56 protein-coding genes (1 of these 56 running past the window's edge) are annotated in these 57671 nt (G+C 70.2%); 11 read left to right on the forward strand and 45 right to left on the reverse strand.

Annotated features, from left to right (window positions below; genetic code table 11):
* The coding region (locus tag VF647_17430; protein ID HEX8453870.1) for a hypothetical protein at positions 1-535 on the reverse strand (535 nt) is incomplete at its 3' end.
* A 115-nt stretch (positions 536-650) separates the two neighbouring features.
* The gene (locus VF647_17435; GenBank protein ID HEX8453871.1) at positions 651-2018 is read right to left on the reverse strand and encodes a hypothetical protein; all 1368 of its coding nucleotides are present in this window, start codon (positions 2016-2018) and stop codon (positions 651-653) included.
* Between the two features lie 306 nt (positions 2019-2324).
* Between VF647_17435 and dnaX the strand changes: the two genes are divergently transcribed.
* The 8 genes from dnaX (at position 2325) to VF647_17475 (ending at position 8631) form a co-directional block, all read left to right on the forward strand.
* Positions 2325-4289 (forward strand): DNA polymerase III subunit gamma/tau, encoded by a 1965-nt coding sequence (dnaX, locus tag VF647_17440; protein HEX8453872.1) that lies wholly within the window; start codon positions 2325-2327, stop codon positions 4287-4289.
* 73 nt (positions 4290-4362) lie between these two features.
* The gene (locus tag VF647_17445) at positions 4363-4683 is read left to right on the forward strand and encodes a YbaB/EbfC family nucleoid-associated protein (GenBank protein ID HEX8453873.1); all 321 of its coding nucleotides are present in this window, start codon (positions 4363-4365) and stop codon (positions 4681-4683) included.
* Positions 4684-4690: 7 nt separating this feature from the next.
* Positions 4691-5278: a recombination mediator RecR gene (recR, locus tag VF647_17450; GenBank protein ID HEX8453874.1), complete on the forward strand. Its 588-nt coding sequence runs from the start codon at positions 4691-4693 to the stop codon at positions 5276-5278.
* 408 nt (positions 5279-5686) lie between these two features.
* Positions 5687-5992 carry a hypothetical protein gene (locus VF647_17455; protein ID HEX8453875.1) on the forward strand — a complete coding sequence of 102 codons (306 nt, stop codon included), beginning with the start codon at positions 5687-5689 and terminating at the stop codon, positions 5990-5992.
* The gene (locus tag VF647_17460) at positions 5992-6495 is read left to right on the forward strand and encodes a roadblock/LC7 domain-containing protein (protein HEX8453876.1); all 504 of its coding nucleotides are present in this window, start codon (positions 5992-5994) and stop codon (positions 6493-6495) included. The genes VF647_17455 and VF647_17460 overlap by 1 nt, the downstream gene beginning before the upstream one ends.
* A gap of 12 nt (positions 6496-6507) precedes the next feature.
* Positions 6508-7086 (forward strand): ADP-ribosylation factor-like protein, encoded by a 579-nt coding sequence (locus VF647_17465; GenBank protein ID HEX8453877.1) that lies wholly within the window; start codon positions 6508-6510, stop codon positions 7084-7086.
* Positions 7087-7093: 7 nt separating this feature from the next.
* Complete coding sequence (locus VF647_17470) at positions 7094-7753, forward strand: CDP-alcohol phosphatidyltransferase family protein (GenBank protein ID HEX8453878.1); 660 nt, start codon at positions 7094-7096, stop codon at positions 7751-7753.
* Positions 7750-8631: an alpha/beta hydrolase gene (locus VF647_17475; protein ID HEX8453879.1), complete on the forward strand. Its 882-nt coding sequence runs from the start codon at positions 7750-7752 to the stop codon at positions 8629-8631. Before VF647_17470 ends, VF647_17475 begins: the two co-directional genes overlap by 4 nt.
* Before the next feature lie 187 nt (positions 8632-8818).
* Here VF647_17475 and VF647_17480 read toward each other — a convergent pair whose 3' ends face one another.
* The 15 genes from VF647_17480 to VF647_17550 all read right to left on the reverse strand — a co-directional run bounded on the left by VF647_17480 (position 8819) and on the right by VF647_17550 (position 22240).
* On the reverse strand, positions 8819-9922 hold the full coding sequence (locus VF647_17480; protein HEX8453880.1) for a glycosyltransferase family 4 protein: 1104 nt from the start codon (positions 9920-9922) through the stop codon (positions 8819-8821).
* Entirely contained in the window at positions 9919-10356 is a 438-nt protein-coding gene (gene nusB / locus VF647_17485; GenBank protein HEX8453881.1) for a transcription antitermination factor NusB, read from the reverse strand. Before nusB ends, VF647_17480 begins: the two co-directional genes overlap by 4 nt.
* Positions 10349-10831 (reverse strand): 6,7-dimethyl-8-ribityllumazine synthase, encoded by a 483-nt coding sequence (gene ribE / locus VF647_17490; protein ID HEX8453882.1) that lies wholly within the window; start codon positions 10829-10831, stop codon positions 10349-10351. Before ribE ends, nusB begins: the two co-directional genes overlap by 8 nt.
* On the reverse strand, positions 10828-12129 hold the full coding sequence (locus VF647_17495) for a bifunctional 3,4-dihydroxy-2-butanone-4-phosphate synthase/GTP cyclohydrolase II (protein HEX8453883.1): 1302 nt from the start codon (positions 12127-12129) through the stop codon (positions 10828-10830). The genes ribE and VF647_17495 overlap by 4 nt, the downstream gene beginning before the upstream one ends.
* A 93-nt stretch (positions 12130-12222) precedes the next feature.
* On the reverse strand, positions 12223-12870 hold the full coding sequence (locus tag VF647_17500; protein ID HEX8453884.1) for a riboflavin synthase: 648 nt from the start codon (positions 12868-12870) through the stop codon (positions 12223-12225).
* An 8-nt stretch (positions 12871-12878) separates the two neighbouring features.
* Complete coding sequence (gene ribD / locus VF647_17505) at positions 12879-13958, reverse strand: bifunctional diaminohydroxyphosphoribosylaminopyrimidine deaminase/5-amino-6-(5-phosphoribosylamino)uracil reductase RibD (GenBank protein HEX8453885.1); 1080 nt, start codon at positions 13956-13958, stop codon at positions 12879-12881.
* Between the two features lie 4 nt (positions 13959-13962).
* Complete coding sequence (locus VF647_17510) at positions 13963-15021, reverse strand: hypothetical protein (protein HEX8453886.1); 1059 nt, start codon at positions 15019-15021, stop codon at positions 13963-13965.
* 10 nt (positions 15022-15031) lie between these two features.
* Positions 15032-16072 carry a phosphoribosylformylglycinamidine cyclo-ligase gene (gene purM / locus VF647_17515; protein ID HEX8453887.1) on the reverse strand — a complete coding sequence of 347 codons (1041 nt, stop codon included), beginning with the start codon at positions 16070-16072 and terminating at the stop codon, positions 15032-15034.
* The gene (locus tag VF647_17520) at positions 16065-16991 is read right to left on the reverse strand and encodes a PfkB family carbohydrate kinase (GenBank protein ID HEX8453888.1); all 927 of its coding nucleotides are present in this window, start codon (positions 16989-16991) and stop codon (positions 16065-16067) included. The genes purM and VF647_17520 overlap by 8 nt, the downstream gene beginning before the upstream one ends.
* A 145-nt stretch (positions 16992-17136) precedes the next feature.
* Positions 17137-17448: a zinc ribbon domain-containing protein gene (locus tag VF647_17525; protein ID HEX8453889.1), complete on the reverse strand. Its 312-nt coding sequence runs from the start codon at positions 17446-17448 to the stop codon at positions 17137-17139.
* 202 nt (positions 17449-17650) lie between these two features.
* The gene (locus tag VF647_17530; GenBank protein HEX8453890.1) at positions 17651-18205 is read right to left on the reverse strand and encodes a DUF3226 domain-containing protein; all 555 of its coding nucleotides are present in this window, start codon (positions 18203-18205) and stop codon (positions 17651-17653) included.
* Positions 18206-18222: 17 nt separating this feature from the next.
* Entirely contained in the window at positions 18223-19320 is a 1098-nt protein-coding gene (locus tag VF647_17535; protein ID HEX8453891.1) for an ATP-binding protein, read from the reverse strand.
* Between the two features lie 12 nt (positions 19321-19332).
* On the reverse strand, positions 19333-21018 hold the full coding sequence (locus tag VF647_17540) for a methylmalonyl-CoA mutase family protein (protein ID HEX8453892.1): 1686 nt from the start codon (positions 21016-21018) through the stop codon (positions 19333-19335).
* 111 nt (positions 21019-21129) lie between these two features.
* Positions 21130-21795, reverse strand: coding sequence for a zf-TFIIB domain-containing protein (locus VF647_17545; GenBank protein HEX8453893.1), 666 nt, complete (start codon positions 21793-21795; stop codon positions 21130-21132).
* Positions 21788-22240 (reverse strand): hypothetical protein, encoded by a 453-nt coding sequence (locus tag VF647_17550; GenBank protein HEX8453894.1) that lies wholly within the window; start codon positions 22238-22240, stop codon positions 21788-21790. The genes VF647_17545 and VF647_17550 overlap by 8 nt, the downstream gene beginning before the upstream one ends.
* Before the next feature lie 152 nt (positions 22241-22392).
* Here VF647_17550 and VF647_17555 point away from each other — a divergent pair, with 152 nt between their 5' ends.
* Complete coding sequence (locus VF647_17555) at positions 22393-23169, forward strand: nucleotidyltransferase domain-containing protein (protein ID HEX8453895.1); 777 nt, start codon at positions 22393-22395, stop codon at positions 23167-23169.
* A gap of 442 nt (positions 23170-23611) precedes the next feature.
* On the opposite strand, the gene VF647_17560 is transcribed toward VF647_17555, so the two are convergent.
* The 7 genes from VF647_17560 to VF647_17590 form a co-directional block, all read right to left on the reverse strand.
* Positions 23612-26083, reverse strand: coding sequence for a zinc-dependent metalloprotease (locus VF647_17560; GenBank protein HEX8453896.1), 2472 nt, complete (start codon positions 26081-26083; stop codon positions 23612-23614).
* Positions 26084-26138: 55 nt separating this feature from the next.
* A complete protein-coding gene (locus VF647_17565; GenBank protein ID HEX8453897.1) occupies positions 26139-26858 on the reverse strand; it encodes a DUF4184 family protein in 720 nt (239 codons plus the stop codon).
* A 117-nt stretch (positions 26859-26975) separates the two neighbouring features.
* Positions 26976-27473: an acetyl-CoA carboxylase biotin carboxyl carrier protein subunit gene (locus tag VF647_17570; GenBank protein HEX8453898.1), complete on the reverse strand. Its 498-nt coding sequence runs from the start codon at positions 27471-27473 to the stop codon at positions 26976-26978.
* Between the two features lies 1 nt (position 27474).
* Complete coding sequence (locus tag VF647_17575; protein ID HEX8453899.1) at positions 27475-28830, reverse strand: class I SAM-dependent RNA methyltransferase; 1356 nt, start codon at positions 28828-28830, stop codon at positions 27475-27477.
* Positions 28797-30302, reverse strand: coding sequence for an acetyl-CoA carboxylase biotin carboxylase subunit (gene accC / locus VF647_17580; protein ID HEX8453900.1), 1506 nt, complete (start codon positions 30300-30302; stop codon positions 28797-28799). The genes VF647_17575 and accC overlap by 34 nt, the downstream gene beginning before the upstream one ends.
* Positions 30303-30529: 227 nt before the next feature.
* On the reverse strand, positions 30530-31183 hold the full coding sequence (locus tag VF647_17585; protein ID HEX8453901.1) for an RDD family protein: 654 nt from the start codon (positions 31181-31183) through the stop codon (positions 30530-30532).
* 6 nt (positions 31184-31189) lie between these two features.
* A complete protein-coding gene (locus tag VF647_17590; GenBank protein HEX8453902.1) occupies positions 31190-31723 on the reverse strand; it encodes a DinB family protein in 534 nt (177 codons plus the stop codon).
* Between the two features lie 146 nt (positions 31724-31869).
* On the opposite strand from VF647_17590, the gene VF647_17595 reads away from it, so the two are divergent.
* Together VF647_17595 and VF647_17600 are read left to right on the forward strand one after the other, a co-directional pair.
* Positions 31870-32052: a hypothetical protein gene (locus VF647_17595; GenBank protein ID HEX8453903.1), complete on the forward strand. Its 183-nt coding sequence runs from the start codon at positions 31870-31872 to the stop codon at positions 32050-32052.
* Positions 32052-33320, forward strand: a complete 1269-nt coding sequence (locus VF647_17600) for a serine hydrolase (protein HEX8453904.1) — start codon at positions 32052-32054, stop codon at positions 33318-33320. The genes VF647_17595 and VF647_17600 overlap by 1 nt, the downstream gene beginning before the upstream one ends.
* Positions 33321-33391: 71 nt before the next feature.
* On the opposite strand, the gene VF647_17605 is transcribed toward VF647_17600, so the two are convergent.
* The 21 genes from VF647_17605 to VF647_17705 form a co-directional block, all read right to left on the reverse strand.
* Positions 33392-33538, reverse strand: coding sequence for a hypothetical protein (locus VF647_17605; protein HEX8453905.1), 147 nt, complete (start codon positions 33536-33538; stop codon positions 33392-33394).
* A gap of 42 nt (positions 33539-33580) precedes the next feature.
* Entirely contained in the window at positions 33581-33883 is a 303-nt protein-coding gene (locus VF647_17610; protein HEX8453906.1) for a hypothetical protein, read from the reverse strand.
* A complete protein-coding gene (locus VF647_17615) occupies positions 33867-34394 on the reverse strand; it encodes a DUF3990 domain-containing protein (GenBank protein ID HEX8453907.1) in 528 nt (175 codons plus the stop codon). The genes VF647_17610 and VF647_17615 overlap by 17 nt, the downstream gene beginning before the upstream one ends.
* A 309-nt stretch (positions 34395-34703) precedes the next feature.
* On the reverse strand, positions 34704-35408 hold the full coding sequence (locus tag VF647_17620) for a hypothetical protein (GenBank protein HEX8453908.1): 705 nt from the start codon (positions 35406-35408) through the stop codon (positions 34704-34706).
* The gene (locus tag VF647_17625; protein ID HEX8453909.1) at positions 35408-36952 is read right to left on the reverse strand and encodes an acyl-CoA carboxylase subunit beta; all 1545 of its coding nucleotides are present in this window, start codon (positions 36950-36952) and stop codon (positions 35408-35410) included. Before VF647_17625 ends, VF647_17620 begins: the two co-directional genes overlap by 1 nt.
* A gap of 217 nt (positions 36953-37169) precedes the next feature.
* On the reverse strand, positions 37170-38651 hold the full coding sequence (locus VF647_17630) for a S8 family peptidase (GenBank protein HEX8453910.1): 1482 nt from the start codon (positions 38649-38651) through the stop codon (positions 37170-37172).
* Between the two features lie 330 nt (positions 38652-38981).
* Positions 38982-40376 carry a S8 family peptidase gene (locus VF647_17635; protein ID HEX8453911.1) on the reverse strand — a complete coding sequence of 465 codons (1395 nt, stop codon included), beginning with the start codon at positions 40374-40376 and terminating at the stop codon, positions 38982-38984.
* Positions 40377-40631: 255 nt separating this feature from the next.
* Positions 40632-41075, reverse strand: a complete 444-nt coding sequence (locus VF647_17640; protein ID HEX8453912.1) for an energy transducer TonB — start codon at positions 41073-41075, stop codon at positions 40632-40634.
* 294 nt (positions 41076-41369) lie between these two features.
* Positions 41370-43250 carry a 30S ribosomal protein S1 gene (locus tag VF647_17645; protein HEX8453913.1) on the reverse strand — a complete coding sequence of 627 codons (1881 nt, stop codon included), beginning with the start codon at positions 43248-43250 and terminating at the stop codon, positions 41370-41372.
* A 127-nt stretch (positions 43251-43377) separates the two neighbouring features.
* Positions 43378-44082: a (d)CMP kinase gene (gene cmk, locus VF647_17650; GenBank protein HEX8453914.1), complete on the reverse strand. Its 705-nt coding sequence runs from the start codon at positions 44080-44082 to the stop codon at positions 43378-43380.
* Positions 44079-45377 (reverse strand): 3-phosphoshikimate 1-carboxyvinyltransferase, encoded by a 1299-nt coding sequence (aroA, locus tag VF647_17655; GenBank protein HEX8453915.1) that lies wholly within the window; start codon positions 45375-45377, stop codon positions 44079-44081. Before aroA ends, cmk begins: the two co-directional genes overlap by 4 nt.
* A gap of 66 nt (positions 45378-45443) precedes the next feature.
* Entirely contained in the window at positions 45444-46238 is a 795-nt protein-coding gene (locus tag VF647_17660) for a biotin--[acetyl-CoA-carboxylase] ligase (GenBank protein HEX8453916.1), read from the reverse strand.
* On the reverse strand, positions 46235-47089 hold the full coding sequence (gene nadC / locus VF647_17665) for a carboxylating nicotinate-nucleotide diphosphorylase (GenBank protein HEX8453917.1): 855 nt from the start codon (positions 47087-47089) through the stop codon (positions 46235-46237). The genes VF647_17660 and nadC overlap by 4 nt, the downstream gene beginning before the upstream one ends.
* A gap of 20 nt (positions 47090-47109) precedes the next feature.
* Entirely contained in the window at positions 47110-48276 is a 1167-nt protein-coding gene (bshA, locus tag VF647_17670; protein HEX8453918.1) for an N-acetyl-alpha-D-glucosaminyl L-malate synthase BshA, read from the reverse strand.
* 364 nt (positions 48277-48640) lie between these two features.
* Positions 48641-49579, reverse strand: a complete 939-nt coding sequence (gene miaA / locus VF647_17675; GenBank protein ID HEX8453919.1) for a tRNA (adenosine(37)-N6)-dimethylallyltransferase MiaA — start codon at positions 49577-49579, stop codon at positions 48641-48643.
* Positions 49576-51336 (reverse strand): DNA mismatch repair endonuclease MutL, encoded by a 1761-nt coding sequence (gene mutL / locus VF647_17680; GenBank protein HEX8453920.1) that lies wholly within the window; start codon positions 51334-51336, stop codon positions 49576-49578. Before mutL ends, miaA begins: the two co-directional genes overlap by 4 nt.
* Before the next feature lie 391 nt (positions 51337-51727).
* Positions 51728-52522: a TatD family hydrolase gene (locus VF647_17685; protein ID HEX8453921.1), complete on the reverse strand. Its 795-nt coding sequence runs from the start codon at positions 52520-52522 to the stop codon at positions 51728-51730.
* A gap of 76 nt (positions 52523-52598) precedes the next feature.
* Complete coding sequence (gene secF / locus VF647_17690; GenBank protein HEX8453922.1) at positions 52599-53591, reverse strand: protein translocase subunit SecF; 993 nt, start codon at positions 53589-53591, stop codon at positions 52599-52601.
* 14 nt (positions 53592-53605) lie between these two features.
* Positions 53606-55249: a protein translocase subunit SecD gene (secD, locus tag VF647_17695; GenBank protein HEX8453923.1), complete on the reverse strand. Its 1644-nt coding sequence runs from the start codon at positions 55247-55249 to the stop codon at positions 53606-53608.
* Between the two features lie 249 nt (positions 55250-55498).
* Positions 55499-57094 (reverse strand): TldD/PmbA family protein, encoded by a 1596-nt coding sequence (locus VF647_17700; GenBank protein HEX8453924.1) that lies wholly within the window; start codon positions 57092-57094, stop codon positions 55499-55501.
* Positions 57095-57176: 82 nt separating this feature from the next.
* A protein-coding gene (locus VF647_17705) for a hypothetical protein (protein HEX8453925.1) crosses the window boundary here: on the reverse strand, positions 57177-57671 show its 3' portion. It continues 432 nt past the right edge of the window; 495 of the gene's 927 nt are visible here — the last part of the coding sequence; the start codon falls outside the window, past its right edge; its stop codon occupies positions 57177-57179.

The raw sequence follows: 57671 nt of genomic DNA on the forward strand, positions 1-57671 counted from the left end.
CATACCCGCGCGGGCCCCGTGCGAACCCGCGCCTGAACTGCTGGTCGTAGCCCTGCGGCGTGAATCTCTGCGCGTACCCCTGGCGGCTGAACTCGGACCCGAAGCCGCCGGAGTAGCCGCCCTGGAAGCGCTCGTCCTGCCCCGCGAGGTCGTCGTCGGCGTGCCCGTACCCCGCGCTCGCGCCACCCTCCGCACCGATGAAGGTGCCGCCGCCGAAGCCCTGCCCGTACCCGCCGCCGTACCCCTGGCCGCCCGAGTACCCTCCGTACCCCCCGCCGTACTCCGGACCCGAGTACGCGCCGCCGTACCCTCCCCGCCCTCCGGAGTAGTACCCGCCCCCCTGTCCGAACTCGCCGGCATTCGACCCGACCTCGTCCCCGGCGAAGCTCTGCCCGCCGAACGGCTGTCCGCCCATCCCGCCGCGCCCGGTAGGCCGATACGCCTCGGGGTTGGCGCCGTACTGGTAGTCGTAGCTGTTGCGGTCGATGCCGCGCCCGAACCCGCGTCCACGGAACCCCCGATCGTATCCGCCCATCCGTCTACCTCCGTTCGCGGTGCAGGTAGGGCCCGGTCCTCCCGCGCCCCCGATTCGGACCGGCGGGATGGCGCGCAAGAGCCGTTCCGAGTCGGAGTGAAGCTTGGCGGCGGACCTATGCCAGCTTCGCGATGTCGAGCCCAAGAACCGTCTCCCAGCGCGCAGGATCCTCGGAGGGCACGAACTCCTCGACATAGCGGATGAGAGCCTCCACGAGCATGTCGATCTGGAACCCTACACTCTGCAGCTGATCGATCGCGTTCGCCGGATTCCGCGTCCAGAGGAGCGCGCCAAGCACGTGGCGGGCAGAAACCTCTCCCGGCTCGGAATCACGGCTCACGCTGTCGCGTAGAGTGGCTGCCGAAGATAGAGCGGCGTTCACGCTTGAACTCGGCCCAGCACAGGCCGCCGTATTCGGACTGAAATGAGACTGGTCAGGCGACGAGTGCGTGACCAGCCCCGCGAAGACCAGCGGCAACTCGGATGTCCACCGATGCAGATCCACGACGCTGCGTAGACAAGCTGCACTCCCACGCTCGTCGCGGTGCTTGGCTATGTCCAGAAAGCTCCAGAACAGAAGTGCGGGATGAAAACGCCCGAGCGACAGATGCGCAGCGTACGTGATGGCATGTCGAACGGGTTCGGAAAGTTCAGGCCACCCGTCGGGTAGTGGAACGAGGCGCGGCGGCACATGAGGCACTCGAGTCGACCAGCGTGCCCGTAATTCCGGCGAGTAGAAATCGACCAGACGGTCCGGCGAACCTTCTGCAAGCCTACTGCGGATGATCCGCAGCCGGGCGTCGATCTCGTTGAGTGGAGTATACCACTCATCGGTCGGCTCCCCAGTCCCGATCAACTCGGCGAATGTTTCAGCGATAGCCCATTTTTCCTGCAGCGATGGAATCGGTTCGTAGGACTCTGGAAAGAGGAGATGAAGGAGCACGTGCCGCATACAGTGCTGCTCGGTGCCAGCGGCGTGATCCAAGATGATCGCATACGATCCCCCGACTGCCGCCCTGTTGTGGATATCCCTCTTGAGTTCACGAGCGAGATCGAGCAGGTGGATCATCTCGCCCAGCAAGTCCGCTTCGTTCGTCCAGAGATCCGCGGCGCCGTAGCCAAGGTCCGAAGCCCAGCGACCATCAACGAGCTGCTCTCCCGACCACGCCGAGATCGTCGCCACCATCGAGCGCTTCGCCTCCGCCGTGAGAGCGCGGTCGAACAGAAGCATCAACCAGAGTACTTCAGCCGCGAGTTGGGTCAAGTGCGCAGGCGCACCGTCCAATCGGCGGCGCAGATCGTTCAGGAATTCAGGTGTGCGCCGTTCGCCCTCTCGAGCGAGGTGGTCACGAAGTGCTCGTATGTTATCGGTGGTCCATAATATCTGCGCCGGGTGGAGGACGGACCGATCTCCCAACATGGACTGAATTTCCCAGTTCCACGCAGCGCTATGGATGGGTTCCGCGTTGAGTGCGTGCGGCATGAGCTCCAATCCCGGGTCCAGGGAAAATGTCGGAATACAACCTTAATCGATTACCTGCGCTCCCCGCCAGAGCCCGCTCTCGTGGCGGATGTATACATGCGCGCATCATCCTGTTCCGCGTCGCTCTGACACAGCCCCTGGGCCTCCGTGAAGGTTCAGCCGTTCGTGAACGATGCTCCGGAATTACCGTAACGCAGAGGGAGCACAGCATTTAATACTTCTCCGTTGAACCACCGCCCCCCGTCGCGGTATATTCCCCCGCGGCCGCGTCCGGCCGCCTCTCCGCACTCGAAGTCCAGGCCGCTCGTGTCACGCACCGCACTCGCCCGTACCTACCGGCCCCGCCACTTCCGCGAAGTGGCGACGCAGGAGCACGTCTCCGAAACGCTGCGCTCCGCCGTGCAGAAGGATCGCGTGGCGCACGCGTACCTCTTCTGCGGACCGCGCGGGGTGGGGAAGACGACGCTCGCCCGCGTCCTCGCCATGGCGCTCAACTGCCCGAATCGAGGGGAAGACGGCGAGCCGTGCGGCGTGTGCGACTCGTGCGTGCGGATCTGGGCCGGGCGCACCTCGCTGGACGTGGTGGAGATCGACGCGGCCTCCAACCGCGGCGTGGACGACGCGCGCGACCTCCGCGACCGCGCGATGTACGCCCCGGCCGAGGATCGCCACAAGATCTACATCATAGACGAAGCGCACATGCTCACGCGCGAGGCGTGGAACGCGCTCCTCAAGATCCTGGAGGAGCCGCCCCCGCGCGTCATCTTCGTCTTCGCCACCACCGAGCCGCAAAAGATCCAGCAGGCCGCGCCGCCCATCCTCTCGCGCTGCCAGCGCTTCGACTTTCACCGCATCGCCACGTCCGACCTCGTGGGGCGCCTGCGCGAGGTGCTGGACGCGGAGGGGCTCACGGCGGGCGACGACGTGCTCCTTCCCATCGCGCAGAAGGCCGACGGCGGGATGCGCGACGGGCTCTCGCTACTGGACCAGGTGCTCTCCTTCACCGAGGGGACGCCGACCGCCGAGGACGTGCGGCGCGTGCTGGGGCTGGTGGGGACCGAGGTGTACCTGGAGCTGTTCGGCATCATCGCCGAGCGCAGGTCCGCCGACGTCTTCCGCTTCGTGGGGCGGATGCTGGACGAGGGGTACGACCTGGCCGAGTTCTACCGCGGCCTGGCCGACTTCCTCCGCGCCCTGCTGATCACCCGGCTGGGCGGCGGCGAGGCGGAGTCGGTGCCGCAGTACCAGCGCGAGGCGGTGCGCGAGATGGCGGGCCGCTTCTCCCCCGGCGACCTGCTGCGCATGCTGTCGCAGGTGGCGGAGCTGGACGCGGACGGGCGCTTCCGGAAGAGCGGGGAGCAGCGGATCCTGATCGAGCTCCTCCTGCTGAGGTTCTCGTACCTGGAGAGCACGGTGGTGCTGGAGGACGTGCTGGCCGCGCTTGGCGGCGCCCCGGCGGGAGGCACGTCCCGGGGAAACGTCCAGGGCGGGCGGCCGGCCACTGAGCCCGCCGCCCGCCCCTCCGCCCCCGTAGCGCCACCGCCCGCCCCCGCTCCGCCGCCGCCCGCGCCCGAGCCCGTCGCGTACGTCCCGCCGGCACCCGCGCCGCGTGCACCCGAGCCAGCGCCCGCGCCTGCGCCCGTGATGCAGACGCCGGCCTACACGCCACCCGCGCCCGCCCCGGCGGAGCGCCCGGCCGTGCGCGAGCGGGCCGTGCCGCCCTGGGAGCGCGGCGCCGCGGCGGCGGCGACCGCGTCGGCGAACGGGCACCACGATGAGATGGACCTCCCGCCGATCCCGCTGCCGGACGAGGGGCGCGGGCCGTCGCCGTCCGCGTACAACCTGGAGCCGGTCGCCATCCCGGAGCCGGGGACCGCGGAGCTGGACCCGGCGCGGGTGAGGCGGGCCTGGGCATCGATGCTGCAGGAGGGAGACGGCGTTCCGGGCGGGATGAGCCTCTTCCTGCGCGCCGCCCGCTTCACGGTGCACGGGAACCAGGTGCGAGTGGAGTTCCCCCCGGACTCGCCGGTGCTGGAGCGGATGGGGAGCGCCGCGTCGCGCAAGCCACTGGAGGAGGCCGTTTCGCGCAGGATGGGCGGCGCCGAGGTGAAGCTCGTGTTCAGCGTGGGTCAGACGGCCGCGGTGGAGGAATCGGGGGGCAGCCGCATCACCGCCGAGAGCGCCAAAAAGGACCGGCTGCGGCGGCTCGCGGAGGGGGAACCGACCCTTGCGGCGGCGGTACAAGCGTGGGACCTCGAGCTCGTCGAATGAACGCGCGTTCCGAGCCCGCCCGGCGGGAATTCGGAATGCGCTCGCATCTTTTTCTCCACCCGATGATGGTGAGATGACCAACTTCCAGCAGATCCTCGAGATGGGCCAGCAGGTGCAGGCCCGCATCACGCAGCTCCAGACGGAGCTGGCGCAGAAGACCGTGTCCACCTCCAGCGGCGGCGGAATGGTGACCGCCACGGCGGACGGACGCGGCCGCATCCGCGCCATCAAGATCGACCCCACCGTGGTGCAGGCGGGCGACGTGGAGATGCTGGAGGACCTGGTGCTCGCCGCCGTGAGCGAGGCGCAGACGCGCGCGCAGGAACTGTACGACGACGAGATGCGCCGCGTCTCGGGCGGCCTGTCGCTGCCGTTCCCCTTCCCGGGCACCTGAGGGGCGATTGTCCGCCATCGACGAGCTGGTGGGCGAGCTTGCGCGCCTTCCCGGAATCGGCAGGAAGACGGCGCTGCGGCTCGCCTTCCACCTGCTGAAGGCGCCCGAGGACGAGGCGCGCAAGCTGTCGCGCGCCATCCAGACGGTCCGCGAGCGTGTGCGCTCCTGCACGGAGTGCGGCAACCTCACCGAGCAGAGCCCCTGCGAGATCTGCCGCAGCACCCGCCGCGACGGCTCCACCCTGTGCGTGGTGGAGGAGGCCAGCGACATCATGGCCATCGAGCGGACCGGCGAGTACCGCGGCGTCTACCACGTCCTCGGCGGCCGCCTCTCCCCGCTCGACGGCGTGGGCCCGGCGGAGCTGAACGTCTCCCCGCTCCTCACCCGCGTGGGCGCCGGCGTCGTGCGCGAAGTCGTCCTCGCCACCAACCCGAGCGTCGAGGGCGAGGCCACGGCCCTCTACCTCAACAAGCTGATCGCCCCCCTCGGCGTCCGCGTCACCCGCATCGCCCGCGGCCTCCCCGTCGGCGGCGACCTGGAATACGCGGACGGCGTGACGATCGCGGAGGCGCTGAACGGAAGGCGGGAGTTGTAGCGCCCCCTCCTCCCGGCGCCCTCCCCCGCCTGCGGGGGCGCAGGGCGGGAGAGGGGGAGAATTCATGCCTCTGTCGCGGGTATCGCGGGCGGCGCCGGGTCATGGTGCCGCCTCATTTCTTTCCACTATCCAGAAAAGCCACAGAGAACACCTCCCGCGGTTCTTTCTGTGCCCTCTGTGGTCTCTGTGTGAGGCCGCAGTTGCGGTTCTCTCAGCGTCTCCGCGCCTCCGCGTGAGGCCAAAACGAACGCCCTCCGCCCACTACACGCCGTCTTCCCGCACCCCACTCCCCGCGGCGCGCCTTTCGCATGGAACCGCGCCCAGGGACGGAGTTTCGCTTTTCAACGCCGCCCCTTACTTTGTCGCCGGGCCGGGACGCCGGCTCGCCGCACAGACCTCACCGGGCCCATGGCAAGCAAGCGCATCCTCCAGACCACGGCCGTCACCCTGCTGGCCGTAGCCGCGGCCGCGGCCGTGGGCGTAATCCTGGTCCGCGACCAGATCAGCCGCCACCGCCGCGACCTCTTCTCCCCGCACCCGCTCCGCCGCCTGGCCGCGCTCGAGTACATCGGCACCGAGACGGCGTCGGTGAACACGATCCTGCTCCTGCGCGACTACCTGGCGTGGGAGCCGCGCCCGCTGCTGCGGCGGCGGGCCACGGCGGTGCTGGCGCAGCTCGAGGAATCCCTTTCCGCCCGGTCGGAGGTCGCGTGATGGCGGTTGGGTCGTCGAGCTGGTCCCTTGCGGAAGCCGATTTCCACCGCATCGACCGGATGCTGCAGTCGTTCCTGTACGATTCCAACGCGCGCTGCGCGCTCCTGGTGGACCGCGCGGGGCAGCTGGTGACCACGTCGGGCGAGAAGCCGGAGTTCGACTCGGTGGCGTTCGCATCGCTGGCGGCGGCGGACTTCGCGGCCAACGACCAGCTCGCCACCATGATCGGCGAGACGGAGTTCTCGTCGCTCTTCCACCAGGGCGAGCGCGAGTCCATGTACCTGGCGGACGTCGCCCGGCGCGTGATCCTGGTGGTCCTCTTCGACAACCGCACCACGCTGGGGATGATCCGTATCAAGGTGAAGGGAGTGGTGCGCGAGCTGAGCGAGGTGTTCCACGAGATCTTCGCGCGGAGCGGCACGGCGGCGGCAGCCGTGCACATGGAGGCAGGCTTCACCGACGAGGCGGAAGACGAGATCGACCGTCTCTTCGGCGACCTGTAAGGAGGCGGCCCCATGTCGATGATCAATTACGCCTCGCGCGAGATCAACTGCAAGATCGTCTATTACGGCCCCGGGCTGTGCGGCAAGACCACCAATCTGGAGTACATCTTCGAAAAGGTGGCGCCCAACACCCGCGGCAAGCTGATCTCGCTGGCCACGGAGACGGAGCGCACCCTCTTCTTCGACTTCCTGCCGGTGGATCTGGGGAGCATCCGCGGCTTCAAGACGCGCTTCCATCTCTATACGGTGCCGGGGCAGGTGTACTACAACGCCTCGCGCAAGCTGATCCTGAAGGGGGTGGACGGGGTGGTGTTCGTGGGCGACAGCCAGGTGGAGCGGCTGGACGCGAACGTGGAGTCGATGCACAACCTCTACGACAACCTCTCGGAGTACGGGCTGGACCTGCGGGAGATCCCGTTCGTCATCCAGTACAACAAGCGCGACCTCCCCAACATCTCGTCGATCCAGGAGCTACAGGAGCAGCTGAACCCCCAGATGGTGCCGTACTACGAGGCGGTGGGGGTGCGCGGGATCGGTGTGTTCGACACGCTGAAGGCGGTCAGCAAGCTGGTCATCAAGTCCCTCAGCTGAGGGTCCGATGAGCGGCACGCTGAACCTCCCCAACTCGATCACGATCGGCCGCATCGCCCTGGCGCTGGTGGTGGGGCCGATGATCATGTACGACGGGTTCGCGATGCGGCTCGCGGCCTTCATCGTCTTCCTGGCCGCCGCCTTCTCGGACCTGTGGGATGGGCACCTGGCCCGCTCCCGCAACCTGATCACGGACTTCGGCAAGCTGATGGACCCGCTGGCGGACAAGCTCCTGCTGGCCGCCACCTTTCTGCCGTTCTACCTGCTCTCGCACGGCTGGGAGCCCGCGACGCCCTTCCCCTGGTTCGGCCGCGTGCTGCCGGTGTGGGTGCTGGTGGTGATCTTTGGGCGCGAGCTCTTCATCACCGTCTTCCGGGGCTTCGCGGCCAGGCGCGGCGTAGTGCTGGCGGCGGGGAACGCGGGGAAGCTGAAGGCCGTCTTCCAGAACATCTTCGTGGGCGCGGCGATCTTCTGGTACGCCCTGCACTCCGCCGCGCGCGAGAAGGGGTGGATCGGGATGCCGAGCTGGGACGGGATGTGGGTGCCCTTCCACCGCTGGTTCGCCATCGTGACGCTGGCCATCGCGGTGATCCTGACGGTGTACTCGCTGGGCGTGTACCTGAACACATTCCGCACGCTGAACCTGTCGCGGAGGGAGGCTCCGTGACCCCGGCGGGGCTCCCCCCCGCCGCCGTATCCGCCTCGGTCCGCGCGGCGGATGGCATCCGCATCCACTACCTGACCTGGGCCGCCGCCCGCCCGCGCGCCGTCCTCCTCCTGTCGCACGGGCTGGGAGAGCACTCCGGCCGCTACGCCCCCTTCGCCGCCGCCCTGGTGGAGCGCGGCATCACCATGGCCGCCCTCGATCACCGCGGGCATGGGCGATCCTCCGGACAGCGCGGCCACGTCGATCGCTTCTCCCGCTTCGCCGAAGACTTCGAAGCCTTCCGCTCCGCCGTCGCCAAGAAGCTCCCCGCCGGTCTCCCCGTCTTCGTGCTGGGGCACTCGCTGGGCGGGCTGATCGTGATCCGCTGGCTCCAGGCGCACCGCGAAACGGGGGTGCGAGGCGTGATCCTCTCCGCGCCGCTGCTGGGCGTCGCGATCAAGGCGCCCGCGTGGAAGCTCGCCATCTCCGGCTTCCTTTCGCGCTGGCTGCCGAAGCTCCCCTTCACCAGCGGCGTGCACCCGGAGAAGCTCTCCACCGACGAGGCGTACGTCCGCTCGTACCACGACGACCCGCTCGTCCACAGCCGCGTCACACCGCGCCTCTACACCGAGCTCCAGGCGGCCACCGTAGCCGCCTTCGCCGAGTGCTCCGTCCTGCGCGACCCCCCGACGCTCGTCCTGATCCCCGGCGACGACCAGATCGTGGACTCCGCCGCCGTCACGCGCTTCGCCGAATCGCTCCCCGGCGACGTCACCATCCGCCACTACCCCGAGATGCGCCACGAGGTGCTCAACGAAGCCGACCGCGCGCGGCCCATCGGCGACGTGGTGGGGTGGGTGGAGGGGGCCCTCACCCCCCCAACCCCCCTCTCCCGATAACAGGAGAGGCTGGCGCCTCTGTTATCGAGAGAGGGGGGAGTTTGTCGGCCAGCGGGGCGGAGGGTGGTGCCGGGGCGGGCACGGGCGGCCACGCGGGGCTGCCCCTACCAGGGATTTTCCGCGTCCCACATAGATCCCCGCGAGCGCCTCCCCCCTCTCTCGATAACAGAGGCGCCAGCCTCTCCTGTTATCGGGAGAGGGGGGCCGGGGGGGTGAGGGCCTCCTCCGTCCGCTCCGCCGCGCGGTCCCACGTAAACCCCTGCGCGAACTCCAGCGCGCCCGCGCCCAGACGCGCGACCTCCGCGGGGTCGCGTACCAGGCGCGCGAGGGCGGCGGCGAGGGCGCCGATGTCGCCGTGCGGGTACAGGAGGCCGGTCTGCTCGTGCACCACCGACTCGCGCAGCCCGGGCGAGTCGCTGGCGACGGAGGGGGTGCCGCAGGCGGCGGCCTCCATGTTGGTGATTCCCCACCCCTCCTTGGGCGAGGCGAGCACGTTCGCCCAGCAGCTCCGCAGCAGCTCGCGCTTGCGCTCCTCCGTCACGAAGCCGGCGAACTCCACGCGGTCTCCCAATCCCAGCCGCTCCACCTCGGCGCGCAGGCGGGGCTCGTCGTCGCCGCGGCCGGCGATCACCAGGCGCGCGAGAGGGACGCGGGCAACGGCCTGGATCGCGTGGTCGATCCGCTTGTAGCGCTTGAGGCGGCCCACGTACAGGAACGTCGGCCGCAGCGTGCGCCCCACGGCCGGGTCGGGCGAGAAGAACTGCACGTCCACGCCGTTGTGGATGATGCGCATGTTTTCGCGCGGGAGGCCGCGGGCGGCGAGGTCGTCGGCGGTGCTCTCGGAGACGGCCTGCACGGGGACGCCGCGGTAGACGCGCGCAATGGGGCGCTCCATCAGCCAGGTGGCCGCCGCGAAGGGGACCGACGCCTCGCGGAACGCGGTGGAGCCGAACAGGTGGTGGACGAGGAGGACGAGCGGGCGGCGCACCCAGAGGGGCGTGTAGAGGGGCACCTTGTTGAGGTCCTCCACCACCACGTCCCACCCCTCGTTCGCCAGGTGGCGCAGGTAGTAGGGGCGCGCCGCCAGCGTGTACGAGTGGCGCCCGCCCACGCGGTGCACGTCGATCCCGTCGATCACCTCGCGGGCGGGCGCGCCGTCGTAGCCGGACGCCAGAAGCGACACGCGGTGACCGCGTGCCGCCAGGCGTCCAAAGATCTCGTGGAGGTGCACCTCGGCCCCGCCGGCCTGCGGGTTGGTGCGGTCCTGCCAGTTGAGCACCAGCAGCTTCACCGGGGGGCGCTCCCCTCCTCCGGGGCCACGCGGCGCATCACCGCGTCCAGCACGCCGTTCACGAAGCGCGGGCTCTCGTGCGTCCCGTACTTCTCCGCCAGCATCACCATCTCGCGGATGGTGATGCGCGGCGCCACGTCGTCCACGAAGAGCATCTCCGCCACGCCCAGGCGCAGGATGTTGCGGTCGATCACCGAGAGGCGGCCCATCCGCCAGTTGGTGAGCGAGTCCTCCACCAGCCCGTCCACGCGGCGCAGGTTGCTGGACACGAGCCGCACCAGCACCTCCGCGTACGGCCGGTTCTGCGCCGACACGTTGAGGGTGGAGAAGAGCTCCACCAGCACCCGCATCATCTCTTCGGGGATGGCGCCGCGGGCTTCCCAGGCGTACAGCGCCTGCAGCGCCCAGCCGCGTGCGCGGCTGCGGTTACGCACCGGCGTCCTCCGCGTCCAGCCGTGCGAAGAGGTCCGCCATCTCGATGGCCGCCGCCGCCGCGTCCCAACCCTTGTTCCCCGCCTTGGTGCCCGCCCGCTCGATCGCCTGCTCGATGGTGTCGGTGGTCAGCACGCCGTTGATCACCGGCATCCCGTGCTGCTGCGCGACGGCCCCGGTGCCGCTGGCCGCGTGCCCCGCCACGTAGTCGAAGTGGGGCGTGGCGCCGCGGATCACGCAGCCAAGGGCGATCAGGGCGTCGAACCTCCCCGTGCGCGCCAGCCGGTCGAGCGCGGTGGGGATCTCCCACGCGCCGGGGACCCACGCCACCTCGATGTCGTCGTCCGACGCGCCGTGCCTCACCAGGCAGTCGCGGGCGCCGGCCAGCAGCGGCCGCGTGATCAGCTCGTTGAAGCGGGCCACGACGATCCCGAAGCGCCGCCCGTCTGCCCTGAGGTGCCCCTGATGCTCTTTCATGCCGGCTGTTCGTCCTGGCCGAGGATTGGTGGCTCCTCGCCCTCGTCGGGCGGGAGCTTCTCGCCGTCTTCGGGCGGGTGCTCCCCGTCCTCGTCGGGCGCGAAGAGGTGGCCCATCTTGTCGCGCTTGGTGTTCAGGTAGTCCGCGTTGTGCGGGTTCGGCTTCACCTCCAGCGGCACCTGCTCCGCAACGGAGAGGCCGTAGCCGTCCAGCCCCACGATCTTCTTGGGGTTGTTGGTCAGGAAGCGCACCGACGTCAGCCCCACGTCCAGCAGGATCTGCGCGCCGATCCCGTAGTCGCGCAGGTCCGGGCGGAAGCCGAGCGCCTCGTTGGCTTCCACCGTGTCCAGCCCCTGGTCCTGCAGGTTGTAGGCGCGCAGCTTGTTCACCAGCCCGATCCCCCGCCCTTCCTGGCGCAGGTACACGATCACGCCGTGCCCCTCGCCGCTGATCTGCTGCATGGCGGCGTCCAGCTGCTCGCCGCAGTCGCAGCGCAGCGAGTGGAAGACGTCGCCCGTGAGGCACTCCGAGTGCATCCGCACCAGCGTCCCCGCCCTTCCCTCCACGTCGCCCTTGATCATGGCGACGTGCTCGTGCTGGTCCACGTCGTTGCGGTACGCGATCATCCGCCACTCGCCGTAGGGCGTGGGGATGGTGGCCTCGGCCGCGCGGTGCACCAGCCGCTCGCGCTTGAGCCGGTACGCCACGATCTGCGCGACGGTGATGAACTTCATCCCGTGCAGCGCCGCGAACTCCTCCAGCTCCGGACGGCGCGCCATGCTGCCGTCCTCGTTCATGATCTCGCAGATCACCCCGCCCGGCGGGAGGCCGGCCAGGCGCGCCAGGTCCACCGACGCCTCGGTCTGCCCCACGCGCCGCAGCACGCCGCCGGCGCGTGCACGAAGCGGAAAGACGTGCCCCGGCCGCCGCAGGTCGCTGGGCACGGTCGCCGGGTCCATGCACACCTGGATCGTCTTGGCTCGGTCGCTGGCGCTGATCCCCGTCGTCACCCCGAACTTGTGCGCCGCATCGACGGACACGGTGAAGGCGGTGGTGAGCGCCTCCGTGTTGTTCTCGGTCATCTGGCGGAGGTCCAGCTCGTCCGCCCTTTCCGCCGTCAGCGCCAGGCAGATGAGGCCGCGCGCGTGCGTGGCCATGAAGTTGATGATCTCGGGCGTCACGAGCGAGGCCGCGCACACGAGGTCGCCCTCGTTCTCGCGGTCCTCGTCGTCCGCCACGATGACCATCTTGCCGTCGCGTATGTCCTGAATCGCGTCTTCGACGCGGGAGAAGCTCATCTCAGAAAAGCCTTGAACAGAAGTGCGTTAGTGCGTTAGTGCGGAAGTGCGTTAGCGATCGCGCTGTACAAACGCACTCACGCACTAACGCACTCACGCACCTTCTCCATAACCCCATGCGCGCCGCACGTTCGCCGCCGCGCCGCCCGCGGGCGCGCCCAGCAGATGCCGAACGTACTTCCCGATCGTGTCGCCCTCCAGGTTCACCTCGTCGCCCACGCGCACGTCGGCCAGGTTGGTGTGGTCCCAGGTGTGGGGGATGATGGAGACCTGGCACACCCCCGGCGCGGGGACCTCGTTCACGGTCAGCGAGATGCCGTTGAGAGTGATGGAGCCGTGCAGCACCGTCACCGCCGCGACGTCCTCGGGCAGGGAGAAGTCGATCAGCACCAGCTCGCCGCGATGCTCGATGGAGGCGACGCGGCCGACGCCGTCCACGTGACCCTGCACGATGTGGCCGCCCAGCCGCGCGCCCAGCGCCATCGCCCGCTCCAGGTTCACGCGGCGCCCGCGCGTGAACCCGCCCAGCGTGGTGCGGCCGAGCGTCGTGCCCACGGCCTCCACGGTGAAGCCGTCGGGGCGGATCTCGGTGGCGGTCAGGCAGACGCCGTCCACCGCGATGCTGTCGCCCAGCCGCATCCCCTCCAGCACCGTCCCGCAGGCGATGTGGAAGATGCGCCCGCCGCGGTCCTCGCGCACGTCCGTCAGGGTGCCGATCTCTTCGATGATGCCGGTGAACATCTTCCCGATTACCGCGCCAGTGTGATCAGCGTGTCCGCGCCGAAGCTCCGCGTGTCCAGCCGGCGCCAGCGGTGCGCCCGCGCGATGTCCGCGTTCTCCAGCCCCGCGAACGCGCCGAGGCCGCCCGGGCCCAGGAAGAGCGGCGCGTAGAACAGGTACAGACGGTCCACCACCCCCGCGCGCAGCATCTCGCTGGCCAGCGTCGCGCCGCCCTCCACGAAAAGCGAGCCGATGCCTGCATCGCGCAACGCCCGCAGCCCATCGTGCACGTTGCCGGCGCGCAGCACCCGCACGCCCCGGGTCTCCAGTCCCGCGGCGTGCTCGGCGGGCGGAACGGTGCCGGCGACCACCATCACCGGCACCTCGCGGGCCGTCGTGACGAGCGAGCTCTCCAGCGGCAGGCGCAGTCGGCGGTCGAACACCACCCGCACCGGCGGCACCCGCGGCTCCACCTCGCCGCGCACGGTGAGCTTGGGGTCGTCCGCGAGCGCCGTGCCCGATCCCACCGCCACCGCGTCGAAGCCGGCGCGCAGGCGGTGCACCTCGTTGCGGGCTTCCTCTCCCGTGATCCACACCGAGCTTCCCGCGTGGTCGGCGATGCGCCCGTCCAGCGTCAGCGCCAGCTTCAGCGCCACGAACGGCCGCTCCGCGCCCGCCGGCGAGTGCGTGTGGAAGAAGACGGCGTTCTGGTCGCGCGCCTCCTCCGCCATCACCCCGTCGAGCACCTCCACCCCCGCCGCGCGCAGCACCTCGCCCCCGCCCGCGGCCTTCGGATTGGGATCGGCGGCGGCAAACACCACGCGGCGGATGCCGGCGGCGAGGAGGGCACCGGTGCAGGGCGGCGTCTTGCCGTGGTGGCTGCACGGCTCCAGCGTCACGAAAGCGGTGGCGCCCCAGGCCGCCTCGCCGGCGGCCCGGAGCGCCTCGACCTCCGCGTGGGGACGTCCGTACTCCGTGTGCCATCCCTCGCCCACCCGCTCGCCGTCGCGGACGATGACGGCGCCCACCAGCGGGTTCGGCGCCACGCGCCCCCATCCGCGCCCCGCCAGCTCCAGGGCCCGCGCCATCCAGCGGGCGTCGTCGCTCATCCGCTCAGAGCGACAGGCGCGCGCCGAGGCTGCCGAAGAACGTCCCCCGCTTCGGATCGAAGTCGCTCTGCGCCGGGAACCCGGCGATCGGATCCTGTCCCTGCATCCACCCCGCCTCGGCCACGATGGAGCCGACCAGCAGCGTGAACGACCCGTTCAGGAAGGCGGACCAGCGGTCGTTGTCCACCGCGACGTCGTTCAGCCGGTAGATGGTGGTCGGCGTGAACGCGAGTGGCGGCGGCCCCTGGAAGGCGATGTTGCCGTCCGTTTCGAAACGGTCGTACCCCACACCCCCCGTAAGGCCGAGCCCCAGGACACGCTTGCTGATCGCGGCGCGCGCGCTGACGTTCGTCAGTCCGAACTCGATCTCGCCGAAGTCGTCGTTGGGGCCGCCTGTGCACACGCGCCCGTTCGGCTCGCCCGGAAACGGCGCTTCCTCCCCCTCGCAGACGTCGCCGAACTGCAGGTCGCCCATCTTGCGGTACATCACGGACACCGAGACGCCCGGCGTGATGAACGACTCGCGCAGGAGCCCCACCCGCGCCCCCGCGCCCCAGGAGAACGGGTTCTTTTCGAGCCCTTCCACCCCCGCCAGCGACACGGGGAGGATGGTGGCGCTCCCGAGCAGGTCGATGGAACCGAAGCCGCCCACCATCGGCGCCAGGCTGACGCCGGGGAAGACGCCGATCGACACGTTGCCGCCCACGGCCGGCGCCGGAAAGGTGAACTCGTCCAGCCCCACCTCGTCGCTCGTCGAGTTCTCCTCGCGGATGTCGGGGAGGTGCGCCAGCACCACGTTCAGCCGCAGCCCCGCGCTCACGCGGGGAAGAAGCCCCAGCCGCACGCCGCCGGTGCTGGCCGTGCCCAGCGTCGGGTTGCCGCCCGCCATCAGGATGCCGAGCTGCGGCTGAGCCGCATCCACCGCCTGCGCCACCGCGGCGCAGCGGCTCCGCAGAGTCGCGTTGCCGCTGAACTGCTCGCCGCAGACCGTGTCGATGTCGTTCTGAGCCGCCAACGGCGCGGCGAAAGCAACCGCCAGGGCGGCCGCGAGGGTGCGCTTCATCGTACCTCCATCACTCCAGTATCACGTTGCGTTCGCCGGGGACGATCTCCCCCGCGATCCAGGCCGCCTCGCCCGCCTCGTTCAATGCGCCGGCCACCTCGTCGGCATCCTCCGCCGCGACGACGGCCACCATCCCCACGCCCATGTTGAAAGCGCGGAACATCTCCATGCGCTCCACCCCGCCCTCGCGCTGCAGCACGCGGAACGCCGCCGGCACCTCCCACGACGCCGTGCGGATGCGCGCGGCCGTTGCCTCGGGCAGGATGCGCGGCACGTTGTCCGTCAGCCCGCCGCCCGTGATGTGCGCCAGCCCGCGCAGGACTCCGCGCTCCAGCAGAGGCGTCAGCGGCCGCAGGTAGGAGCGGTGCACGCGCAGCAGCACGTCGGCCACGCTGCCTTCTTCATCCGGAAACGCATCGTCCGGCGCCAACCCCATGCGGTCGAACAGGATACGCCTCGCCAGCGAATAGCCGTTGGTGTGCAGCCCGTTGGACGCGAGCGCCACGATCACGTCGCCAGCACGGATCGCGCGGCCGTCGAGCACGCGGTCCTCCTCCACCACGCCCACGATGGTGCCCGCCAGGTCGTACTCGCCGGGCGAGTACATGTCCGGCATCTCCGCCGTCTCGCCGCCGAGCAGCGCGCACCCGTTCTCGCGGCACCCGCGCGCCACGCCGGACACGAGCTCCTCCACCACGCCCGGCTCCAACCGTCCGACGCCGACGTAGTCGAGGAAGAAGAGCGGCCGCGCCCCCTGCACCAGGATGTCGTTGACGCAGTGGTTGACGAGGTCCTCGCCCACCGTGCCGTGGCGGCCCGTGGTGAAGGCGACCTTGAGCTTCGTGCCCACGCCATCGGTGCTGGCCACCAGCACCGGCCGCCGCACGTCCGCCGGCACGCGAAAGAGGCCGCCGAAGGAGCCGAGCTCCGAGAGCGTGTCCGGCGTGGCGGTGGAGCGCACGAGCGCCGCCACCCCCTTCATGGCGTGCGCCGCCGCGTCGATGTCGCCGCCGGCGGCGCGGTACGACAGCCCCGGGGCGGTGTCAGACACCCGCGGGCACCGGAAGGTCGAACACCGTCATGTCGCGGAAGGCCCGCGCGCGCTCCTCGATCTCCTCCATCGTGAGGTCCTTGAAGCGCTCCACGGAGAACTTCTCCACCGCGAACGAGCCCAGCACCGAGCCATAGATCACCGCGCGGCGCAGGTCCGAGTCGTCGAGCGTGGTGCCGCAGCGCGCCAGGTGACCCATGAAGCCGCCCGCGAAGGCGTCGCCGGCCCCGGTGGGGTCGAACACCTCCTCCAGCGGGTAGCCCGGCGCGAAGAATACGCCGTTCGGGGTGAAGAGGATCGCCCCGTGCTCACCCTTTTTGATGATCAGGTAGCGCGGCCCGCGGTCCATGATCCAGCGGGCGGCGCGCGCCAGGTTGAAGTCGCCGGAGAGCTGCCGCGCCTCCCCGTCGTTCACCAGGAGCAGGTCGACGCGCTTGAGGAGGTCCAGCAGGCGGTCGCGCTTGATGTCGATCCACAGGTTCATGGTGTCGCACGCCACGAAGCGCGGACGCCGCACCTGGTCCAGCACGTTGATCTGCAGCTCGGGGTCGATGTTCCCCAGGAAGACCAGCTCCGTGTCGCGGAACCCTTCGGGGATCTTGGGCGCGAAGTCGGCGAACACCCCCAGCCGCGTCTCCAGCGTCTCGCGCGAGCTCAGGTCGAAGCTGTACACGCCGCTCCAGCGGAAGCTCTCGCCCTGCGCGCGCTCCACACCGGCGAGGTCCACCCCGCGCTCCTCCAGGAAGCGGAGCGCGTCCACCGGGTAGTCGTCGCCGACGACCCCCACCAGCTGCACGGGGGAAAAGAGCGACGACGCGGCCGAGAAGAAAGTGGCCGAGCCGCCCAGCGCGTCTTCCGCGCGGCCGAAGGGCGTCTCCACGGTGTCCAGTGCGACGCTTCCTACGACGAGAAGGGACATGGGCTCAGGGGTCCGGTTAGGTTTCGTTGGAGCGGCGCGCCTGCGCGGCCGCTTCGGTTCTCTTGTCTACGGGCGTGGCGCGATGGGCGCGCACGGGCGCCGGGCGCGGCGCTCCGCACCCGGCCCGGCGCCGCGCGGGCTTCGCCTACTCGCTCTTGGGCGCGGGCTTGGACTCGGCCGCCGGCTTCGACTCGCCGCCGCCCTTGGATTCGCCCTTGGACTCCCCGCCCGACGACGAGCCGCCCTTGTCCGCGTCCGCCGCCTTCTTGTAGCTCTCGCCGCGGTAGTCGGTGATGTAGAAGCCGCTCCCCTTGAAGAGGAGCCCCGCCCCGCCGGAAAGCCGCCGCTGGGAGGCCGTTCCGCACTCGGGGCAGTCGGCCACCGGCTCTTCGGACATCTTCTGGAACTTCTCGAAGTCGTTGCCGCACTGCGGGCAGCGATACTCGTACGTTGGCATATGCCGCTATCGACCTGCTCGGATGGACGGACCCCGTTGCGGAGCCCCGGCAAAACGCGCGTAAGGTAAACCGTCGCCCCCCGCCCGGCAACCGAAGCCGGCTCCAATGAAGCGTTTCACCCCACGCGATCGCCCTCCGCCTCATCCACCATCAGCCGCCGCAGCCACGCTACGAACCGCTGAGCCGCCGGCGCGTGGGCGTTCAGCGCACGCTGGCCGATCGCCTGCCCCATCGGCGAGCCGGGCGACTTCTGCCATGCGAGCCACGTGTGCATGTGCGCCTTGGAGCGGCGGCCAGCAGGAAATAGCCGATCTTGCTCTGGGAATCCACCGCTTCGCCGGCCCGCACCCACAACGGATCGCCTGCAGGAACCAGCATTGCGGCGAAGTCTTCCAGCGCCCCCGGAGACGCATTATCGGGCATGATCCAGGCGCCGAACAGCGGGCGGTGGCGAACCCTGGGGACGATCACCCCGTTTGGGTTCAGCCGCTCCGGGATCTCACGATACCCTTCTTCGTCAAGAGTGCGCCGGATCGAGTCCCATCGAGCCTGCGCGTTTCCGTTCGCGTCTACTATGACGCCGAAGCGGTCCGCTCCAGGCGCCCTCAATCGCGTAAAGAACGTGTCGAGGATCTCGTCGATCCCATTCTTCGCCTGAACGTTGAACTTAGGAAGCTCATGCGCCGCGCAGAGACTCTGAGTTACGGCGCTATCGTCTTTGCCTTCGACCCACAGCAGTCCAGCCGTGCGGGTCACGCCGGAACCGGGCGACATCAGCGGACTTCAACCTGCTGATCGGCGGCGACAGCCACCTCCTCCTCGGTATAGCGCTCGGCGTAGATCTCCCCGTCAGCCTCTCGCTCCAGGCGGTAGAGCAGACCCCGGGCGCTGCTCTGATTCGCCGCAGCCTGGAATCCAACCACCGCGTCCCAACTGTGTGTGGTGGCAAACACCTGCACCCTAAGACGTTCCGCGAGGGTGAAGATCGCGCTCCAGACATCAGCCTGTACCGCGTGGTGGAGACCGTTCTCCACTTCGTCAATCAACAGCACCCCGCCTTGAGCAGCGACAAGCGCGAGTGCGATTCCGAACACCCGGTTTGTACCGTCTCCCATGTTCGTGATTGGAACGGGGCGAGCCACGCCACGCATCTGCATCAGGATTCGTCTCGCCTTTCCTCTCCCGAGCAGGTAGCAGCGCTCAAGGTCGGGCACAATGACACGAACCGCATCTTCCACGAGGCTGGCGTGACCTGACTCAGCAGTGCGCTCCCAAAGCGCAGCGAGTGTCTCAATCCGAAGTCCCTGCGCGGGTATGAACTCGGCGCGAGAGCGTGCTTGAGGATGCCGCAGGATAGCCCCTCGAAGGAACATGCCCAGCGAGTAATCCTTCTTCTGCACGCCCTGTCTCAGCTGTACAAGCGGCGTGGAAGGCTCCGCAACAATTTCGTCTGACGGCACAAAATCCCCGTCCCCGCTCCTGTTGAGAGTCCACGGCAGGGTGAGCTCTAGTTGGTGGCTTGCCGCGTCTGTAGGCCCCAGGCGAATCGACCCAGTCGAACCTGAGTACGTTCCATGAAAGAGTGAAGTGACCGCGTCGAACGCCATCGTGGCCTCGGCTACAACCGGAGCTATATCGTCAACGATGGCGGGAGTGGACAACCTGAGCCCGGATCGCTCACGAATGATTTCCGACAACGACGTGAGCGAGATCGAGTTCGCGTATAGACGCAAGCCTTCGAGCAATGACGTCTTGCCTGCGTTGTTGAAACCAACGAAGAGGTTCACCCGCTCCAACTGAGGCAGCCGCAGGTGGCGGATAGCGCGATACCCTTCGATCTCAAAGCTGCGAAGCGGGAGGTTGTTCTCCATTGACGGCGCGCCTCACGCCGGCCGGTGCACGCCCCACTCGGCGCGCAGCGCGTCGCTGATCTCGCCGAGGGTGACCATGGCTTTGACGGCGTCGATGATGTGGGGCATCAGGTTGTCGGTGCCGCGGGCGGCGGCGCGGATCGCTTCCAGGCGCGCGCGGACCTCGCCGGCGTCGCGCCCAGACTTGAGCTCGGCGAGCTGCTTCTGCTGGCCGCGCTCCAGGGCGGTGAAGTCGGGCTGGGCCAGGTCCACCGGATCACCCTCGGCGGCCTGGAAGCGGTTGACGCCCACGATCACGCGGTCGCCGCGCTCGACGGCGATCTGGTGGTCGTAGGCGGCGCGGTGAATCTCCTCCTGCATGTAGTCGATCGCCGCCGCGGCGCCGCCCATCTCCTCGATCTTGTCCAGGTACTCGCGCGCCTTGGCCTCCACGGCGTCGGTCATCGACTCCACGAAGTACGAGCCGGCCAGCGGGTCCACCGTGTCCGCGGCGCCGCTCTCGAAGGCGAGCACCTGCTGCGTTCGGAGCGCCAGCGTGGCAGCTTGGGCGGTCGGGAGGGAGAGCGCCTCGTCGTAGCCGTTGGTGTGCAGCGACTGCGTGCCGCCGAGGAGGGCCGCGAGCGCCTGCACCGTCACGCGCACCACGTTGTTGAGCGGCTGCTGCGCCTGCAGCGTGACGCCGCCCGTCTGGGTGTGGAAGCGGAGCTTGGCGGCCTCATCCGACGCGCCGAAGCGCTCGCGCATCAGCCGCGCCCAGAGGCGGCGGGCCGCGCGGAACTTGGCGACTTCCTCGAACAGGTCATTGTGCGAGGCGAAGAAGAAGGAGAGGCGCGGCGCGAACTTGTTGACGTCCAGCCCGGCCGCCTGCGCGCGGCGCACGTATTCCAGCCCGTCCGCGAAGGTGAAGGCGATCTCCTGCGCGGCGGTCGAGCCGGCTTCGCGGATGTGGTAGCCGCTGATGGAGATGGTGTTCCACCTGGGCACCTCCGCGTTGCAGAACGCAAAGATGTCGGTGATCAGGCGCAGCGACGGCTCCACCGGAAAGACGTAGGTGCCGCGCGCGATGTACTCCTTGAGGATGTCGTTCTGGATCGTCCCCGAGATCTTGTTTCGCGGGATGCCGCGCTCGTCCGCCACCGCGATGTAGAAGGCCAGGAGGATGGACGCCGTCGCGTTGATGGTCATCGAGGCCGACACGCGGTCCAGCGGGATGTCCGCCAGCAGCTTGCGCATGTCGGCGAGCGAGTCGATCGCCACGCCCACGCGGCCGACTTCGCCGGCAGCCATCGAGTGGTCGGAGTCGTACCCCATCTGCGTGGGGAGGTCGAAGGCGGTGGAGAGCCCCGTCTGCCCCGCGGCCAACAGGAGCTTGAAGCGCTCGTTGGTCTCCTCGGCCGTGCCGAAGCCGGCGTACTGGCGCATCGTCCAGAAGCGCCCGCGGTACATGGTCGGCTGGATGCCGCGGGTGAACGGGAACTCGCCCGGATAGCCGAGGTCGCGGTCGTAGTCGAGCCCGGCGGTGTCCTCGGGAGTGTAGAGGCGGTCCACCTCCACGCCGCTGGTCGACTCGAAGCGCTCGCGGCGCTCGGCGTGCTTCGCGAGCACGGGCGTGACGGCGCGCTCCGTCCACGACGCCTTGCCGCCGTCCGGAGTGCCCGAATCCTCGCCCAGGTTGGTGACCGCCAGTGTATCGCTCATCTCGGGAGCCGCGTAGGTCTCGATCGCCGCGGGCACCGCGCCCGCCTCTGGATCTGCACGGGCAAAGATAACGCCCACAGGCGGATTTGCTACCCGTGCACGTCGTCGCCGCTACAGGCCTTCCAGGAGGCCGAAGAGGAACTCCAGGATGCTGCCGATCACCTCGAACACCGCACCCGCCGCATCCGCACCCGCCTCGATCAGCGAGACGGCGCCCTCAAAGACTCCTCCCGCCGCATCGGGGATCGCGTCGAACGCGTTGCCCAGCTCCAACCCGCTCCCGATGTCCGCGCCGTCGAGGTCGATGTAAGGGATGTCCCACACGCCCACGCCGTGCGACTGCTGACTCACCGCCGGGAGCTGCGAGCTCCAGATGGCGCGGAGCTGGTCGTTGTCGAACCAGGCGCCTCGGCAGCTGCGGCAGACGTCGAGGCGCAGGCCGGTGCTGGTCTCGCGCTCCATCGGACGGTCGCACACGGGGCAGTCGATCACGTTCTTGTGACCGCACCCGTCGCACACGGCGGCGGCGCGCTGGATGCGGGCCTCGCAACCACGGCACGCCATGCGCTGGTGGCCGCGCAGGAGCGGAACATGGGTCCGCAGCTTCCGCGGGGTGCCCAGGCGCTGCAGCTCGTCCGCCTCGCCGTGATCGAACCACACGCCGCCGCAGCGCGGGCAGTGGTCGATCTCGAGCGGGGAGTCGTCGGCGATGCGCTTCGTGGCCAGGCGCACGCCCAGGCAGACGGGGCACTCCAGCCGAAGGGGGCGCTCAGGCATCGAGGACGTCCCTGGCGGACTCCTTTCCGCCCAGGTAGCGCACGTCGTAGAAGCTGTAGACGAGCACGCCGTCGCCGGTGATCTGCACCTCAGCCTGGTTGCGCAGCGCCATCGCGTCCAGCCACTCCTTGGCCTCCTCCGGCGAGGTGCCGAGCTCGATGGCGACTTCGACGGCCGCCAGCCTGCCGCCGTGCTCCCGCGCCAGCCGCAGGATCTCCGCCTCGGTGCCCTGCCGCCGAAGCTGCTCCTTCCGCGTGGTGAGGCGCGCACGCTCCGCGTAGTGCCCGCGCGCCAGCAGCAGTGCGCCCGCCGCGGGAAGCCCCACCGTCAGCAGCAGCGCGCCGAGGGTCGCGGGCGCCGCGAGTGCGGCGTTGGAGTTGAGGAACCCGAAGAACATGATGATCGCCAGCACTCCGAGAGCGATCGCCGCGCCGATTCTGGACATCGTGGGATGAGGGTCCCGGTGAGTGGAACGTTGCACCGAAGAGACTACGGGTGAGGCGGGCCCTGGTTCCAGCGCCCTAAGTTAACGCCGGTTGATGGGAATGGATTCTGCCGCCGCGATCCCGGACCACACATCTTACCCCAAGGAGGAGAATGGCGGAGTATCCCACGCCGCAGGACGTGCTCGACCGGGTCGTGGAGCGGCTCCGCAGGGAGGAGCCGGCGCTGCAGGCCCTGCTGCTCGGCGGAAGCTTCGCGCGTGGCGAGGGCGACGAGTACAGCGACATCGACCTGACGGGACGGACCGCGGGCGAGCCTCGGGTTGAATATCGCACGTGGTTCTATCCCACGTCAGCGGGCCGAATGGTCCACGTGTCGATCGAGGTGGAATTGCTCGCGCCGCCGGTACCGCAAGCGCCGGCTTCCTGGTCGCTCGGGTTCCCCGTTCTCGAGCCGCAGAGGTACGTCTGGAGCACGCCGGCCGCGGTCAAGGTGCTGGGGGCTGATCCCAGCCTCCACTTTCCGGGAGGCCCACCGGAGTTCGGGGATTTCGTCGAGCTCCACATGAAGATCAGGCGCGCGGCCGAGCGGCGGGACCATCCCCAGCTTCGATGGGCCGCCCGGCTGCTGGCGGAGTACGCGCCGCCGCTCCTGCGGCCCTTCAACGACGAGGTCGTGGTGCGGACGCCGCTCGAAGCGTTCGCGGCCGCGTTGAGCCTCGCGAACGCGCCGGAACACTACCGGGAGGACTTCGAGACGTGCGCCGGGTTCGCCCCCGCGACGGACGCAGAGATCGCCGCCGCGGCCGCCCGGCTGGCGCGGGAGATGGTGACGTACTTACGCGAACGCGCTCCTGAAACCGCCCCCGAGCCGCACAGCCTCGAAGAAGCCCTCCGCAACGGCGCACTTGAGCGCTACATGGGCTTCTGACACTACGCCTCGAAGAAGCTCTTCAGCCGCTCGGCGTCCCTCAGGGCTGCAAGCCGGGGTTGGCCCTCACCCCCGCTCGTTCCTCGCTGCCCCCTCTCCCGATAACAGGAGAGGGCTGCGCCCTCGCCGTTATCGAGAGAGGGGGCGTGAACCGCGCAAATGCTCGTAGGGGCGCGATTTATCGCGCCCGTGCCCGCCGCCGCACCGCCTCCTGCCCACGATACCGATGCCGGTAGGGGCAGACCTGCGTGTCTGCCCTCCCCCGCCCCGCGCCGCCCCCGCAACGTACACCCAACCCCGTAGGGGCTGCCCCACGTGGCTGCCCGTGCCCGCCCCCGCTCCGCCCCAGGCCATGCGCACCTACGCCCGCCAAAAGCCCCTCCCCCGCGGTTTGGGGGAGGGGCCGCGAGGAACGAGCGGGGGAGGGGGCCTTCGCCCCCCCTCACGGACTCCCGATCGGCGTCCCAGGCGGCAGCGGCAGGGGCTGCGTGGGCTCGGTGGGCGGCGCGGCGCGCTCCAGGAAGCGGCGGATCTCGCGGGCGGCGTGCTCGTCGTGGGCACGCTGCGCCACGTCGCCGGCGCGGCGGGCGCGGAGACGGTCGGCCAGGCGCGAAAGGTGAAGCTCCGCCGTTGCGCGCGCCTGCGGCACCGCCATCCGGTCGGCGGCGAGGGCGATCAGGCGGTCGAGCACCGCGCGCTGGGCCACGCGGCGCAGGGCGGCATCGCGCGGGTTCGATGACGCGGGCGCACCCCAGGTGCCATCCACCAGACGCCCGATCACCTCGTCCAGTGAGGGGGCCGCGGGGTTGCGGGCGTGGAAGGAGACCAGCCGCGCCGCCCGCTCCCGGTGCAGCACGCCGTTGGCGATGCTCGCGGAGAGTCCCTCAGCCGCCGCCAGCGGATCGAACGCGCCGCCGCCCGGTGACGCGAACGACTGTGCGTTCCCCGAGTAGCCGAACGGCGGCGGCGGGATCAGCGCCGCGACGCGCTCGGGGATCGCCAGCTCCTCCGGCTGCATCGCGCGGACGAGGAGATCGAGGGCGCGCCGCTGCTCCGCGGGGTCGTGGATGGTGGCCGGCACCTGCGCGTCGCCGGCCAGCGCAAAGGTGTACTCCAGCCCGCCGATCGACTTGATGGCGGCCTCCAGCGCGTAGCGGTGATGCAGGTATACGGGCGCCAGCCGCTGGCTCAGAAGGTACATCGGCTCGCCGGGGCGGATGGCGGCGGTGTTGAAGCGGTCCAGGAGGAAACGCCGCACCTCCATCGTCCGCCGCAGCTCCGCGATGCGGTCCGGGCCGTTGGCCCAGCGCGTGACGCCGGGCATCATCCCCGCCTCGTCCGCGTCGCGGTCGCCCATGAAGCGCAGGCCGCGGCGCATCCCCTCGGCCATGATGTCGCGCAGCCCGCGCGCCTCGTCCTCGGGCGTGGCGAAGGGGGTGTAGGCGTAGCGGATGGCGAGCGTGTCGTACGCGCCCGGCCCGGCGCGGTAGGCGCGCGACAGGTCGATGCGGCCGTTGCGCAGTTCGATCAGCGGCCCCGGGTAGTCCATCACCGACGCGCGGCCGTAGGTGGAGGCCGTGAAGTTGTGCGCTAACCCCAGCGTGTGCCCGATCTCGTGCGCCACGTGCTGCCTTCGCCGCGCCAGCGCGAACGCCTCTCCATCGTCTCCGCCCAGGCTCGCCACCCAGTCGCCCACCGGCTCCACCACCGTCGGCAGGGTGCCGGCGAAGATGTTGTAGTCGGTCAGCGAGCGGTACGAGTCCATGCGCACGGCGGCCTTGATGATCTCGCCGGTGCGCGGGTCGGTGAAGGAGGGGCCGATGGAAAATCCCGGATCGGTGCGGTGCACCCACTGCACCACCGAGTAGCGCGCGTCCATCGGGTCGGCGCCCTCGGGAAGGTCCATCACCTGGAAAGCGTTGATGAACCCCGCCGCCTCGAACACCCGGTTCCACCAGCTCGCGCCCTCGCGAAAGGCCGTGCGGTACGGCTCGGGGATGCCGGGATCGAGGTAGTACACGATCGGCCGCACCGCCTCGGACCTCGCGGCGGAGGGATCCTTTTTCTCCAGCCTCCATCGCGTGATCCACCGCTGCTGAAAGGCGCGGTCGAGCGGCTGGCTGAAGTCGAAGAAGGTGAGCGGGAAGAAGCCGATGCGCGGGTCAAACGCGCGCGGGCGGTAGCCGGGCGGCGGGAGCTCGACGAAAGAGTGGTGCTGCCGCAGCGACAGCGAGCGCCCGTCCGGTGTGTGGCGGACGATCTCGGGCCCCGGGTTGTCGCTGGCCCAGGTGAGGAGCGACTCGATCTCGGTGTTCGTGGGGAACGACTTCGTGCGCGGCAGATAGATGGTGCTCCGCTCGCGGTCCATCCTGAACTCCCCCTGCCCCGCTCTCCGGATCTGCCCCGCGACGCCGAACGCGTCCTGGAGGAAGAAGTCGGTCGCGTCGATCAGGATGCGCCCGCCCTCTTCGGCCACCACCGGGAACGCGCCGCGCACCGAAGTGGGGAACGACTCCGCCACCGCTCGTTGCTCCGCCGCGCTCCCACTGACCGCGCGGAAACCGGTGTTCTGCTCCACCAGGAGGAGCTTCGGCCCGTGCCTCTCGAAGCGCACCACCACGCCGTCGCCGATCGTCCCGCGGTCCAGCCCCAGCGCGTTGGAGCCGATGCCGGTCGCGAGCGAGTTGAGGTAGAGGAAGTCCTCCCCCACGCGCCGCACCTCCAGCATCAGCTTCCCCGTCTTCGCGTCCGTGTACAGGGGGAAGTAGCCGTCCTGGCGCGCCATCCCCGCCACACGCTGCGCGAAGGAGCTCTGGGCGGGCGCGCTGGGTGCGGGCCCGGTGGCCGGCCTTGCGGCGGGAGACGAGCACGCCGCGAGGGCGCACGCCGCGGCGACAAAGATGGATTTGTTCATGCGAACCAGGCGGAGGAGAAGGCGGACGGAGTACGCGGGCAAGATAATGCGCGGATCACCCGGCAGCATCATCCCGCCGGGTGGCCGCGCCATAGGCCACCGCCGCCACGGCGAGCCCCGCCATTCCGCCCACCGCCGCGTACCCCAGCGCCACCACGGGGCCGGCGTGCAGGCGGCGCGCACCGTTCAGCATCGCGGTGAGCGCGGCGAACGCCACCATCGCGCCGGCCACACGCAGCGCCGCTTTCCGCTCGCCCGGAGCATACCGCCGCGCCTCGGCGGGGTGGCTTCGCACCCACGCGCGCACCCAGAACGCGATCACTACCGCGCCCACCAGCGTGGAAACGTGCTGCAGCACGTGATATACGGGCACGCCCGCCACCATCTCGCGCAGCAGCGGCGAATCGACGGCCAGGTCCGCGCTTCCGTGCGTGACGGAGTCCCACAGCACGTGCGTCACCGCACCCGCCAGCACCGCCACGGCCGACGCGAGCCATCCATGGCGCGGCGCGGGCGAGCGCAGTCCCCCGGGGAGGTGCCGCATGGCCGTGGGGCGCACCAGCGCGCGGAACACGGCGCACGCCACCAGGCCGACCGGAAGGCAGAACAGGAAGAGGCCGAGCGGCGTGTGCCCGAAGCGGCCGTACACCCGCAATCTCAGGATGTATTCGAAGTCCGGCGCCATCGTACCCAGCACCAGCGCGTCCAGCGGCAGCCGCGGCGCCACACGCCTCACCAGCCACGCGGCCGCGGGATGCGAAACGGTCAGCGGCAACGGTCCCCCAGTTCCGGATAGTAACAACTGGTCTCACGCGGAGGCGCGGAGACACGGAGAGAACTTCGCGTGCTCTCTCAGCGGCTCCGCGCCGCCGCGTGAGACTGCTGTTAGGATCTATTCGAGGACGATCAGCGTGGCGCCTTTGTCCACCGTCTGCCGCTCCTGCACCGCGATCTTGGCGACGACACCGTCCGCGGGCGCCTTGAGCTCGTTCTCCATCTTCATCGCTTCCACGATGATGACGCCCTGCCCCGCCTTGACCGCCTGCCCCACCTCCACCTCGATCTTGACCACCATGCCGGGCATCGGCGCCACGATCTCCTTGCTCGCCTCGTCCTCGGTCGCGCCGGTCATCTCGCGGATGGCGCGGGTGCGCTCGTCCACGGCGTCGGCGGCGAAGCGTCGGCCGCCCATCGTGATCTGCCAGCGCCCCTTGCGGTCGCCGGCGTGCGCGGTGAGGGTGTGCGAGCGCCCGCCCGCGATCAGGCTGCGCACGGGGGTGCCGGGGAGGTGCGCGAGCTGCGCGTGCACGGGAGTACCGTCCACCATGGGCGTCGCGCCGGTGAGGTCCACCTCCAGCGTGCGGTCGCCGATCGTCACGAAGTAGCGCATGTCAGCTCGGGTCAGCGTTGGACCGCAGCTCCGCCACGCTCTCCACGTGCGCGGTCTGCGGAAAAAGGTCGAAGGAGCGGATCCTCACCAGCGTGTACGCGGACGACAGCCTCTTCAGGTCGCGCGCCAGCGTCGCCGGGTTGCACGAGACGTAGAGGATGCGCTCCGCACGCGCCGCCACGAGCGCATCCGCCACCTCCGCCGCGATGCCGGCGCGGGGCGGGTTCAGGATGACGAGATCGGCGGGGAGGTGCTGGCGGATCAGCTCCTCGACAGGCCCCTCCACGAACTCGGCGCCGGGCGGGGCGGCCGCGATCGCCGCCTCCACCGCCTGTGGGTCCAGTTCGATGCCGACTACATGGGCGCCGTCCCGTGCGAAGCGGCGGGCGTGGAGGCCCACGCCGCAGTACGCATCCACCACGCGCAGCCCCGCGACGTCGCCCGCGCGCTCCAGGACGTGCGCCTCCAGCAGCGCGGCGGCCTCGCGGTTCACCTGCAGGAAGGCGGTGCCGCTCAGCTCCACCGTCTCGTCGCCCCACGTCTCCGGCAGCCCCGGCGAGCCCGCGATCAGCTCCGGCGACGCCTCGCGCGGCCGGTGCCAGACGGCGACCAGGCCGGGGACGCGCTCCATCAGCTCGTCGGGCCGGCCGGGGGTGAAGCCGCCCTCCACCAGCAGCGACACCTCACCGCTCGCCGTCGCGCGCAGCGTGAGCCGCAGCCGCTCGCCGGAGGGAAGGAGTCGCGCGTCGGGGCCCCAGTTGGCGCGGATGGCGTCCCACACACGGGCGATCGGCTCCTCGGGGAGGAGGCACGAGCCCTCGATGTCCACCACCTCGTCCGGCTCGCCCAGGCCGTGGAAGCCGGCCTCCACCCGCCCGTTCTCCCGCCGCCGCAGGGCGAAGGAGACGCGATTGCGGTAGCGGAACTCGCGCGGCGAGGGCACCACCTCGGGCGGCTCCGTCGGCACCCCGCCGATGCGCGTGAGGGCGTCCGCGACGATGCGGGCCTTGGCGCGGAGCTGCGCATCGTACGGCATGTGCTCCAGCGTGCACCCGCCGCAGCGCGCGTAGTGCGGGCACGGCGCATCCCGCCGCTCGGGCGACGGTTCCAGCACGCGCAGAAGGCGGCCGCGCGCCCAACGGTCGCGCTTCTCGGTCAGCGCGACCTCGGCCAGGTCGCCGGGGGCGGTGCGGTGCACGAAGACGACGCGCCCGTCCGGGAGCCGCCCCACCCCTTCCCCGCCCCCCGCGATGGAGTCGATGCGCACCCGCACCGGCCGCGGCGGCTCGCGGCGCGCGACCGGCCGCCTCGCCCGCGGACCCTTCAACCCCGTCTCCAGCCCGCGCGGCTCTTCCACGCACTCCCGCCGCCCGTGGAGGTGGACCCCTGTGGGCGCGGAACCGAGCGCTGATTGCGGCGCTCCTCCTCCAGCAGCGCGGCGGCGAGAGCGGCGGCGCGGATCAGCTCCTCGTCCGTGCTCTCGCCCAGCAGCTCGGCCTCGTGCTTCTCCAGGTACTTGATGTCGAGACGGCCGGCGCGGAAGTCCGCCTCGTCCATCACGCGCAGGTGGAAGGGGACGCTGGTGTCCACGCCCTCCAGCCGCAACTCCAGCAGCGCCCGCTTCATCCGGTCGATCGCCTCGATGCGGGTGGGCGCGTGGACGATCAGCTTGGCGAGCATGGGATCGTAGAAGAGCCCCACCTCCACCCCCGTCGCGATGCCGCCGTCCCAGCGCACGCCCGGCCCGGAGGGGAGCGTCAGGTTCCCGATGCGGCCCGTCGATGGCAGGAAGTTGTTGGCGGGGTCCTCGGAGGTGATGCGGCACTCGATGGCGTGCCCGTTCCAGGTGATGTCGTCCTGGGTGAAGGGGAGCGCCTCGCCCGCCGCCACGCGGATCTGCCACTGCACCAGGTCCACCCCCGTCACCAGCTCGGTTACGGGGTGCTCCACCTGGATGCGCGTGTTCATCTCAAGGAAGTAGAACTCGCCGTTCTGGTAGAGGCACTCCACCGTGCCGGCGCCCTCGTAGCTCACCGCGCGCGCCGCCGCGACGGCCATCTCCCCCATCGCGCGGCGCTCGTCCGGCGTGAGGACGGCGCTGGGGGCTTCCTCGATCAGCTTCTGGTGGCGGCGCTGGATGGAGCACTCGCGCTCGCCCAGGTGCAGCGTGTTGCCGTGGCGGTCGGCCAGGAGCTGGATCTCGATGTGGCGCGGCCCCTCCAGGTACTTCTCCACGTACACGGAGCGGTCGCCGAACGCGGACTGCGCCTCGTTGCCGGCGGCCTCGAAGGCGCGCTCGATCTCGTCCTCGCTGGCCACGATGCGCATCCCCTTCCCGCCTCCACCCGCCGCCGCCTTGAGGAGCACCGGATAGCCGATCTCCCCCGCCACCGTGCGCGCCTCCGCCGCGTCGCGCAGCGCCTCTTTGGTGCCGGGCACGACGGGGACGCCGGCGTCGATCATCCGCGAACGCGCCGCCGTCTTGTCGCCCATCGCGGTGACCGCCTCGGGCGAGGGGCCGATGAAGACGAGCCCCGCGTCGCGCACCGCCTGGATGAACGGGGCGCGCTCGCTGAGGAAGCCGTAGCCGGGGTGGATCGCCTCGGCGCCGCACGCCTTCGCCACCTCGATCAGCACGTCCGCGCGCAGGTAGCTCTGCGCGGAGGGCGGCGGGCCGATCAGGTACGCCTCGTCGGCGGCGAGCACGTGGGGGGCCAGGCGGTCTGCCTCGGAGTAGACCGCCACGGCCTCGATGCCCAGCTCGTGCGCGGCGCGGATCACGCGCAGTGCGATCTCACCGCGGTTGGCTACCAGGATCTTCTTGAACACGCGTTCCGGAGGTGCTCGGTTCGGCCCCGCGCGCGCGGGGCGTTTCGTGGTGCGCGACAGCGCGGCAAGGTACAGCGCCCGCACTGGTTCCGCGAGCCGCCCCTTCCCCCCGGCCCCCTCCCCCGCCCGCGGGGGCGCAGGGCGGGCGAGGGGGAGAACTCCGCTCGCCGCGCCAAACCCGTGGGGGCGCGATTGATCGCGCCCGTCCGTCGCACCGGCGCGACCAGTCAGCGGTAGAGGACCAGCGTTCCCGCGATCTTGTCGTGCAGCGCCTGTTTGCGCGAGGAGAGTCCCGCCATCACGTACCCGATCCCCAGCGTCCAGCCGGACACGAACTCGGCGAGGCAGCGCCCCGTCGCGTGGTCGAAGGTGATGCGCCGCCCCTGCAGGTCGGTGACCTGGATCCCCACCGCGCGCTTGCCGATCGTCGCCTGCCATGGGGACGCGTGGAACGCGGACCGGTAGGCCAGGTGCACGAACACGGTCAGGGCGAGCGACGCCAGGTTCACCCAGAGATCCGCCGCCGGGTCGCCCGTTCTTTCCTCGATGAGAAGGCTTCGGAGGTATTTGAGCGGGATTAGGAGGACCATGGAGTCGATCAGGATGGCGGCGAAGCGAATCCAGAACCCGGCGAACCGCGTCACCGTCGCCGTCCTCGCCAGCGGCGCCTGGTAGCCCGGCGGCCGCGGCAAGCTGGAGAGCGCGAGCCCCGGAAGGCCGCGGATCTCGATCCACTGCGGCGCGCCCGGATACCAGGCCCAGTCGCCCGGCGAGAACCGCCCCTCCCCCACCAGGTCCCTCACCTGGTCCATCGTGTATGGGCCGCTGCGGTCGCCGCCGCGGCCGAGATAGATCTCGTGAGGAGTGGCCTGAGTGTCCATGGATGCTCAGGCGAGGGAGTAGCGGGTGCGCAGGATCTCCAGGTGGTGCGCCACGTGCCCGGCGATGATGTACGCCAGCGCCCGCGCCGTGATCGGCGCCTCGCTCGCGGTCCCCACGCGGCCGGCCGCCTCGGCGTCGAAGCCGCGCAGCAGGAGCAGGCTGGCGCGGCGCACCGTCTCCCACTCCTCCACGAGCGAAGGGAGCGGGCGCGCGTCGAAGCCCGCGGTCGCCACGAAGCTGTTCTCGTCGAATCCCGGCAGCGGCGTGGTGTCGCCCCGTGCGATGCGGAGCGCGCGGTACGCCATGATGCGCTCCGTGTCCGCCAGGTGACCGGCGACCTCCTTGACGCTCCACTTCCCGGGCGCGTACCGGAACATCGCCTCCTCCTCGGAAAGGCCGCGCAGCAGACCCGACACCTCCTGGATCTGCGCCTCCAGCCGCCTCAGCAGGTCGCCCTGCGACGCAAGCGCGACGTAGCCGGCATAAAAGGACGCGTATTCGCCTTCAGCGGGGGGCGAAAAGGTGGCGGTGATCTCCAAGGACGGGCTCCTGATAATCGTGGGGCAGAGGGGCTGCGCAGGTGAAACTACGGATGCCCGCGCTGTGCTGCCAGCCGGGGCGCGCAAGCACGGGAGTTGCGCGGGTCCGCGCGCATCGTACGACGCACTCCAACGCCGGCACCGCCATGAAGAACGACTACCAGGATCCACCCATCAACACCCGGCGTGGCCGCGTGAGCACCTGGATCGCGCTCCTCCTGATCGCGCTGGTGCTGGGCTTCATCATCTGGTTCTCCGTGGCCCACTGGGGCCCCGGCGATGCGCGCCACGAAGCGTTCGCACGCCCAGCGGCTGGGGTGACGGCGTGATGCGCAGCCATTCACCCGTGCCGTCCATCCGCCGCCTCGCGCTCGTCCTCCTCCTCCTGGCCGGCGCGCCACAGGGAGCCGCCCTCGCGCAGCGCCCCGCCGCGCAGCCGCGCAACGCCTACTATCCCGGCCCCGGCGACGACTGGCAGCGGCGCACGCCCGCGCAGGCCGGGCTGGACTCGGCGCGGCTCCAGGAAGCGGTGCGCTTCGCCATCGCCAGCGAGTCGAAGGCTCCGCGCGACCTGGAGCTCGCCCACTACCAGACCTTCGGACGCGAGCCGTTCGGCGAGGCGGTGGGCCCCTTCCAGCCGCGTGGCGACCCCACGGGGATGATCATCCGCAACGGCTACATCGTGGCCGAATGGGGCGATCCGTACCGCGTGGACATGACCTTCAGCGTCACCAAGAGCTTCCTCTCGAGCGTGGTGGGCGTGGCGTTCGACCGCGGGCTGATCCGCGACCTGCGCGCACCCGTGTGGCGCTCCATGGCCCCGGTGATGGTGATCCCTGCCGGCGGCGCGCGCCACGATGCAGGCATGGGCGCGGGCACGCCGCTGCGCCCCTTCGACACGCCGCACAACCGCCGCATCACCTGGGACGACCTCCTGCGCCAGACGAGCGACTGGGAGGGGACGCTCTGGGGCAAGCCGGAGTGGGCGGACCGTCCCAGCCAGACGCCGTCCGAGTGGCTCACGCGCCCGCGCAAGGACCCCGGCACCGCCTACGAGTACAACGACGTGCGCGTGAACGTCCTGGCGCTCGCCGCGCTCAACGTGCTGCGCCGCCCCCTGCCGCAGGTGCTGCGCGAGGAGGTGATGGACCCCATCGGCGCGTCGCCGTCGTGGCGCTGGACGGGGTATGAGAACTCGTGGGTGCTGATGGACGGGGTGGCGGTGCAGTCGGTGAGCGGCGGGGGGCACTGGGGCGGCGGGATGTTCATCAGCGCGCGGGACATGGCGCGCTTTGGCTACCTGACGCTGCGCCGCGGCCGCTGGCGCGACCGCCAGATCCTCTCGGAGGAGTGGGTGCGGATGGCGCTCACCCCCACCGCGCCGGAGCCGGGCTACGGCTTCATGAACTGGTTCCTGAACACCGACCGCAAGCGCCTCCCCAGCGCCCCCGCGTCGGCCTTCATGCACCTGGGCAACGGCACCAACGTCATTTACGTAGACCCCGAGAACGACCTCGTCATCGTCGCCCGCTGGATCGAGCAAAACGCCATCGACGGCATCGTCCAGCGCGTGCTCGCGGCCCGCACCGCGCGGTAGCCAAACGAAGAGAGGGCGCGAAAATCTCTCCGCGCCCTCTCCGTTGCATCCAGACCCCCTCCCTTCTTCGCTTACTCACCCGGCCGGGGATAGACCACCCGGTCGTCCACCTTCTTCCGGTTCCCCGCGAGATCGGCGGCGCCAAACATGATGTCGTTCACCCCGGCCGCCAGCAGGATCGTGAGCCTCGTCCCGTACGCCCGCTGTGCGGTGATCATATATGATGCGGCAAGTACCTGTTCAAACCACAAAGCATCGGCCTACTCCTCGCGCCAACTGGTGGCGAGCTCGCCAGCAGCGCGTTCCAACGCATCGCCCAGCAGGCGCTCGTATTCATCGATGATAGCAAAGCGGTCCAGCTCCCGCCCCGCGATATCGCAAGCGACGTTGAACGGCTCGTCATGGTACACCATCTCGTCAGGGCTCGGCAGAGGAGACTGCGCGATCCGGTGCCGAAAGGCTGCAACTCCGCTCATCGCTTCCTCGTGCGTGAACCCGTGGTAGCGGACCAGGCACTCGATGGTCGCGAGCCAGAAGGCGTCTACTTCAAGTTCCGGGATCATAGCAGCTCCAGGGCACGCTGTTCAGGACCTGCTCTGCCGCGCCGGTATGGAAGCAGATCTGGTCCATGTTCTCGTACGCGCTTCTCAGGTGGTAGTTCCTGGAAACGGGACCCGCGACCACGTCGTACATCGTGCGTTGGCCGCCGCGGCGCGCATGCGTTTTCGCGCCGCGCCGGCAATGAAAAACGAAGCTCCAGAAGTCATCCGCGCCCTCGTCGCCCCGCACGAAGAACAGGCACTCGAGCGAAGCGAGGTCGTCGCGACTCACCCCAGCGAAGGCGACGACTGGCTTGTCCTTGCGACCTGCGGCGAGACGAGTTGCCCACCTCATCGCTTGATCGCGATCCAGCGTCGCATAGAAGCCGCGTCCGAAATCAGTACCGTCACGCCCGCGGCCGACCTGAACTCCGTCGCGCGCGATCTCCAGGTACCGCGTGAAGAGCGTGCCGTGGTACAGTACGAGTGGATCGTTCCGCCACCGTGGCGGCGGGTCCGGCGTGTGTCGAATCATCAAGGTAGCCTGGCTGCGCGTAGTTCACGTTCTCACGCCGCCACGCGCGAGTTGCGTACCATTTTCCCTTGATTTTACGCGAGCGTCCCTAAACGAGCCGTAGCGCTCCATTGGGTCTTCCGCTGCCCGGATCTTGCCCTTCTTCGGACTGCCCGTGCCCGAACGGCGCGCCCACACTGGAGCACTTTCCGCAGGCCATTAGGAGCGTGACGAGGCCGGATCGTGCCGGAGATCTCGCCTTGGTCGCTGACAAGAAAAAAAAGAGACACCGGGAGAAGCTCCCGGTGTCTCCTTCTCTCTGCGCAAGGCTCATCGAGCGAGGAGCGCCTTCAAGCTCTCGAGCGCCGCGCCCCACGAAGCCTTCAACGCGGCCGCCTCTTCCTCGGACGGGATGCCGCGGTGGTCGATGCTGACGCTGCTCTTGGTGTCGCCCTTGGACTCGAAGCGCACGTCGATGGGCATGTCGGCCCAGCGGGCGCGAAGCGATTTGCCGGGGGTGGTGCCGCGGACGGTAACGGGGTGGTCGCCGAGCCACCGGCGGCGCATGTCGTCGTCCGTCCAGGCGGCGAAGAGGGTGTCGAGCGGGACGCCGATCGTCTTGCTGGCGTAGGCGCGGTAGCCGTCCGCCGGGGGGCCGGCCTTCGCGACGCGCTCCGCGGCTGGGTGCGACTGGTGCGCCACCGCGGCCAGCAGCAGCTCGCGAACGGCCGGGCTCTCCAACACGGCCGGCGAGTCGACCTTGACGTGCCGCCCCATCTTGCCGGTTCCCTCCAGCAGCCCCGCGGGGTCCGGCAGGTCGGCGCCGGCAAGATGGAGATTGATCCGCGCGCGGAGCGGCATCACCGCCACCACCATGTCGCCCATGCGCGGGCCGGTGCTGAACATGATGTTCTTCCACCCCGGATGCACCTTGACCACGGCGTCCGGGAGCACGGCGCGCACCAGGTCGCAGGCGCGCAGGGCGAGATCGCGCACCTCGGGCGAGTAGCCCGCCAGCAGCTCGTCGATGGTCATCAGAGCGGAATGTTGCCGTGCTTGCGCGGCGGGTTGCTGTCGCGCTTGTTCTGCAGCATGTCGAAGGCGCTGATCACCCGCGCACGCGTCTCGCGCGGATCGATGACGTCGTCCACGTAGCCGCGGGCGGCGGCGGCGAACGGGTTGGCGAAGCGCTCCGCGTACTCCTGCTGCCGGGCGTCGGCGGCGGCCGCCGGGTCCTCGGCGGTGCCGATCTCGCGCCGGTACAGGATCTCCACGGCGCCCTTGGCCCCCATAACCGCGATCTCGGCGGTGGGCCAGGCGTAGTTGATGTCGCCGCGGATGTGCTTGGAGCTCATCACGTCGTACGCGCCGCCGTACGCCTTGCGGGTGATGATGGTGACCTTGGGGACGGTCGCCTCGCAGAAGGCGTAGAGGAGCTTGGCGCCGTGGCGGATGATGCCGCCGTGCTCCTGCGTGACGCCGGGAAGGAAGCCCGGCACGTCCTCGAAGGTCAGGATGGGGATGTTGAAGCAGTCGCAGAAGCGGACGAAGCGCGCCGCCTTCACCGACGCGTCGATGTCCAGCACTCCCGCCAGCACCGCCGGCTGGTTGGCCACGATGCCGATGGAGTGGCCGCCCGCGTGCGCGAAGCCGCAGAGGATGTTTCCGGCGTAGTCGGCGTGCACCTCGTAGAACTCGCCGTCGTCCACCACGCGGCGGATGACGTCGTGCATGTCGTACGGCTTGTTCGGGTTCTCCGGCACCACGTCCAGCAGCTCCTCGTCGGCCCGGTCGAACGGGTCGTCGGTGGCCCTGCGCGGCGCGTCGTCCTGGTTGTTCTGCGGGATGAACTCGAAGAGGTGGCGGATCTTGTGGAGGCACTCCACCTCGCTCTTGACGGCGAAGTGGGCCACGCCGCTCTTCGCCGCGTGCGTGGCGGCGCCGCCCAGCTCCTCCATCGTCACGTCCTCGTGCGTCACCGTCTTCACCACGTTGGGCCCGGTGACGAACATGTAGCTCGACCCCTGCACCATGTAGATGAAGTCGGTGATGGCGGGCGAGTACACCGCGCCGCCCGCGCACGGCCCCAGGATCGCCGAGATCTGCGGAACGACGCCGGAGGCCAGCGTGTTGCGCAGGAAGATGTCCGCGTAACCGCCCAGCGACACGACACCTTCCTGGATGCGCGCGCCGCCCGAGTCGTTGAGGCCCACCACCGGCGCGCCGTTCTTGAGCGCCAGGTCCATGATCTTGACGATCTTCTCCGCGTGCGCCTCGCTGAGCGACCCGCCGAAGACGGTGAAGTCCTGCGAGAAGACGTAGACGAGGCGCCCGTGGATGGTGCCGTAGCCGGTCACCACGCCGTCGCCCAGGTACTTCTCGTTCTCCAGCCCGAAGTCGGTGGCGCGGTGGACGACGAAGCGGTCCAGCTCCACGAACGATCCCTCGTCCAGGAGCACGTCCAGCCGCTCGCGCGCGGTGAGCTTGCCGCGCTCGTGCTGCGCCTGGATGCGCTTGGCGCCGCCGCCCATCTCCGCCTGGCGGCGGAGCTCCTCCAGCTTTTCAAGCTTTTCCCGCATCGACATCGCGCGCCGCCCGTGGTGTGCGTGTGAGGTATCCCCGCAATTCGGCGGGCAATCTACCACGCCGGTGCCGGGCTCGCACGGGTCACGAACAACGAACAGCCTCACACAGAGAGCACGGAGGGAACTGAAAGCCACAGAGAAAACCTTGTGCGGTTCTCTCTGTGGCTCCGTGTCTCTGTGTGAGCCCCTATTTACGCGGGCCGGATGCGCCTCAGATGGGCTCCCACATGCCGCCGGGGCACTCCACCGCCTGCCACTTTTCAGTGCCCGAGCCGCCGCTGTCCAGCACGGTCACGTACACGTCCACCCAGGTGCCGTGGAGGGTCTGCGGGCACTGCACCGACCCGTACGTGTCGTAGCCGGACGCATTGATCCAGGTGTACTCGTAGCCACTGCCCGTGCCGCCCGACGCGGAAGCGCTGCAGTCCACCATCCCGCCGCCGACGTACCCGCAGGAGAGATACGCCGTGGGAGCGCCGGTCTGCGGGAAGGCGGGTGGCGGCGAGTAGCCCGTGAGCGTGGAGTTGACCACGCGGTTGTTGGGTGCTCCCGTGCCGGCGCCCATCACCACGTTGACGGCCCCCGAGTTCAGGATCGCCGCCGACACGGTGGCCGGCGAGGCGGTGGGGTTGCCCTGCAGGTACAGGGCGGCGACCCCCGCCACGTGCGGCGAGGCCATGGAGGTGCCGTTGAGCGTCATCGTCGCCGAGGTGCTGGTGTACCAGGCCGACGTTACGCTCGAGCCGGGCGCGTACAGGTCCACGCAGCGCCCGTAGTTGGAGAAGAACGACCGCTCGTCGCCCGACGCGGATGCGGCGACGGTGAGCGCCCCCGCCACCCGCGCGGGCGAGTACAGGCACGCATCGCCGCGATCGTTGCCCGCCGCGACGGCGTAGACCACGCCGGCGCTGATGGAGTTGGCTACCGCGTTGTCGATGGCCGTGCTGGCGCCCCCGCCCAGCGACATGTTCGCCACGGCCGGCTTCACGTGGTACTGCGTGACCCAGTCCACGCCCGCCACGACGCCGCTGGTGGTGCCCGAGCCGTTGCAGCCCAGTACGCGTACGGAGATCACGCTGGCGCTCTTTGCCACGCCGTACGTGCTCCCCGCCGCGGTGCCGGCGACGTGCGTACCGTGGCCATTGCAGTCGGATCCGTTGCCGCCGAGCGCGTCGTAGCCCGCGGACGCGCGGCCGCCGAACTGCCCGTGATCGAAGCGGATGCCCGTATCCAGCACGTAGATGCGCACGCCGCTGCCGGTGGCCGTGTAGTTGTAGTTGCCGTCCACCGTCTGGTCGATGCGGTCCAGCCCCCACGGCGCGCCGTACTGCGTGGTGCTCGCCTTCACGATCCCGTCCTCCTCCACGAACTTGACCTGCGGGTTGCGGCGCAGCGCTTCGACGGCGGCGGGGCGCAGGGTGGCCGCGAAGCCGCGGAGGGCGTGGGTGTACGTGTGATGCAGCGTGCCGCCGTGCTCCGCCACCAGCCGCGCCGCAAGCCCGGGCGCGTCCCGCGTATCGTCGCGGAACACGACGATGTACCGGTCGCTGACCCGCTGCGACGGCGCCGCCGCGTGCAGCGGCGCGATGCCTGTGGCGGGCAGGGGCGTGGTGGTGGGCGCGTCGGCACACCCCGCCGCCACGGCAACCGCCGCCAGCAGGGCCGGGAGGGGACCAAACGTCGAGTATCGCATGCTTCACATCCTTTCGCATGGTGGTGTAAGGGTGGTCAGGATGACCGGGTATTTAGACTACAAGTGGCGTTTTCAGGCAGTGCAAGTGGGGTCCGGATCCTCGCGCAACGCTGGAGTTCACCCAGCCGGAGAGCGGTGGAACGCACAGAATGCCGTTCTCACGGAAAGTACGTCCGCAGGCGTAAAATAGGCGGCGGTCGCGAGGCCACAGTCCCTCGGAAGCGTAGCCCGCGCAGGCCAGCCCAGCCTCAGCTCGCCGGCGCGATCGGGGTGCGGGGCATCTCGCTCCACACCCCCTCGCCAATCATTCCGTGGCGAACGGACGGCGCGTCAGCAGGACCGCGAAATCGAGAAGTAGGCCGAATTGCCGTTGCTGTCCGTCACGGTTCCGTAGGAGCTCATATACCCACTGGTATAGTAGGGATACGAGCCATTCTTGTTGCACGTGACGTACGCCTTGCTGACTCCGCCCTGGTCGTAGTACTCCCCCCCGTACGCCCAGGTGAAGCTGTACCCGGTGCCGCTGCCGCCGCTGGCCGTGACGGTGCAGCTGTACGTGGTGTAGGAGTACATGTCGCAGCCGACGACCGTGGCCGTCAGCGGGCTCGGCGGCGGCGGCGGTGGGGTCGTGAGCAGCGAGTTCAACAGGAGGTTGGGCGAGCCGGTGCCGATGTTCGTCAGCTTGTTGGTGTACGCCGCGTTGATGATGGCCGACGCAACCGTGGCGGGGGCCGCCGTGGGGTTGCCCTCCAGGTAGAGCGCGGCCACGCCTGCTACGTGCGGCGACGCCATCGAGGTGCCGCTGATGGTGTTGGTGGCCGTGCTGCTGGTGTACCACGCGGAGGTGATGTCGGTGCCCGGCGCGAAGAGGTCCAGGCAGGTGCCGTAGTTGGAGGTGGCCGCCCGCGCGTCGGACGAGGTGGAGTTGCCCACCGTGAGCGCCGCCGCCACCCGCGCCGGCGAGTAGTTGCAGGCGTCCGCGCCGTCGTTGCCCGCCGCCACGGCGTACGTCACGCCCGCCGCGATCGAGTTGTTCACCGCGTCGTCCACCGCCTGGTAGGCGCCGCCGCCCAGCGACATGTTGGCGACGGCGGGCTTCACGTGGTTCTGCGTCACCCAGTCCACTCCGGCGATCACGGCGCTCCAGCTGCCGGACCCGTTGCAGTCGAGCACGCGCACGCCGACCAGCGTCACGCCCTTGGCCACGCCGTAGGTGCTGCCGCCCGCCGTGCCGGCCACGTGCGTTCCGTGCCCGTTGCAGTCCTGCCCGGTGCCGCCGTACGCATCGTACCCGGCCGATGCGCGCCCGCCGAACTCCACGTGATCGGTGCGGATCCCCGTGTCGATGACGTAGACCCGCACGCCCGCGCCCGTCGCCGTGTAGGTGTAGGTGCCGTTCAGCGGCAGGTTCGGCTGGTCGATGCGGTCCAGCCCCCAGGGTGCGTTGCTCTGCGTGGTGTTGATGGTCGCGATCCCGTCTTCCTGCACGTACCTCACCTGCGGGTTGCGCCGCAGCGCCTCGACGGCCGCAGCCGGAAGGGTGGCCGCGAAGCCGGTCAGGGCGCGCGAGTAGGTGTAGTGCAGCTCGCCGCCGTGCGCGGCCAGCACCTGCCGCGCCGCCCCGGCCGCGTCCGACCCCGGATGGAACACCACGATGTACCGTCCGCGAATCGCCGCACCGGGCGTCGCCGAGAACACCGGCGCCATCCGGGATTCGGGTTTCACCCCGGACGCGTCCGGCCCCACCGGTCCATCGGAGCACGCGGACACTCCGGTGGCGGCGATCAGGGCGGAAAATACTGCCAATGCTCTCGCTCTCACGATGGTCTCTCCTCCTGACGGGTGAAGAAAAGTGTCGCACGCTGGCGCATTTCGATCTTAAAATTGATCGTCCGCAATTACAAGAGCATCGGTGCACACTTTCATCAGCCCTCCCGCCGTTCTCTTCTTGCTCCCTTGTGAACCCGCTTTCGGCCGCCGTCAGGGATTCGGCCTGAAGGTGATCGGGAGCTCCATGCTGACGCGCACCGGCACTCCGTTCACCTGGGCGGGGTTGAAGCGCATGGCCCGCGCGACGTTGAGAGCAGCGTCGTTGAACAGCGCATCACTGCTCCGCACGACCACGATGGACGAGGTGCGCCCGTCCCTCTCGACGACCATTCGGAGCTGAACGGTGCCCTCCAGTCCCGCGTCGCGCTGCACGCCTCCGTAGTTCTGCTCCAGGGCCCGCGCTACGGAGGTGGTGTTGGCCAGCCTCGGCTTCACCGTCACCTGTTCTACGTCGTACACGCGAGTCGTATCGGCCGGAACTCCCGACGCGGCAGCAGCGGGGCTCGGCGGCGCGCTCCCGCCGCCCGACGCGCACGCGGTGAGCAGCAGGGCGCAGCAGACGACCACCAGCGGTGAGGCGACGATCTTCATCATTTCAGCTGTCGAAAGGCGCAGGCGCGAGGACGAGTACCCTCCAATTTGATGCGCCGGGTGTTTCCCCGCAAACCCAGCCTGGACGGTGGACGCGCACGACAAGCCCACCGACGACGGAGCGGCGGCGCACGGGCGCGATGAATCGCGCCCCTACCGGTCCTGTGCCGTTCTCCCCCTCACCCGCCCTGCGCCCCCGCAGGCGGGGGAGGGGGCCGGGGGGAGGGGGCCAGCAAAAAAGGGGTGCGGAGCCGAAGCCCCGCACCCCCTCGTGCGTCCAGCAAAAGAACCGAAAGCTTACTCGGTCTCTTCCGCGTCCGTCGCCACCGGCTCAACCGCGACGTCGCCGCCGGCTTCGCTGGTGGTCTCCTCGGCGCCCTCGGTGCTCTCCGCGGTCTCGTCGCGGACCGGCAGCACGGGCTGCCCGCCCTCGAACTTCGGAACGCGGGTCACTTCCAGGACGATGCGGCGGTTGGGCGCGTCGACTTCGGTGACGCGCATCTCCAGCTCGTCGCCCTCGGCGAAGACGTCGGCCGGGTTCTGCAGGCCGGTGACGCCCAGCTGCGACACGGGGACGAAGCCCTCGATGTCGTCGCCCAGGTCCACCGCCACGCCCTTGTCCTGCAGACGCGACACGGTGCCGTTGATCTCCTGGCCGGCGTAGAAGCGCTGCGCCAGCTCGTCCCACGGATCCTCGATGGTCTGCTTGAGGCCAAGCGAGATGCGCTTGTTCTCGGCGTCCACACCCAGGATCACCACGTCCACGTCGTCGCCCTTCTTCACGACCTCGGACGGGTGCTGGATCCGCTTCGTCCAGCTCATGTCGGAGATGTGCACCAGGCCGTCGATGCCGGGCTCGATCTCCACGAAGGCGCCGAACGAGGTGAGGTTGCGGACCTTGCCGCTGAGGCGCGTGCCCACCGGGTACTTCACCGGCAGCGCGTGCCACGGATCTTCCTCGATCTGCTTCATGCCCAGGGAGATCTTCTCGCCCTCGACGTCCACCTTCAGGATCACGGCCTCGATCTCGTCACCCAGCGACACGATCTTCGACGGGTGGCGGACGTTGCGCGTCCAGCTCATCTCGCTGATGTGCACCAGGCCCTCGACACCCTTCTCCAGCTCCACGAAGGCGCCGTAGTTGGTGATGGAGACCACGCGGCCGCGCACGCGGGCGCCGACCGGGTACTTCTTGTCGACGTCCTTCCAGGGGTACGCCTGGAGCTGCTTGAGGCCGAGCGAAAGGCGCTCGCGCTCCCAGTCGATGTCGAGCACCTTGACTTCGAGCTCGGCGCCGATCGACACCACCTCGGTCGGATGGCCGACGCGGCCCCACGACATGTCGGTGATGTGCAGCAGGCCGTCCATGCCGCCCAGGTCGATGAAGGCACCGAAGTCGGTGATGTTCTTCACCACGCCCATGCGCACCTGGCCCACCTCGAGCTCCTTCTTGAGCCGGTCGCGCTTGATCTCGCGGTCGGCCTCGAGGAGCACGCGGCGCGACACCACGATGTTGCGGCGGCGCTTGTTCAGCTTGATAATCCGGAAGTCGTACGTCTCCCCGATCAGGTCCTCGATGTTCGGCACGCGGCGCAGGGCGATCTGCGAGCCCGGCAGGAACGCGTCCACGCCCATCAGGTCGACGGTGACGCCGCCCTTGATCTTGCGCGTGAGCATGCCGGCGACCGCCTCATTGTTCTCGTAGGCGACGCGGATCTGCTCCCACACGCGGAGGAAGTCGGCCTTCTTCTTGGAAAGCACGACGACGCCGTCTTCGTCTTCCAGGTTCTCCAGGAAGACTTCGACCTCGTCGCCGATCTGGAGCGAGTCGGGGTCCTTGAACTCGTCGCGGCCCACCGCGCCCTCGCTCTTGAAGCCGAGGTCGAGGATGACGGCCTTGTCGGTCACGCGCAGGACGCGCGCCTTGACGATCTCACCCTCTTCGATGTTGGTGAGGGTGTCGCCGTACATCTCCAGCATCGCCTCGTACTCCTCGTCGGAGTACTCCTCTTCGTCGTAGAGGTCGGCGCGGATGTTGAGCGAGCGGGCACGGTCCGCCACCTGCTGGACCGTAAGGGTGCTGAAGCCTTTCACGAAGTTGCCTACGGCGGTGGCGAGGCCGCCGCTGTTCTCGTCTTCGTCCGGCTGGTACTGCTCGGGCTGGGTCTGGTCGGCCATGTGTGGCTGGGTCCCTTCCGGCCGGCTCCTGGAAACGCGCGGGGCGGCGGAGTGTTGGGGGTGATGGAGGATCGGGGCGGAAAATTCCCCGGAAAACAGGAAAAGATACGGTTTTCCGCCCCTTCGGTCAACCCCCGGCCCTCTCTTTCGCCAGCTTCACCACGGCCTCCACCTGCTCCTCGAAGCTGAGCGCGGTGGTGTCGATCCTCACCGCGTCCGCCGCCTCCGCCAGCGGCGCCACCGCCCGCCCGGAGTCGATCTCGTCGCGGCCCACCAGGCGGGCCGCTTCCGCGCGTACGGTTTCGTCCGAGAAGTCGCTGCTTCCCTGCTCTCTCAGACGCCGCCGCGCGCGTTCTTCGGGGTCCGCCACCAGGTACGCCTTGAGCTCGGCATCGGGAAAGACGACGGTGCCGATGTCGCGCCCGTCCGCCACCAGACCGCCGCGCGCCCCCGCCTCGCGCAGGGCGTCCATCAGCCACTCGCGCACCGCGGGCACGGCGGCCATGCGCGAGACGTGCGCGTTTACTTCCGGCGTGCGGATCGCCTCCGACACGTCCCACCCGCCGACGGTCAGCGTGTAGCTGCGGCCCTCCGGCGCGCCGTGCACGTCCAGCGCGTCGAGCTGCTCGGGGGTGAGCGCCGTCCACTCGTCGGCGGGGATGCTGGCGCGCAAGGCGGCCCAGGTGAGCGCGCGGTAGAAGGCCCCCGAGTCCAGGTGCCGGTAGCCCAGCCGCTCGGCCACGGCGCGCGCGGTGGAGCTCTTGCCGGAGCCTGCGGGGCCGTCCAGCGCGATGATGATCCCGTCCGGGCGGTTGAGCTTCTGGTGCGTCACTGGTTGCCTCCCGTCAGCTCCTGCAGGCGGTCGAAGAAGCCGGGGAAGCTGACGGCGGCGCACTCGCGGTCGTCGATCTCCACCTCGTTCCCCGGCAGCGCGCCGAGCACGCCGAACGCCATCGCGATCCTGTGGTCGCCGTACGTCTTGATCTTTCCGACGAGTGGCTTGTCGGAGCCGCGCACCACCAGCCCGTCGTCCAGCTCCTCCGCCTCGGCGCCGAGCGCGCGCAGGTTGCCGGCGATGGCGGCGATGCGGTCCGTCTCCTTCACCCGCAGCTCGCCGGCGCCCGTGATGCGCGTCTCCCCCTCCGCGCGCGCGGCGAGGACCGCCAGGATGGGGATCTCGTCCACCGCCGCGGGCACCTCCTCGCCGCCGACGGAGGTGCCGCGCAGGGTGGAGGGGCGCACCACCAGGTCCGCGACGAGCTCGCCGCCCTCCGTGCGCTCATTGGTGCGCTCGATCTGCGCGCCCATGCGCTCGGCGATGGTGAGGAAGCCGGTCCGCGTCGGGTTCACGCCGACGCCGCGGATCACCAGCTCGCCGTCGTCCGCCATCACCGCGAGCGCAACGAGGAACGCGGCGGAGGATGGGTCGCCCGGCACGCGCAGGTCGAGCGCGCCGAGCGGCCTCCGGTGCGCGGGCACGGCGACGCGCCATCCGCCCTCCACCGGCGATGCCTGCACGCTCACGCCGAGTGCGGCCAGCATGCGCTCCGTGTGGTCGCGCGACAGGTGCGGCTCCGTGACGCTGACTGGGACGCCAGCGGTGAGGCCCGCGAGCAGGATCGCGCTCTTGACCTGCGCGCTCGCGGTGGGCGAGGTGTAGTCCAGCGAGCGCAGCGGCCCGCCGACGGTCTCGATGGGGAGGCGGTCCGGCGCGCCGGCTTCGTTGAAGTGCGCGCCCATGCGCTGCAGCGGCGTCGTCACGCGTCGCATCGGCCGACCGCGCAGCGACTCGTCTCCGGTCAGCGTCGCGGCAAAGGGGCGCGAGGCGAGGATGCCCATCATCAGCCGCGCCGTCGTCCCGCTGTTGCCGCAGTCCAGCTCCGCCGTCGGCCGCCGCCACTCGCCCACGCCGTGCCCCGTCACGCGGATCTCCGAGCCATCCTCGGGAATATCAGGGATGGCACAGCCCAGCGCGCGCAGCACGGACGCGGTGCTCCGGCAGTCCTCGCCCGGCAGCAGGCCCGAGAGGCGGCTCTCACCGTGCGCCAGCGCCGCGAACATCAGCGCGCGGTGGGTGATGGACTTGTCGCCGGGAACGTGCGTGTCCCCGTGGATCTGCAGCTTCATCGTGCGCCCTTGGGTGGCGGTTTGGAGCTGCAAGGTACCCGGCCGTGCGCGGGTGCCGCAACGGCGTCAGGCGAGCCGCACGGTCCCGGAGCGGATGGTGCGCAGCACGCCCGCGTCGGAGCGGACGAGGAGGGCGCCGGCGGGGCTGATCCCCAGCGCCGTGCCGGTGACGGGGGTGGCGCCGGTGACGACCACTGCCCTGCCCTCCAGCGCATCGCGGGCGCGCAGGGCATCCAGCAGGGCGCCGCCGAGCTGCGCGGGTGGGTTGCCGGCCAGGCGCAGGATGGCGCGCACGACCGAGCCCGCCACCTCCGCGCGCGGCGGCGCCCAGCCGGCGCTGATGCGGAGCGACGTCGCCGTATCCCGCAGCTCAGGCGGAAAATCGTCGCCGGAGTGGCCGCAGTTGATCCCGATCCCAGCCACGACGGCGCCGGGGCGGTCCGCCTCCCAGGCGCCCTCGCACAGGATGCCGGCGACCTTGCGGCCGGCCAGGTGCACGTCGTTGGGCCATTTCACCTGCGCGCGCACGGGGCGTACGAACTCGTCGATCGCCTCGGCCGCGGCGAGGCCCACCAAGATCGGGAGCAGCCCCGGCGCGGGAAGGGCGGCGGGGCGCAGCACGACCGTCATCCAGATCCCCAGCCCCGGCGGCGATGCCCACTCCTTGCCGCCGCGGCCCCGCCCCGCGAGCTGCTCCTCCGCCACGACCACCGTCCCCGCGGGGGCGCCGGCATCGGCCAGGGCGCGCGCTGCATCGTTGGTGGAGCCAACCGTCTGGAACAGGTGCACGGTCGGGACCCCCCAGCGCGCCGCCAGCTCCGCCGCGGTGGCGCCCTCCCACCGCTCCGCGCGCTGGTTCACCCGTCCAGCGCGCGCAGCTGGAGCGAGAGGTCCAGCGCGGGCGCGGAGTGCGTCAGCGCGCCCACCGAGATGAAATCCACGCCAGTCTCCGCCGCGGCGAGGATGGTGTCCAGCGTGATCCCGCCGGACGCCTCCGTCTCCGGGCGCGGGTCGGAGGCGCGGACCAGATCCACGGCCTGGCGCATGAGAGCGGGCGGCATGTTGTCGAACATGATGCGGTCGGCGCCGGTCGCGAGCGCCTCGCGCACCTCTTCCAGGTTCGTCGTTTCCACCTCGACGGCGAGGCCGCGGTCGTTGCGGGTGCGCACCGCATCGACCGCCGCCGTGATCCCGCCCGCCGCGGCAATGTGGTTGTCCTTGATCATCACCATGTCGTGCAGCCCGTGGCGGTGGTTAGCGCCGCCCCCGGCGAGCACGGCCGCCTTCTCCAGCGCGCGCATCCCCGGCGTCGTCTTGCGCGTGTCGATGACGCGCGCACCCGTCCCCGCCACCGCCCCCACGTAGCGCCGCGTGACCGTGGCCACGCCCGAGAGGCGCTGCATGAAGTTGAGCGCCGTCCGTTCTGCCGTCAGGATCGAGCGCGCCGAGCCGGTGACGCGCATCGCCAGATCGCCCGGCTCCAGCGCGGTGCCGTCGGGCGCGGCGACCTCCACCTCGAGCGACGGATCGACGCGGCGAAAGACCTCGGCCGCCACCTCCGAGCCCGCGACCACGCCTGGCGCCTTGGCGACGATGCGGGCCTCTGCTCGGCGCCCCTCCGGCACCGTCCAGAGCGTGGTGAAGTCGCCCGGCCCGACGTCCTCGTCGAGGGCGGCCTGGATCAGCGAGAGCGCTTCGGCGGAAAGCGGCATCGTGTTGGCTGTGTGGGTATTTACGCGCTGGCGGCGTGCGCCACGGGCTCGGTGTGCGCCCCGCGCCCCAGGATGCGCTCGTAGTAGCGCTCGTACTGCGGAATGATCACGTCCACGCCGAACCGCTCCACGGCGCAGCGGCGCGCCTCCGCGCTCATCGTCCTCCACCGCTTCCCGTCGCGCAGGATCGACGCGCCCGCCTCCGCCATCGCCTCCACCGCGCCGACCGGCGCGACGTAGCCGGTGATGCCGTCCTCGATCAGGTCCGGCAGCCCGCCCGCGTTCGAGGCGATGACCGGAACGCCGCTCGCCATCGCCTCCAGCGCCACGAGGCCGAACGACTCGCTGCTCGAGGGGAGGAGGAGGAGGTCGGCACACGCCAGGAGCTCGGCCACCGAATCCTGCTTCCCTAGAAAGAGCACGCGGTCGGTGACGCCCTGCTGCGCCGCTTCGTCGGCCGCCTCGGGCCGGTCGGGGCCGTCGCCGATCAGCACCAGGCGCGAAGGCACCTCCTTCGCCATGCGCGCAAAGATCCTGATGACGTCACGCACCCGCTTGACCGGGCGGAAGTTGGAGACGTGCACCACCATCTTCTCACCGTCGCGCAGGAACGACTGCTTGTGGCAGGGGAGCTTGCCGCGGTCGTAGAGCTTGGGGTCCACGAAGTTGGGGACCACCTCGATCCTGTCCGCCGGCACCCCGAACGCGGCGACCGTCTCGCGCTTCAGGTAGTCGGAGACGGCGGTGATCCCGTCGGAGCGCAGGATGGAGAAGCGGGTGATCTCGCCGAACGACCTCTCCTGCCCCACCAGCGTGATGTCGGTGCCGTGCAGCGTGGTGACGAGGCGCAGCGGGTGGCTGTGCCCCAGCATCTCCTTGGCGATCCACGCGGAGGTCGCGTGGGGGATGGCGTAGTGCACGTGCAGCAGATCGAGGCCGTGGCTGAGCGTGACCTCGTGCATCATCGCCGCCAGCGACAGCGAGTAGTTGTTGTGCTCAAACAGCGGGTAGCGGCTCATCTCCACTTCGTGGAAGAAGACCCGCTCCATGAAGTGCGGGAGCCGGAAGGGCTGCGCGTACGAGATGAAGTGGATCTGGTGCCCGCGCCGCGCCAGCTCGATCCCCAGCTCCGTGGCGATGGCCCCGGACCCGCCGTAGGTCGGATAGCAGGTGATGCCGATTTTCATAAAAGCAGTGCCAAGTGCCAAGTGCTCAGTGCCCAGTTGTGCCGATGCCCCTCCCTGCCCAGGCGAGTGAACTCGCGGCAACAACAGCACAAAGTCCGCCTGCGCGGACTCCGCGAGAAGATCCGGGTTCGGGGCGCGATTCACCGCGCCCACACCCGCCCCCCGCCGAATCCGTAGGGGCGCGATTCATCGCGCCCGTGCCCTCCCCCGCACCGCCCCCGCCATCGCGCACACCGACGCCCGTAGGGGCAGACCTGCGTGTCTGCCCACCCTCGCCCCCACCCCGACGCCCGCCCCTCGCACACAAATCCCGTAGGGGCGGCCCCGCGTGGCCGCCCGTGCCCTCCCCCGCACCGCCGCCGGCCTACCCCGCCCCCACCCTCTCCCCCCACGCGGAAACGATTACGTCCGCCAGTTCCGCACGCGGCCGCGTCGCATCCAGCCAAACCGCCCCCGGCGGCAACTGCGTGCGGTACCAGGTGAGCTGCCTGCGCGTGTAGTCGCGCGTGTTCTTGCGGGCCAGCTCCAGCGCATCCTCAAGCGACCGCTCGCCGCGAAGGAACGGCATCAGCTCCGCGTAACCGTGCGCGTTCAGCCCGGGCGCCGCTTCGCCGTAGCGGGCCACCAGCGCGCGCACCTCCTCCACCAGCCCCGCCTCCGCCATCTCCGTCATGCGCCGGTTGATCCCCGCGTACAGCAAATCGCGCGGCACCTCGAGGACCACGGGGAGCACCTCCATCGGGGGCGCTTCCGGGGGGGAGTTGCGCTGCCACCAGGTGAGCGAGCGGCCCGTGAGCAGCGCCACCTCCAACGCCCGCATCAGCCGCTGCCGCCCGCCGCCGCGGCTCAGCCTCTCCGCCGCCTCCGGGTCGTGCGGCGCAAGCCAGCGGAGGAGCTCGGCGTCGTCCATCCGCTCCATCATGCGGGTTACCCGCGCGCGCGCCGCCGGGTCCAGCACCGGCTCGCCGAAGATGGGGTGCGTGAGGGCGCGCAGAAAGAACCCGGTCCCCCCCACCAGCATCGGCACGCGGCCGCGCGCGCGGATCTCGGCCACCTTCTCACGCGCATACCGTGCCCAGCGCCCGGCGCCGAAGCGCTCCGACGGCTCCACCAGGTCGATCCCCCAGTGCGGGATCTCGCCGCGCTCCGCAAGAGTCGGCTTGGCGGTGCCGATGTCCATCCCGCGGAACACCGAGCGCGAGTCCATCGACACGATCTCGCCGTCGAGCCGCCGCGCGACCTCGATGGAGAGCGCCGTCTTCCCCGAGCCCGTGGGCCCAGTGATGGCCAGCGCCTCCGTCACCCGCTCCTCCCGAACCTCCGGTGCAGCTCCGTCAGCGAGAGCTGGACCACGGTGGGGCGCCCGTGGATGTCGTGGTACGGCAGCTCGGTGGCGAAGAGGCGGTCGAAGAGCTCGCTCATCTCGCGCTGCGACAGCTTCTGCCCGGCCTTGATGGCGCCCTTGCACGCCATCGACAGGGCAATGCGCTGGTGCTGCGTCCGCGCGGAGTCCACCAGCGGCGATCCCTCGGTCAGCTCCGCCACCATCTCGCGCAGGCAGCGCTCCGCGTCGAAGTACGGGTGCGGCGTGGGGACGGAGTGGACGATCACCGAGCGCCCGCCGAACGGCTCCACCTGGAAGCCGGCGCCCTCCAGCAGCCCCGTGATCTGCTCCACCAGCGCGTACTCCGCGGGGGAGAGTCGCAGGGTGAGGGGAAAGAGAAGGCGCTGGCTGGAGAACTGCCGCGTTCCGAAGCCGCCCACGATCTCCTCGTACAGCACCCGCTCGTGCGCCGAGTGCTGGTCCACCAGCACGAGCCCCGTGCGCGTCTCCGCGATGATGTAGGTGTTGTGCACCTGCCACATCACCGGCGCGGATCCCAGCATCTCCCCCAGCGTCTCCGGCGCCGCGGGCGTGCTGGACGGCTGCGCGGAGCCCGTGACGAAGAGCGTCATCTGCGGCTCCGCGACGGGTTCCGGCTCGCGCACGGACGTGACCCCCGCCTGCGCCGTCGGCTCGTACACCGTCTGCGGATCGGGCGCGGCGCGCGCGCCGATGCTGGGCGTGCTGTCCAGACCGGCGAGGGCGGCGCGGATCCCTTCCTCCAGGATGCGCTCCACGGCCGGACGGTCGCGGAAGCGGACGTCGGCCTTGGCGGGGTGCACGTTGACGTCCACCTCGCCGTCCGGCACCTCGAAGAAGAGGAAGAGGGAGGGATAGACGCCGTGCGGGATCGTGGTGCGGTACGCCCGGTCCGCCGCGCGGATCAGCGCGCGGTCGCCGAACGACCTTCCGTTGACGAAGAGGTAGGTGCGGCGGTTGGCGGGGCGCGCGTCGTCCGGCCGCTGGATGAGCCCCGTGAGCGTGATCCCGCCGCCGCGGTGCGCCACCGAGATCATCTCGTCCGCCGACTCGTTGCCCCAGATCGCCGCCACCCGCTCCGCCACGCTGGACGCGACGGGAAGGTTGAGCGGGTCACGCCCGCCCATGTCGAGCGTGTACGCCACCGCGGGCGTAGCCAGCGCGAGCGTCGTCACCACCTCGCCGACGGCGCGGTTCTCGGCGGCGCTGGAGCGGAGGAACTTGGCGCGCGCGGGAACGTTGAAGAACAGGCTCCGCACCGACACCGTGGTCCCGGTCCGTCTTGCGCACTCCTCCACGGCCGCGAGCTGCCCGGCCGTCACCACCACGCGCGTGCCGTCGCCATCGCGCTCCGCCGTCTCCAGCACCACCCGCGACACCGACGCGATCGACGGAAGCGCCTCGCCGCGAAACCCGAGGGTGCGGATGGCGGCCAGGTCCGCCTCCGTCCTCACCTTGCTGGTGGCGTGGCGGTCGACGGCGAGGAGGGCGTCCTCGCGCCCCATCCCCCACCCGTCGTCCGCCACGCGGATCTCCGTCTTGCCCCCGTTGCGGATCACCACGTCCACGCGCGACGCGCCGGCATCGAGCGCGTTCTCCATCAGCTCCTTGACGACGGACGCGGGCCGCTCCACCACCTCCCCGGCGGCGATCTGGTTCGCGAGCTTCTCGGGGAGGATGTGGATCCGGCGCGGCATTCGGGCTTCTTTCGGGGTGGATTCGGGTGGGGAAAGTACAGGCGGGGGTGGCGGGGGACAAGGTGGGGTTTGGCCAGGTGCGGCCCGGGCGAGTGAACTCGCGGCAACAACAGCACAAAGTCCGCCTGCGCGGACTCGCGGGCGGGATTCGCGCCGGGCGTGCGGTGCCGGCGCGTGCGAGAGGCCGGCACCGCCGGTCCAGGAGCGAATGAATTCGCGGCTGGAACCGCGCGAAATCCGCCTTCGCGGATTGGCTGCAGCGCTCGAGACCGCTTCAGCGGTCTTCGCGTAGTTCCAGTCGGGGGATTCATTTCATCCCCCGGTGCCAGCGACGGCCCACCCACCCCACAAAACCTGCGAAGGCAGGTTTCCCGCCGTTGTTGCAGCGGTTTCAACCGCCGGTCTCAGGTTTATCCGCCGGTCCCCCCACCCCGAACAACGCCCGCGCATTCGCCGTCGTCCGCGCCGCGAACTCCTCCGGATCCTCGCCGCGCAGCATGGCGGCCACCCGGGCGGTGTGGGCGACGAAGGCGGGCTCGTTGGTCTTGCCGCGGTGCGGGACGGGGGCGAGGTACGGCGCGTCCGTCTCCACCAGGATGCGGTCGGCGGGGACGCGGCGGAGGAGGTCGGCGGCGGCGAAGTTCTTGAACGTCACCATCCCGCTGAACGACGCGTACCAGCCGAGCGCCAGCGCGTCCTCCAGCAGATCCGCGCCGCTCGAAAAGGAGTGCAGCACGCCGCGCGTCCCCGCCCCGCCCTCGCGCAGCAGGGCGCGCAGGTCCTCGTCCGCCTCGCGCGCGTGGACGATGACGGGGAGCCCCGTCTCGCGGCCCAGCGCAAGGTGGCGCAGAAAGGATGCGCGCTGCACGTCGCGCGGGGCGAAGTCGTAGTGGTAGTCCAGCCCCGCCTCGCCGATGGCGACGACGCGCGGATGGTCGAGAAGGGCGCGGACGGCGGCGAATGCCTCATCCGTAGCCGTCGAGGCGGCGTGCGGGTGGATGCCGGCCGTGGCGTAGACGCCCGGGAAGCGTTCCGCCAGCGCCACCACCACGCGCGCGTCCTCCACGCCCGTGGCGATGGCGACGATGGTCTCCACCGCCGCCGCACGCGCGCGCTCCACGACTCCGTCCACGTCCGCAAGGAGGCGCTCGTCCGCCAGGTGGGCATGCGTGTCGATCAACATCATCCGTCCGCCGTAAAAGGAAAGCGGGCCGCCGCGGATGATCCGCGGCGGCCCGCCAGGGTGCTTCGTCCAGCCAGCGTCAGACCCTGACCCGCTCCGCCGCTTCCCGGCTGCGCGAGGTGGAATGGGCCGCCTGCTCGCGCTTCGGCTCCTTGCGAGGCCAGCGGCGCTGGATCTCGTACAGCACGGGCGAGGCGACGAAGACCGACGAGAAGGTACCGATCGAGATCCCCACCACCATCACCAGCGCGAACGGGTAGATCACCGGGCCGCCGAAGAAGAGGAGCGCCAGCAGGGTCGCCAGCACCGTGCCCACCGTAAGGATGGTGCGCGGGAGCGTCTCGTTGATCGCCTTGTCCAGGATGGCGATGAACGTGCGGCCGCCGCGGGGCTTCTGCAGGTCCTCGCGAACGCGGTCGAACACGATGATCGTGTCGTGCATCGAGTAGCCCACCACCGTCAGCACGGCCGCCACCGTCCCCAGCGACACCTCCGTGCGGGTGAGCGCCAGGAAGCCGAGGGTGATGACGATGTCGTGCGCCGTGGCGATGATCGCCGCGAGGCTGAAGCGCCACTCGAAGCGGATCCACAGGTAGATCAGGGTGACCGCGAACGACAGGAGGATCGCCCAGAGCGCGTTCCTCTGCAGCTCGGCGCCGGCGCGCGGGCCCACCGCCTCCGTGCGGGCGATGGTCACGTTCTCCGCGCCGAAGCGGGCACCCATCGCCTGCCGCACCCGGCTCTGCGCGTCACGCCCGGCTTCCTGCGAAAAGGAGCGCGACGGGGTGCGGATCTCGAACTCGTTGGCGCCGCCGAACTGGGTGATCTCCCAGTCGCTGTGGCCGGCCGCCACGGCCGCCGCGCGCACGTCCTCCGCGTGCGCGGCCTGCTTGAACCGCACCTGCACCACGGTGCCGCCGGTGAAGTCGATCCCGTAGTTGAGCCACGCGCGCCCGGCCGCGGTGTGCGCGGCCATGGCGCCGATCCCCACCAGGAGCATCAGTGCCGTGGCGAGGTACGCACGCTTCCGCCACTCAAGGAAGGGGTAGCTGGCGTTCTGGAAGAATCGCATCGTCTTCGCTCCCCTTAGATCGAAAGCTTCTGCGTAGCCGCCGACTGACGCCCGAGGTCGAGCATCATCAGCGTCCGCGTGGTGAAGATCGCGGTGAACATCGAGGCCACCACGCCGAGTGCCAGCGTCACCGCGAAGCCGCGGATGGGGCCGGTGCCCGTGTAGAACAGGATTGCCGAGGTGATCAGGGTGGTCACGGCCGAGTCGATGATCGCCCGCAGCGCGTGGTGGAACCCTTCGTTGATCGCCGTCTTGGTGTTGCGCCCCGCGTCCAGCTCCTCGCGGATGCGCTCGAAGATCAGCACGTTGGCGTCCACCGCCATCCCCACCGAGAGGATCAGTCCCGCGATCCCGGGGAAGGTCAGCGTGGCGTCCAGCGCGGCGAGCATCCCCAGGGTAAGGAGAACGTAGATGGCGAGCGCCACCACCGAGAGGAAGCCGGAGCGCTTGTACACGCCCACCATGATGAGCACCACCGCCACGATCCCCACGATGCCGGCGATGATCCCGTGGTTGATGGAGTCGGCGCCGAGCGAGGGGCCCACGCTGCGCTCTTCCACGATGCGCAGCGGCACCGGAAGGGCGCCGGCACGGAGCACCAGCGCGAGCTCGGAGGCGTCCTCCAGCTTGGCGCTCCCCATGTCGATCTGCCCGTGCGAGCCGATCTGGCCGCGGATGCTGGGCGCCGTGTAGACGCGGTCGTCCAGCACGATCGCCATCTGCTCGTTGATGTGCGCGCCGGTCGCCTTCTCGAACTTGCGGCCCGCCGCGCGGCTCAGCTCGAAGCTCACCACGGGGCGGCCGAACTGGTCGCCCTGCGCCTGCGCGTTCTGCAGGTTCTCGCCGGTCATGATCGCCGCGTTGTCCACGAACCAGAGCGTGCGGTACTCCGGGTTCTCCTCCGCCTCGGGAACGGCCCACAGCATCGTGGTGCCGCGCGGCAGGGCGCGCTGCACCTCGGGGTGGCGCAGCCAGCGGGCGACCTGCGCCGTGTCCGACGTCTTCACCGCGAGCGCGCCGGGCTCGCCGGGGGCCAGCTTGGAGCTGAACGGGGTGCCCGCGGCCGCGGCGTCGGGCTTGTCGCCCTTGGCTCCGGTGGTGTTCGCGGCGACCGCCGTGCTGTCGCCGGCGCTGTCGGGGCGGGCGCTGTCCGCCTTGGGCGCCGTCTGCAGGATCCCGCCGACCGGGTTCGCGGGAGCCTCGGCGGCGCCGGGCTTCGACGCGTCGGGGAACGCGCGGGCGACCGCGGCGTCCAGGCGCGGCAGGGCGCCCTGCAGCTCGGTGAGCGGCCGGACGATCTGGAACTCCAGGAACGCGGTCTTCTGGAGGACTTCCTTGGCGCGGCTCTGGTCCTGGAGCCCCGGAAGCTCCACGATGATGCGGTCGTTGCCGGCCTTCTGCACCACCGGCTCGGTGGTGCCCAGCTCGTCGACGCGCATGCGAACCACCTTCAGCGCACGCTCCACGGCGTCCGCGCGCTCCGACGGAGCGAGCTTGGCGCGGGAATCATCCAGCTCCAGGGCGTAGTGGCTCCCGCCCTGGAGGTCCAGGCCGAGGGTGACAATCTGCCCGATGCGCTTGCCGGTCGTGTCCTCCCGCAAGTAGTTGCGGTACAGGAAGAACGAGCTGGCCGCGATGGCCAGGAGGATGAGCGCCACGCGGGCTCTTAGCGTCTGAAACATCGGAGAGTACGGACTCCCGGAGGGGGGTTGGAGGAAACGCCGGTAACCATGGAAGCGATTGTCGCGCGAGAAGTTGCAAAACTAACCCCCGCCGCGCTCCCCCGTCAACCTGCGACGGCGGCGCGCGGCGGTAGGGCCGGTGCTCACAACGCGTTGCCAGCGGCACGATTAACCCCGCGCGGCATCGGTACACGCGCCGCCGCGCAAGGGTCCCGCCGGGGCGATCTACCCGCGGCGGCCGGTGTTGATGACGTTGATCTTGCGCACGCGCACCGGCGGGCACCCGTGCGACACCGCGTTGGACTGCGACGGCTGTCCCTTGCCGTCGTTGAAGGAGCCGCCCACGAAGTAGCTGCTACGTCCGCCGATGCCGTCCACCGCGTTCCAGAACTCGGGCGTCCTCATCTGGTACGCCACGTCCTTGAGCATGCCGCCGACCTTGCCGTTCTTGATCTCGTGGAAGGTCTGCCCGCCGAACTGCGCGTTGTAGCGCTGCTGGTCGATGGAGTACGAGCCGCGCCCCTCAATCAGAATGCCGTCCTGCACGCCGCCCACCAGCTCGTCCAGCGTGACGTCGCGCTCGGGGTTAGGCATCAGGTTGACGTTGGGCATGCGCTGGAACTGCACGTCGCTCCAGCTCTGCGCGTACGAGTTGCCGTGGCTGCGCACCGGCTTCCCCTGCTGCCGGTACCAGTCCGCCAGCAGCGGCGCCTGCTCGCGCGTCGTCTGCAGGTCGTTGAGGATGCCGTTCTTGACGATCAGGTACTCGTCCGGCCGCACGCCTTCGTCGTCGTACCCCACCGTGGCCAGCGAGCCGGGGGCGCTGCGCTCCGCCTGGATGTTGAAGTTGGCGGGCCCGTAGCGGAACTTCCCCAGGAAGTCCTGGATGGGGCTGATGAACGACGTCCCCGCGAAGTTGGCCTCGTACCCCATGATGCGGTCCAGCTCGGTGGGGTGCGCGATCGACTCGTGGATGGTGAGGAAGAGGTGCGAGGGGAGGAGCACCAGGTCGAAGCGCCCCGGCTCCACCGGCCTCGCGGAAAGCTTCTTGACGGCGTCCTCCGCCCAGCGCGATGCGTTCTCCGCCAGCCGCGATGCGCGCACGTGCTCGTACCCCAGCCCCATCGGCTGCACGTCGGTGGACATGCGCGTCTGGAAGTCCGATCCATCGGCCGACACCGCCGTTACGTTCATCTGCGGATACGACCGGAAGATCGTCTGCGTGATGTACGATCCGTCCGTGTTGGCGTACGTCTTTTCTTCGCGGAGGAAGAAGACGGACGACGTGACGAAGCGCGCGCCCTGCACTCGGAGCGCGGCCTCATTGGCGCCCAGCAGCAGCGCCACCTTTTCCTCGATGGCGATGTCGAACGGGTCGGTCTGGATCGGCGAGCGCCAGGTGACGTCGCGATGCACCTCCGCGGGGGCGAGCTCCACGGGGCGGCGCAGGGTGGCCGCGCTGGCCCGCGCCTGCGACGCCGCCGACCGCGCCACCCGCTCCACCTCCTCCAGCGTCAGGTCGCGCGACGCGGCGAACCCCCACGCCCCGTTCACCAGCGCCCGCACCCCGAACCCGAACGTCTCCCCGTCGTCGAAGCCGGTAATGCGCCGCTCGCGCGTGGCGATCGACTGGCTGCGGTTGCGGGTGATGCGCACGTCCGCGTAGCTCGCGCCGGCCCTGCGCGCCGCATCCAGCGCGCGCCCGGTGAGCGCCTTGTAGTCCGGGTCATCGTGCAGCTGCCCCGCGGCGCGGAGCTGCGACGGCGCGAGCGCCAGCGCGGCGCCCCCTGCGCTGCGGAGGAGGAACTCTCTGCGTTTCATGCGCGGAGCGTGGGTGCGGGGATCGTCTGGGATGTGCCGGATGATACCGCACCCGCCCTCCGTCAGCAACGGGGGGCGCGCCTCACGCGATGGCCACCTGGAAGTCGAAGCCCGTCCCTCCCCCGGCTGGCTCCTCGTCCCGCTCCATAGCATCCACGGTGGCGGCGGAGGGCACCTTCCCGGGCAGGAACGCCAGGCTCAGCACGTACCCCAGCACCGAGCTTCCGCCGTAGCCCACGAGCGGCGTGGGATAGTTGCCGAGCGCCGCGGCCAGCACCATCCCCAGCCACGCGACCGCGAACACGGCGCAGGCGTCGCCGCCGCGCGCGTCCAGCTTCCGCCCCGCGAGCGCCGGGACGGCGAGCAGGAGCGCGCCGCCCACGACGGCCACCCCCGCCAGCGGATGGACGCCGAACGACGTGTAGAGGATCCGGTCCACGTACGGCACCGCGGGCAGCGTGTCCGGGCGAACCACCGTCACCGCGAACCCCGCAACGGCGGCCCCGAGCGCCGCCAGCACCTCCTTGTCCGCCCTGCGCACCGCGAGCACCGCCAGCGATGCCGCGAGCACGGCCGA

Source organism: Longimicrobium sp. (assembly GCA_036387335.1).
Taxonomy (GTDB): Bacteria; Gemmatimonadota; Gemmatimonadetes; order Longimicrobiales; family Longimicrobiaceae; genus Longimicrobium.

Coding starts and splice junctions, on each gene's coding strand:
- VF647_17545 (HEX8453893.1), bottom strand. CDS start 21,795: ATGCCTGAGCGCCCCCTTCGGCTGGAGTGCCCCGTCTGCCTGGGCGTG.
- VF647_17640 (HEX8453912.1), bottom strand. CDS start 41,075: ATGATGAAGATCGTCGCCTCACCGCTGGTGGTCGTCTGCTGCGCCCTG.
- mutL (HEX8453920.1), bottom strand. CDS start 51,336: ATGCCGCGCCGGATCCACATCCTCCCCGAGAAGCTCGCGAACCAGATC.
- VF647_17620 (HEX8453908.1), bottom strand. CDS start 35,408: ATGACCATCGACGAGCTGCTGGCGGGCTACTCGCCCGAGGTGCGCGAT.
- VF647_17560 (HEX8453896.1), bottom strand. CDS start 26,083: ATGAACAAATCCATCTTTGTCGCCGCGGCGTGCGCCCTCGCGGCGTGC.
- aroA (HEX8453915.1), bottom strand. CDS start 45,377: ATGAAGCTGCAGATCCACGGGGACACGCACGTTCCCGGCGACAAGTCC.
- VF647_17605 (HEX8453905.1), bottom strand. CDS start 33,538: ATGATCACCGCACAGCGGGCGTACGGGACGAGGCTCACGATCCTGCTG.
- VF647_17685 (HEX8453921.1), bottom strand. CDS start 52,522: ATGATGTTGATCGACACGCATGCCCACCTGGCGGACGAGCGCCTCCTT.
- VF647_17600 (HEX8453904.1), top strand. CDS start 32,052: ATGCGCAGCCATTCACCCGTGCCGTCCATCCGCCGCCTCGCGCTCGTC.
- VF647_17525 (HEX8453889.1), bottom strand. CDS start 17,448: ATGCCAACGTACGAGTATCGCTGCCCGCAGTGCGGCAACGACTTCGAG.
- VF647_17550 (HEX8453894.1), bottom strand. CDS start 22,240: ATGTCCAGAATCGGCGCGGCGATCGCTCTCGGAGTGCTGGCGATCATC.
- VF647_17595 (HEX8453903.1), top strand. CDS start 31,870: ATGAAGAACGACTACCAGGATCCACCCATCAACACCCGGCGTGGCCGC.
- VF647_17610 (HEX8453906.1), bottom strand. CDS start 33,883: ATGATCCCGGAACTTGAAGTAGACGCCTTCTGGCTCGCGACCATCGAG.
- nadC (HEX8453917.1), bottom strand. CDS start 47,089: ATGCCGCTTTCCGCCGAAGCGCTCTCGCTGATCCAGGCCGCCCTCGAC.
- VF647_17630 (HEX8453910.1), bottom strand. CDS start 38,651: ATGCGATACTCGACGTTTGGTCCCCTCCCGGCCCTGCTGGCGGCGGTT.
- ribD (HEX8453885.1), bottom strand. CDS start 13,958: ATGAGCGACGACGCCCGCTGGATGGCGCGGGCCCTGGAGCTGGCGGGG.
- ribE (HEX8453882.1), bottom strand. CDS start 10,831: ATGAAAGAGCATCAGGGGCACCTCAGGGCAGACGGGCGGCGCTTCGGG.
- bshA (HEX8453918.1), bottom strand. CDS start 48,276: ATGAAAATCGGCATCACCTGCTATCCGACCTACGGCGGGTCCGGGGCC.
- VF647_17435 (HEX8453871.1), bottom strand. CDS start 2,018: ATGCCGCACGCACTCAACGCGGAACCCATCCATAGCGCTGCGTGGAAC.
- VF647_17555 (HEX8453895.1), top strand. CDS start 22,393: ATGGCGGAGTATCCCACGCCGCAGGACGTGCTCGACCGGGTCGTGGAG.
- VF647_17495 (HEX8453883.1), bottom strand. CDS start 12,129: ATGAGCTTCTCCCGCGTCGAAGACGCGATTCAGGACATACGCGACGGC.
- VF647_17520 (HEX8453888.1), bottom strand. CDS start 16,991: ATGTCCCTTCTCGTCGTAGGAAGCGTCGCACTGGACACCGTGGAGACG.
- VF647_17445 (HEX8453873.1), top strand. CDS start 4,363: ATGACCAACTTCCAGCAGATCCTCGAGATGGGCCAGCAGGTGCAGGCC.
- VF647_17540 (HEX8453892.1), bottom strand. CDS start 21,018: ATGAGCGATACACTGGCGGTCACCAACCTGGGCGAGGATTCGGGCACT.
- VF647_17585 (HEX8453901.1), bottom strand. CDS start 31,183: ATGGACACTCAGGCCACTCCTCACGAGATCTATCTCGGCCGCGGCGGC.
- VF647_17615 (HEX8453907.1), bottom strand. CDS start 34,394: ATGATTCGACACACGCCGGACCCGCCGCCACGGTGGCGGAACGATCCA.
- VF647_17470 (HEX8453878.1), top strand. CDS start 7,094: ATGAGCGGCACGCTGAACCTCCCCAACTCGATCACGATCGGCCGCATC.
- VF647_17460 (HEX8453876.1), top strand. CDS start 5,992: ATGGCGGTTGGGTCGTCGAGCTGGTCCCTTGCGGAAGCCGATTTCCAC.
- VF647_17500 (HEX8453884.1), bottom strand. CDS start 12,870: ATGTTCACCGGCATCATCGAAGAGATCGGCACCCTGACGGACGTGCGC.
- VF647_17455 (HEX8453875.1), top strand. CDS start 5,687: ATGGCAAGCAAGCGCATCCTCCAGACCACGGCCGTCACCCTGCTGGCC.
- VF647_17510 (HEX8453886.1), bottom strand. CDS start 15,021: ATGAAGCGCACCCTCGCGGCCGCCCTGGCGGTTGCTTTCGCCGCGCCG.
- VF647_17645 (HEX8453913.1), bottom strand. CDS start 43,250: ATGGCCGACCAGACCCAGCCCGAGCAGTACCAGCCGGACGAAGACGAG.
- VF647_17570 (HEX8453898.1), bottom strand. CDS start 27,473: ATGCGCTACTTCGTGACGATCGGCGACCGCACGCTGGAGGTGGACCTC.
- secF (HEX8453922.1), bottom strand. CDS start 53,591: ATGCGATTCTTCCAGAACGCCAGCTACCCCTTCCTTGAGTGGCGGAAG.
- VF647_17625 (HEX8453909.1), bottom strand. CDS start 36,952: ATGCGGGAAAAGCTTGAAAAGCTGGAGGAGCTCCGCCGCCAGGCGGAG.
- VF647_17465 (HEX8453877.1), top strand. CDS start 6,508: ATGTCGATGATCAATTACGCCTCGCGCGAGATCAACTGCAAGATCGTC.
- VF647_17700 (HEX8453924.1), bottom strand. CDS start 57,094: ATGAAACGCAGAGAGTTCCTCCTCCGCAGCGCAGGGGGCGCCGCGCTG.
- VF647_17535 (HEX8453891.1), bottom strand. CDS start 19,320: ATGGAGAACAACCTCCCGCTTCGCAGCTTTGAGATCGAAGGGTATCGC.